The organism is Mesorhizobium sp. M1295 (genome assembly GCF_040318135.1).
In the GTDB taxonomy this organism is placed as follows: Bacteria; Pseudomonadota; Alphaproteobacteria; order Rhizobiales; family Rhizobiaceae; genus Mesorhizobium.
This window is the reverse complement of record NZ_JAMYLU010000029.1, coordinates 1-57,671: the sequence shown is the minus strand read 5'-3', so window position 1 is coordinate 57,671 and position 57,671 is coordinate 1. Positions and strand designations below refer to the sequence as shown.

At 60.5% G+C, this 57,671-nt stretch carries 48 protein-coding genes, 8 pseudogenes and 1 riboswitch (1 of these 57 running past the window's edge); of the genes and pseudogenes, 20 read left to right on the top strand and 36 right to left on the bottom strand.

Features of this window, described 5'->3' with window-relative positions; genetic code table 11:
- A protein-coding gene (gene pdxR, locus NKH29_RS28580; RefSeq protein ID WP_353001137.1) for a MocR-like pyridoxine biosynthesis transcription factor PdxR crosses the window boundary here: on the bottom strand, positions 1-1,418 show its 5' portion. 88 nt of this gene lie to the left of the window's left edge; only the first 1,418 of its 1,506 coding nucleotides appear in the window; the start codon lies at positions 1,416-1,418; its stop codon lies off the left edge, out of view.
- Positions 1,419-1,492: 74 nt separating this feature from the next.
- Here pdxR and NKH29_RS28575 point away from each other — a divergent pair, with 74 nt between their 5' ends.
- Genes NKH29_RS28575 through NKH29_RS28565 form a run of 3 tightly spaced genes read left to right on the top strand, consistent with a single transcriptional unit; the run spans position 1,493 to position 3,933 of the window.
- Positions 1,493-2,725: a trans-sulfuration enzyme family protein gene (locus NKH29_RS28575; protein WP_352684087.1), complete on the top strand. Its 1,233-nt coding sequence runs from the start codon at positions 1,493-1,495 to the stop codon at positions 2,723-2,725.
- A 52-nt stretch (positions 2,726-2,777) separates the two neighbouring features.
- On the top strand, positions 2,778-3,680 hold the full coding sequence (locus NKH29_RS28570; protein ID WP_353001130.1) for a dihydrodipicolinate synthase family protein: 903 nt from the start codon (positions 2,778-2,780) through the stop codon (positions 3,678-3,680).
- Positions 3,681-3,714: 34 nt separating this feature from the next.
- Positions 3,715-3,933, top strand: coding sequence for an FMN-binding negative transcriptional regulator (locus tag NKH29_RS28565; protein ID WP_353001129.1), 219 nt, complete (start codon positions 3,715-3,717; stop codon positions 3,931-3,933).
- A gap of 98 nt (positions 3,934-4,031) precedes the next feature.
- On the opposite strand, the gene metE is transcribed toward NKH29_RS28565, so the two are convergent.
- On the bottom strand, positions 4,032-6,377 hold the full coding sequence (metE, locus tag NKH29_RS28560) for a 5-methyltetrahydropteroyltriglutamate--homocysteine S-methyltransferase (protein ID WP_353001128.1): 2,346 nt from the start codon (positions 6,375-6,377) through the stop codon (positions 4,032-4,034).
- Between the two features lie 95 nt (positions 6,378-6,472).
- Positions 6,473-6,673, bottom strand: a riboswitch (cobalamin riboswitch).
- 54 nt (positions 6,674-6,727) lie between these two features.
- Entirely contained in the window at positions 6,728-7,174 is a 447-nt protein-coding gene (locus NKH29_RS28555; protein WP_353001127.1) for a hypothetical protein, read from the bottom strand.
- Positions 7,175-7,224: 50 nt separating this feature from the next.
- Here NKH29_RS28555 and NKH29_RS28550 point away from each other — a divergent pair, with 50 nt between their 5' ends.
- A complete protein-coding gene (locus tag NKH29_RS28550; RefSeq protein WP_353001126.1) occupies positions 7,225-7,479 on the top strand; it encodes a hypothetical protein in 255 nt (84 codons plus the stop codon).
- 317 nt (positions 7,480-7,796) lie between these two features.
- Here the strand turns inward: NKH29_RS28550 and NKH29_RS28545 are convergent, their stop codons facing one another.
- Positions 7,797-8,630, bottom strand: a complete 834-nt coding sequence (locus tag NKH29_RS28545) for a helix-turn-helix transcriptional regulator (protein ID WP_352515945.1) — start codon at positions 8,628-8,630, stop codon at positions 7,797-7,799.
- Positions 8,631-8,842: 212 nt separating this feature from the next.
- Positions 8,843-10,161, bottom strand: a pseudogene (locus NKH29_RS28540) (MFS transporter); the annotation flags it as partial.
- Positions 10,162-10,449: 288 nt separating this feature from the next.
- On the opposite strand from NKH29_RS28540, the gene NKH29_RS28535 reads away from it, so the two are divergent.
- Positions 10,450-11,124, top strand: a complete 675-nt coding sequence (locus NKH29_RS28535; RefSeq protein ID WP_353001125.1) for a transposase — start codon at positions 10,450-10,452, stop codon at positions 11,122-11,124.
- A gap of 32 nt (positions 11,125-11,156) precedes the next feature.
- On the opposite strand, the gene NKH29_RS28530 is transcribed toward NKH29_RS28535, so the two are convergent.
- The 9 genes and pseudogenes from NKH29_RS28530 to NKH29_RS28490 all read right to left on the bottom strand — a co-directional run bounded on the left by NKH29_RS28530 (position 11,157) and on the right by NKH29_RS28490 (position 21,554).
- Complete coding sequence (locus NKH29_RS28530) at positions 11,157-12,149, bottom strand: adenosine kinase (RefSeq protein WP_353001124.1); 993 nt, start codon at positions 12,147-12,149, stop codon at positions 11,157-11,159.
- A gap of 109 nt (positions 12,150-12,258) precedes the next feature.
- Positions 12,259-13,434 carry a methionine adenosyltransferase gene (gene metK, locus NKH29_RS28525; RefSeq protein WP_353001122.1) on the bottom strand — a complete coding sequence of 392 codons (1,176 nt, stop codon included), beginning with the start codon at positions 13,432-13,434 and terminating at the stop codon, positions 12,259-12,261.
- Positions 13,435-13,488: 54 nt separating this feature from the next.
- Positions 13,489-14,826, bottom strand: coding sequence for a serine hydroxymethyltransferase (gene glyA / locus NKH29_RS28520; RefSeq protein ID WP_353001136.1), 1,338 nt, complete (start codon positions 14,824-14,826; stop codon positions 13,489-13,491).
- A 908-nt stretch (positions 14,827-15,734) separates the two neighbouring features.
- Positions 15,735-16,559: a hypothetical protein gene (locus NKH29_RS28515; RefSeq protein ID WP_353001121.1), complete on the bottom strand. Its 825-nt coding sequence runs from the start codon at positions 16,557-16,559 to the stop codon at positions 15,735-15,737.
- A 228-nt stretch (positions 16,560-16,787) separates the two neighbouring features.
- Positions 16,788-17,258 (bottom strand): hypothetical protein, encoded by a 471-nt coding sequence (locus NKH29_RS28510; protein ID WP_353001120.1) that lies wholly within the window; start codon positions 17,256-17,258, stop codon positions 16,788-16,790.
- A gap of 447 nt (positions 17,259-17,705) precedes the next feature.
- On the bottom strand, positions 17,706-19,238 hold the full coding sequence (locus NKH29_RS28505) for a Fic family protein (protein ID WP_353001119.1): 1,533 nt from the start codon (positions 19,236-19,238) through the stop codon (positions 17,706-17,708).
- Between the two features lie 406 nt (positions 19,239-19,644).
- Positions 19,645-19,851, bottom strand: a pseudogene (locus NKH29_RS28500) (bifunctional hydroxymethylpyrimidine kinase/phosphomethylpyrimidine kinase); the annotation flags it as partial.
- Between the two features lie 14 nt (positions 19,852-19,865).
- Entirely contained in the window at positions 19,866-21,026 is a 1,161-nt protein-coding gene (locus tag NKH29_RS28495) for a porin (protein WP_353001118.1), read from the bottom strand.
- Between the two features lie 162 nt (positions 21,027-21,188).
- The gene (locus tag NKH29_RS28490; protein WP_352474850.1) at positions 21,189-21,554 is read right to left on the bottom strand and encodes a hypothetical protein; all 366 of its coding nucleotides are present in this window, start codon (positions 21,552-21,554) and stop codon (positions 21,189-21,191) included.
- A gap of 517 nt (positions 21,555-22,071) precedes the next feature.
- Between NKH29_RS28490 and hemN the strand changes: the two genes are divergently transcribed.
- Positions 22,072-23,412, top strand: coding sequence for an oxygen-independent coproporphyrinogen III oxidase (gene hemN, locus NKH29_RS28485; RefSeq protein ID WP_352515929.1), 1,341 nt, complete (start codon positions 22,072-22,074; stop codon positions 23,410-23,412).
- A 227-nt stretch (positions 23,413-23,639) separates the two neighbouring features.
- Here hemN and NKH29_RS28480 read toward each other — a convergent pair.
- Positions 23,640-23,979 (bottom strand): annotated as a pseudogene (locus NKH29_RS28480) (PIN domain-containing protein); the annotation flags it as partial.
- Between the two features lie 734 nt (positions 23,980-24,713).
- Between NKH29_RS28480 and NKH29_RS28475 the strand changes: the two are divergent.
- Complete coding sequence (locus NKH29_RS28475; protein WP_352515927.1) at positions 24,714-25,400, top strand: isopentenyl transferase family protein; 687 nt, start codon at positions 24,714-24,716, stop codon at positions 25,398-25,400.
- Positions 25,401-25,566: 166 nt separating this feature from the next.
- Here the strand turns inward: NKH29_RS28475 and NKH29_RS28470 are convergent, their stop codons facing one another.
- Positions 25,567-25,851, bottom strand: coding sequence for a hypothetical protein (locus tag NKH29_RS28470; protein ID WP_353001117.1), 285 nt, complete (start codon positions 25,849-25,851; stop codon positions 25,567-25,569).
- A gap of 119 nt (positions 25,852-25,970) precedes the next feature.
- Between NKH29_RS28470 and NKH29_RS28465 the strand changes: the two are divergent.
- Positions 25,971-26,270 (top strand): annotated as a pseudogene (locus NKH29_RS28465) (transposase); the annotation flags it as partial.
- Positions 26,271-26,343: 73 nt separating this feature from the next.
- Here NKH29_RS28465 and NKH29_RS28460 read toward each other — a convergent pair.
- Positions 26,344-27,306 carry an NUDIX hydrolase gene (locus NKH29_RS28460; RefSeq protein WP_353001116.1) on the bottom strand — a complete coding sequence of 321 codons (963 nt, stop codon included), beginning with the start codon at positions 27,304-27,306 and terminating at the stop codon, positions 26,344-26,346.
- A gap of 147 nt (positions 27,307-27,453) precedes the next feature.
- Between NKH29_RS28460 and NKH29_RS28455 the strand changes: the two are divergent.
- A pseudogene (locus NKH29_RS28455) lies at positions 27,454-27,704 on the top strand (3-methyl-2-oxobutanoate hydroxymethyltransferase); the annotation flags it as partial.
- A 228-nt stretch (positions 27,705-27,932) separates the two neighbouring features.
- Positions 27,933-28,550 (top strand): cold-shock protein, encoded by a 618-nt coding sequence (locus tag NKH29_RS28450; RefSeq protein WP_353001115.1) that lies wholly within the window; start codon positions 27,933-27,935, stop codon positions 28,548-28,550.
- Here NKH29_RS28450 and NKH29_RS28445 read toward each other — a convergent pair.
- The 7 genes and pseudogenes from NKH29_RS28445 to groES all read right to left on the bottom strand — a co-directional run.
- A pseudogene (locus NKH29_RS28445) lies at positions 28,525-29,068 on the bottom strand (ABC transporter transmembrane domain-containing protein); the annotation flags it as partial. The gene NKH29_RS28450 and the pseudogene NKH29_RS28445 overlap by 26 nt on opposite strands.
- Positions 29,069-29,100: 32 nt before the next feature.
- The gene (locus tag NKH29_RS28440; RefSeq protein WP_352921686.1) at positions 29,101-30,756 is read right to left on the bottom strand and encodes an MFS transporter; all 1,656 of its coding nucleotides are present in this window, start codon (positions 30,754-30,756) and stop codon (positions 29,101-29,103) included.
- Between the two features lie 1,584 nt (positions 30,757-32,340).
- Entirely contained in the window at positions 32,341-33,423 is a 1,083-nt protein-coding gene (locus tag NKH29_RS28435) for an HPP family protein (RefSeq protein ID WP_353001114.1), read from the bottom strand.
- An 829-nt stretch (positions 33,424-34,252) separates the two neighbouring features.
- Positions 34,253-34,411, bottom strand: a complete 159-nt coding sequence (locus tag NKH29_RS28430; protein ID WP_353001113.1) for a hypothetical protein — start codon at positions 34,409-34,411, stop codon at positions 34,253-34,255.
- A gap of 33 nt (positions 34,412-34,444) precedes the next feature.
- Positions 34,445-34,672, bottom strand: coding sequence for a hypothetical protein (locus NKH29_RS28425; protein WP_353001112.1), 228 nt, complete (start codon positions 34,670-34,672; stop codon positions 34,445-34,447).
- Positions 34,673-34,858: 186 nt separating this feature from the next.
- On the bottom strand, positions 34,859-36,514 hold the full coding sequence (gene groL, locus NKH29_RS28420) for a chaperonin GroEL (RefSeq protein WP_353001111.1): 1,656 nt from the start codon (positions 36,512-36,514) through the stop codon (positions 34,859-34,861).
- 65 nt (positions 36,515-36,579) lie between these two features.
- Complete coding sequence (gene groES, locus NKH29_RS28415; protein ID WP_352453535.1) at positions 36,580-36,876, bottom strand: co-chaperone GroES; 297 nt, start codon at positions 36,874-36,876, stop codon at positions 36,580-36,582.
- 478 nt (positions 36,877-37,354) lie between these two features.
- On the opposite strand from groES, the gene NKH29_RS28410 reads away from it, so the two are divergent.
- Positions 37,355-37,630, top strand: a complete 276-nt coding sequence (locus tag NKH29_RS28410) for a S46 family peptidase (RefSeq protein WP_353001135.1) — start codon at positions 37,355-37,357, stop codon at positions 37,628-37,630.
- Between the two features lie 46 nt (positions 37,631-37,676).
- Positions 37,677-38,324: a S46 family peptidase gene (locus tag NKH29_RS28405; RefSeq protein WP_353001134.1), complete on the top strand. Its 648-nt coding sequence runs from the start codon at positions 37,677-37,679 to the stop codon at positions 38,322-38,324.
- A gap of 726 nt (positions 38,325-39,050) precedes the next feature.
- Here NKH29_RS28405 and NKH29_RS28400 read toward each other — a convergent pair.
- From NKH29_RS28400 to NKH29_RS28350, 11 genes and pseudogenes are all read right to left on the bottom strand, one after another.
- Positions 39,051-39,257: pseudogene (locus tag NKH29_RS28400) on the bottom strand (NrtR DNA-binding winged helix domain-containing protein); the annotation flags it as partial.
- Positions 39,258-39,286: 29 nt separating this feature from the next.
- A pseudogene (locus NKH29_RS28395) lies at positions 39,287-39,571 on the bottom strand (aspartate 1-decarboxylase); the annotation flags it as partial.
- Between the two features lie 83 nt (positions 39,572-39,654).
- On the bottom strand, positions 39,655-40,638 hold the full coding sequence (gene bioZ, locus NKH29_RS28390) for a 3-oxopimeloyl-[acyl-carrier-protein] synthase BioZ (protein WP_353001110.1): 984 nt from the start codon (positions 40,636-40,638) through the stop codon (positions 39,655-39,657).
- On the bottom strand, positions 40,635-41,900 hold the full coding sequence (locus tag NKH29_RS28385) for an adenosylmethionine--8-amino-7-oxononanoate transaminase (RefSeq protein ID WP_353001109.1): 1,266 nt from the start codon (positions 41,898-41,900) through the stop codon (positions 40,635-40,637). The genes bioZ and NKH29_RS28385 overlap by 4 nt, the downstream gene beginning before the upstream one ends.
- A complete protein-coding gene (gene bioD, locus NKH29_RS28380; protein WP_023679599.1) occupies positions 41,900-42,535 on the bottom strand; it encodes a dethiobiotin synthase in 636 nt (211 codons plus the stop codon). Before bioD ends, NKH29_RS28385 begins: the two co-directional genes overlap by 1 nt.
- Positions 42,536-42,546: 11 nt before the next feature.
- Positions 42,547-43,686: an 8-amino-7-oxononanoate synthase gene (locus NKH29_RS28375; RefSeq protein ID WP_353001108.1), complete on the bottom strand. Its 1,140-nt coding sequence runs from the start codon at positions 43,684-43,686 to the stop codon at positions 42,547-42,549.
- Positions 43,683-44,696, bottom strand: a complete 1,014-nt coding sequence (gene bioB / locus NKH29_RS28370; RefSeq protein WP_353001107.1) for a biotin synthase BioB — start codon at positions 44,694-44,696, stop codon at positions 43,683-43,685. The genes NKH29_RS28375 and bioB overlap by 4 nt, the downstream gene beginning before the upstream one ends.
- A gap of 92 nt (positions 44,697-44,788) precedes the next feature.
- Complete coding sequence (gene nadC / locus NKH29_RS28365) at positions 44,789-45,643, bottom strand: carboxylating nicotinate-nucleotide diphosphorylase (RefSeq protein ID WP_353001106.1); 855 nt, start codon at positions 45,641-45,643, stop codon at positions 44,789-44,791.
- Complete coding sequence (locus NKH29_RS28360) at positions 45,643-47,184, bottom strand: L-aspartate oxidase (RefSeq protein WP_353001105.1); 1,542 nt, start codon at positions 47,182-47,184, stop codon at positions 45,643-45,645. The genes nadC and NKH29_RS28360 overlap by 1 nt, the downstream gene beginning before the upstream one ends.
- On the bottom strand, positions 47,181-48,155 hold the full coding sequence (nadA, locus tag NKH29_RS28355) for a quinolinate synthase NadA (protein ID WP_353001104.1): 975 nt from the start codon (positions 48,153-48,155) through the stop codon (positions 47,181-47,183). Before nadA ends, NKH29_RS28360 begins: the two co-directional genes overlap by 4 nt.
- A 66-nt stretch (positions 48,156-48,221) precedes the next feature.
- Positions 48,222-49,190, bottom strand: coding sequence for an NUDIX hydrolase (locus tag NKH29_RS28350; RefSeq protein WP_023722073.1), 969 nt, complete (start codon positions 49,188-49,190; stop codon positions 48,222-48,224).
- A gap of 173 nt (positions 49,191-49,363) precedes the next feature.
- Here NKH29_RS28350 and panB point away from each other — a divergent pair, with 173 nt between their 5' ends.
- The 8 genes from panB to NKH29_RS28310 all read left to right on the top strand — a co-directional run bounded on the left by panB (position 49,364) and on the right by NKH29_RS28310 (position 56,814).
- On the top strand, positions 49,364-50,224 hold the full coding sequence (gene panB / locus NKH29_RS28345) for a 3-methyl-2-oxobutanoate hydroxymethyltransferase (RefSeq protein WP_353001103.1): 861 nt from the start codon (positions 49,364-49,366) through the stop codon (positions 50,222-50,224).
- Positions 50,221-51,081, top strand: a complete 861-nt coding sequence (gene panC / locus NKH29_RS28340; protein WP_353001102.1) for a pantoate--beta-alanine ligase — start codon at positions 50,221-50,223, stop codon at positions 51,079-51,081. The genes panB and panC overlap by 4 nt, the downstream gene beginning before the upstream one ends.
- 94 nt (positions 51,082-51,175) lie before the next feature.
- The gene (locus NKH29_RS28335; protein WP_352474702.1) at positions 51,176-51,901 is read left to right on the top strand and encodes a LuxR family transcriptional regulator; all 726 of its coding nucleotides are present in this window, start codon (positions 51,176-51,178) and stop codon (positions 51,899-51,901) included.
- A 93-nt stretch (positions 51,902-51,994) separates the two neighbouring features.
- The gene (locus NKH29_RS28330) at positions 51,995-52,627 is read left to right on the top strand and encodes an acyl-homoserine-lactone synthase (protein ID WP_352843685.1); all 633 of its coding nucleotides are present in this window, start codon (positions 51,995-51,997) and stop codon (positions 52,625-52,627) included.
- A 22-nt stretch (positions 52,628-52,649) separates the two neighbouring features.
- Entirely contained in the window at positions 52,650-53,024 is a 375-nt protein-coding gene (locus tag NKH29_RS28325) for a transcriptional regulator domain-containing protein (RefSeq protein WP_352484151.1), read from the top strand.
- 58 nt (positions 53,025-53,082) lie between these two features.
- Entirely contained in the window at positions 53,083-53,493 is a 411-nt protein-coding gene (locus tag NKH29_RS28320; protein ID WP_353001101.1) for a DUF2285 domain-containing protein, read from the top strand.
- Positions 53,494-54,312: 819 nt separating this feature from the next.
- On the top strand, positions 54,313-56,136 hold the full coding sequence (glmS, locus tag NKH29_RS28315; protein ID WP_353001100.1) for a glutamine--fructose-6-phosphate transaminase (isomerizing): 1,824 nt from the start codon (positions 54,313-54,315) through the stop codon (positions 56,134-56,136).
- 303 nt (positions 56,137-56,439) lie between these two features.
- Complete coding sequence (locus tag NKH29_RS28310; protein WP_353001099.1) at positions 56,440-56,814, top strand: helix-turn-helix domain-containing protein; 375 nt, start codon at positions 56,440-56,442, stop codon at positions 56,812-56,814.
- Between the two features lie 693 nt (positions 56,815-57,507).
- Here NKH29_RS28310 and NKH29_RS28305 read toward each other — a convergent pair.
- A partial coding sequence (locus NKH29_RS28305) for a transposase (protein ID WP_353001133.1) occupies positions 57,508-57,671 on the bottom strand: 164 nt, incomplete at its 5' end.

Below are 57,671 nucleotides of genomic sequence, written 5' to 3'. Positions count from 1 at the left end.
AAGGCGGCATAGCCCATGACAAGCCCCACGCGATCGATGTGGCCTTCGTCCGATTGCCGCTCGTAAAGGGGCGAGATCAGGTGCAGCCCCAGGCCCGCGCCTCGGGCGGCTTCGACCAGGGTCGTTTCCCGCGATCGCGGCAGTTCGTCGAACCAAACGACGACGTGCAGACCAGCCTCTGCTCCCTGGACAGCGATGCGATCTCCGAAGCTGCGCCGCAAGGCGCCCAACAACGTCTCCCGACGCTCGCCGTTCAGCCTGCGCACACGCCGCACATGGCTTTCGTAGCCGCCACTCTCGATCAAAGAGGCCAGAGCCTCCTGTTCAGCCACCGGCGAATGCCGGTCCGCGAATTGTTTGGCGGTTGCGAAGACCTCCTGCAATTCCGGCGGGACGACGAGGTAGCCGATACGCAGCATCGGCGAGAGCGTTTTGGAGATCGTGCCGAGATAGATGACAGCCCCGTGGTCCTCGAGACTGTGCAGCGGAGGGACCGGATTGATGTCGTAGCGATATTCGCTATCGTAGTCGTCCTCGATCACGTAGGCATTGTTGTGCCGCGCCCATTCCAGAAGCTGGTGGCGGCGCGTGATCGGCATGACGCCGCCCAGCGGAAACTGATGCGATGGCGTGACATAGGCCAGTCGTGCCCCGATCCCCGCCAGCAACTCCGTCTTCATCCCGTCCTCGTCGACGGTGACCGGGACGGGCGAGGCACCCGTACTGGCAAAGACCTGACGCGCCATCCTATAGCACGGGTCCTCGATGACGAAGCGGTCGGCGGGATCGAGAAGCAGGCGAGCGCACAGATCTAGGCCCTGCTGCGAACCGTTGACGATGATGATCTGCTCGAGGTCGCAGCTCAGGGTTCGGGCGCGCCAGAGATAGCCCTGGAGCGCCTGGCGCAGCCGGCGCGAGCCGCGAGGATCGTCATAGGCAAGACGCAACGGGCGCTGCCCCATCGCCTTGCTCATCGCACGTTTCCAGACCAATGCGGGGAAGTCTGACGGCGCCAGGTCGCCATAGCGGAAATCGACCTTCAGTCCAGTCGGCAGATAATCCGGCCAGGGCGGCGTAACGCGCAGTCGTTCGCCATAGGCGGACAGATGAACCGGGCCGACTCGTTTCGCGACGGTGCGGCTCGTCTCAGGACCGATCAGCGAGGATGCAACGCGAGGTCGTGCGCCTTGACGGACTTCGATAAAACCTTCCGCGGTCAGTTGGTCATAGGCGACCGTCACCGTCGTTCGCGAAATCCCAAGGTCATTTGCCAGGCCGCGGGAGGACGGCAGCTGACTACCGGTTTCATAGACGCCGCCGAGGATTTGCTCGCGAAGAGCCTCGTAGATCTGGCGTGCACCCATCGCGTGCGAGCGACCTGCAGAACCGGCACTTGAAGACTGGACCATTTCATTCATCGCCAACTGGATATTTCCCATTGGCCAGTTTGCCGTCAATCTTTCGGAAACCCAAGAAAGATCTTAGAGGCCGAATGACCCGTTCCTATCAATCCGAAACCGATGCTCTCACGCGGTCGCTCAACGACACCGGTCCCGGATTCGCCACTCGGGCGATCCATCATGGCTACGATCCGGCCGGCTTTTCCAATGCCGTTCAGCCGCCAGTCTTCTTGACCTCGACCTATGGATTCGAAAGCGTGGCAGCGAACGAGGCCGCCGCCGCGCTTGGCGGAAGGCTCTATGCGCGCGAATACAATCCGACGACGGAGATCCTCGAGCAACGGCTCGCCAATCTGGAAGGAGCCGAGGCAGGTTTGGTCGTTGCCTCGGGGATGGCGGCTTTCGGCACACTGATCTTGTCGCTCCTGTCCCAAGGCGATGAACTCATCGTCCACAAGACACTTTATGCGAACACGCTTGCCATGGTCGAACAGGCGGTCCCCCGCTTCGGCATCAAGGTCGTCGCGGTCGACCTGTCCGATCCTCACAATCTCGATGCCGCGATCACCGAGCGGACCCGGCTTGTTTTCTTCGAGACGCCGGTGAATCCGCTGAGCCGCATCCTAGACATCGCTGCCATTGCCGAGCGCGCCCACGCGCGCGGTGTAAAGGTTGCAGTCGACAGCACCTTCGCCTCCCCCGCGCTCCAGCGGCCGCTCGAACATGGGGCAGACCTCGTGCTCCACTCGCTGACCAAATACATCAATGGGCACGGCGATGCCCTTGGTGGGGCGATTCTCGGCGACGCGCAAACGCTCCGCACTCTGCACGAAACGGGCCTGCGCTACATCACCGGCGCAGCGCTCTCGCCCATGTCAGCCTTCCTGATCCTGCGCGGTCTGAAGACGCTCACGCTGCGCATGGAACGGCACAGCGCCACGGCCCTTGCGGTGGCTCAGGCGCTCGAGGCGCACCCGGCGGTGGCATGGGTGAGTTATCCCTTCCTCGACTCGCACCCTGATCAGGTGACGGCGCGAAAGCAGATGTCCCAAGGGTCGGGCATGTTGGCCTTTGGCCTCCACGCTGGGTTCGAGGGCGCGCGGCGGATGATGGACCGGCTCAACCTGATCACCCGGGCTGTCAGCCTCGGCGATGCCGACAGCCTCATCTATCATCCGGCAAGCCTGACCCGTGCTCGTCAGCCGATCCGCAAGGATGCGCATCTGGCCGATGGAGTCGGCGAGGACCTCATGCGTCTCTCGGTGGGTCTTGAAGACGCCGAGGACCTGATCGCCGACATGCGGCGGGCTCTGGACGCCTTGTGATGACCTGTGGTCCGGCCAGTCCCGCGCTCGCGTACAAACCCGGAGCCTTGCCATGGCATTCCTGAGCGGCCTTTCCGCGTTTCCCATCACGCCGACCGATCGTGACGGCCGTGCCGATACCGTTGCTCTGCGCAAGCTGATTGCCAGGCTTTGCGCCGCTCAGGTCGATTCCATCGGTCTTCTCGGCAGCACCGGCACATACATGTATCTGACGCGCGAGGAACGGCGACGGGCGCTCGCCGAGACCTTGGACGAAACCGGGGGACAAATGCCGGTCGTGGTGGGTGTGGGCGCGCTCCGCACCGACGAAGCAGTGAGGCTCGCGCAGGACGCTAAGGCCCTTGGGGCTGCCGCGGGGTTGCTTGCCGCCGCCTCTTACACCCCGCTCACTGATGACGAGGTGTTCGAACATTTCTCGACGGTGGCGCGCGAAAGTGGCCTTCCGATCGTCATCTACGACAATCCAGGAACGACGCATTTCCATTTCACCCCAGCACTCGTCAGCCGCCTGGCAAAGGTGGGTGGGATTGTCGCTATCAAGAATCCGACAGACAAGGGCGATGCGATCAAGAGCCATCTGGCCGACCAGAGGCGCACTGTGCCGGAAGGGTTCTCGATCGGCTACAGCGGCGACTGGAACGCTGCAGAGGCCATGATCGCTGGCGCTGACACATGGTACAGCGTCCTCGCGGGCATCTTGCCCGAGGTCTGCACAAAGATCGTCACAGCGGCGCAGCAGGGCGATGCGGCCGAAGCGCGACGGATCGATGCCGCGCTAGCCCCGCTCTGGAGCCTCTTCAAGGAGTTCTCGAGCCTTCGCGTCGTCTATGCACTTGCCGAATTGCTCGACAGTTGCCGTGCCGACCCCCCGCGTCCCATCCTGCCTCTGCCCTCAGCAGCGAAGCGCCAGATCGCCGCCGCGTTGGAACGCTTGCCATCGGATGTCAACCGGTGAATAGCGAACCCGGCGGCCAGTGAAGGAACCTGTCATGTATGTACCCGCGCATTTCGATGAACCGAGCCGAGAAGTCCTTTACGAACTGATCGAGAACAGCGCACTTGGCATGCTGATAACCCATGGCCGGAGCGGTCTCGACGCCAATCACATCCCCTTCGAAATCGACACGTCACAGGGAGAAAACGGTTCCCTTTATTCCTGCGCGATTAGTACACGTGCCGAAGGAAAGTGCACTTTCTCGCTCGAGTGACTTATTTCAAAGGATGTGATCGCGTTTTGGCACATTCACGGCCCACATGCGGCAGCCGCTAACTCACCACATGGTGAGCAACCAGGAAACCTTCCGGCCTACACTTTCTCCCGGAGCGCGCGTGCTGCAGCAACCATGTTCATGAGGGCAGGGCGGACCTCCTCCCACTTGCGGGTTTTGAGGCCACAGTCCGGGTTTACCCACAGTTGGGCATCGGACAGTCGCTCGCGGGCAAGCATGACGAGATCCGAAATCTCGCCGACTTCCGGGACCCGTGGTGAGTGAATGTCATAGACTCCGGGCCCGATTTCATTCGGATATTTGGAGCTCGTGAAGGCGTCCAGCAGTTCCATTTTCGAGCGCGACGTCTCAATCGAAATGACATCCGCATCCATTTCAGCGATCGCGTCGATGATCTCGTTGAACTCCGAATAGCACATGTGGGTATGGATTTGAGTCGCGTCCTTTACACCCGTTGAAGCGATCCGGAAGCATTCGACAGCCCAGTCGAGATAGTCGTTCCAATCAGACTGGCGCAGTGGCAATCCTTCGCGAAACGCGGCCTCATCGATCTGGATCATCCTTGCGCCGGACCATTCGAGATCCGTCACTTCGTCGCGGATGGCGAGCGCGATCTGGCGGCATGCTTCGGAGCGGGGTACGTCGTCGCGAACAAATGACCAGTTGAGAATGGTCACTGGGCCTGTGAGCATTCCCTTCACAGGGTTTTCCGTAAGCGACTGGGCGAACTGCCACCAGCGCAGCGTCATCGGATTGGGCCTCGATACGTCGCCGAAGATGATGGGGGGGCGCACGTAACGCGACCCATAGCTCTGCACCCAGGCATGCTGGGTGAAGGCGAAGCCGGACAGCTGCTCGCCGAAATGCTGTACCATGTCGTTTCGTTCGAACTCACCGTGCACCAGCACGTCCAGCCCGATCTCTTCCTGCCAGCGAATTGCAGCCTCGATCTCCTTCTTCAGGAAGGTCTCGTAGTCGACATAGCTCAGCTGGTCCTTCGCATGAGCGGCCCGCGCCCTGCGTACCTGCGGCGTCTGCGGGAAGGACCCGATGGTCGTCGTCGGGAACGGCGGCAGCCCGAGCGTGCCGGCCTGGACTCTGGAGCGCTCGGCAAAAGCGCTCTCTCGTCGCTTCATGCTGTCGTCAATGCTGGCGATCCGCCCCTCAACCAGCGGGTCATGGATCTTCGTGGATGTCACGCGAGTGGCGGCAGCCTCGGCAGACGCTTTCAACGCGCCTGCCACCGCATCCCTGCCTTGGGACAGGGCCCGGGCAAGCAACACCAACTCGTCGGTCTTCTGGGCCGCGAAGGCGAGCCACGACCTGATGTCCGCGTCGAGTTCCGTCTCCATGCGGAGGTCGATCGGCACATGCAGCATCGAGCAAGAAGGCGCGATCTCGACGCGGTCCAAGGGCCAGCCGGCGACGATCGGTTTGATGCGGTCGAGAATGGCGGGCAGGTTCGCACGCCAGACGTTGCGGCCATCGATCAAGCCAAGCGAGAGCACCAGATCCTTCGGTGCGAGCCGACCCACCGTTTCCAGCTGCTCGGGAGCGCGCACGAGATCAATATGCAGCCCGGCCAGGGGCAGAGAAACCGCGGTTTCGAGATTGTCTCCCAGCGGCCCGAAATAGGTAGCCAGCATGATCTTCAGCTCGGGCGCGGCTTTCGACAGCTGGCCATAGGCGAATTCGAACGCAGCTCGTTCGTTCAGGTTCAGATCGAGGACAAGCGCTGGCTCATCGATCTGCACCCAGTCGGCTCCAGACAGCTTCAGCCTCTGCAGGAGTTGCTCGTAGACGGGCAGCAGCCGCGGCAGGAGCGCGATGGGATCGAATCCTTCGGCAGGCGATTTCGCCAGCTTGAGGAAGGTGATCGGTCCAAGGATGACTGGGCGTGTGTGAACGCCGAGAGCTTTAGCCTCGATGAAGTAATCGACCGGTTTCGTCGACGAGAGGGCGAACGTCTGATCATCGTTGAGTTCCGGCACAATGTAGTGATAGTTGGTGTCAAACCACTTGGTCATTTCCATCGCGGTTACATCAGACCGATGAGCCGCCTGCTGGTGACCAGCGTGTCGACAATCCTCCGTCTGACCCTGGTTGCCCCGCGCCATTGCGAAGTAGATGTCAAGTGGAACCTCGCCGCTATTCCAGCCGTAACGGGATGGAACGGCGCCGACCATGGCTGCGGTGTCGAGCACATGGTCGTAGAGCGAGAAGTCGTTCGACGGGATTTTCGACACGCCGCGATCGTGCTGCTCCTCCCAGCTAGCGGCACGGAGCGCCTTCGCGGTCGTGAGAAGGTCGGCAGCGGACGATTTTCCGGACCAGTAGCTTTCAAGCGCGAATTTCAGTTCTCGCCGACGACCGAAGCGGGGCACGCCGAGCGTTGCTACAGGAATTTGCTGAGAGACAGTCATGCCAGACCCCGATGGTTGGGGCGTCGGTGACAAGGAAGGCGCTAGCAGGCCGGCACGAACGCCAGGCTGCAGCGGCCACCGAGACACCCCGCCCGTGGACGTAATTCGCCGTGGCAGGTCTCCTGGCTCGCGGGGTCATAGCCTCTACCCGTCTTCCCAAGGCTATTCGCCTCAGTGACATGAGTGGGGTTGGCTCGCCGCTAACAGTTGCGGGGGCAGCGCCGGCATCGCACCGGCTTCCCTCTTAGCTCCGCTGCGGCAGCGCCGTACGGAGAACCACGACGCGGGAGACAATTACAGCAGTTCGCTTCTTTGTCAACGCCGCATAAAGAAATGTTTATGTCGTTATGTTAAATTTCCGTTGGCATGTTCCAAAGGTCGCCTCGAAAGCGAAAACTGTGGAAGCCTTGAGCGGCCGGTAAATCAAAGCGATGACGCACGGCGCCCTTGTCCAGGAGGATAGGAGTTCGTCGGCTGCCGGCAGCAAACATACCGGCAAGCGCCGTGGTGCTGCTTAGCGCATCATGCGAACCACCTCGGCGTCGAACTTCGGCTCCGAGGTTCCGACCGCTTGGTGATCTGCTCGCGACCATATTCGGCTCAATGGCGAGGCTGTTGCCCATGTGGAAGCTGTTGGCCGTGATGCCCTCGGTGATATGACACAACGATTTCGGGGGGAGCACACCGAGGCCAGGCGCAGCGGCGTGTTGCGAAGTGATCGAGGCCAATGTCTCGAACTGCTTGTTCGCAGCCCACCGGCTCAAGGTAACCCGGCTCAAACCACCGGGCCAGCTCAAGTCCTGTCCAAATGAGGCCTGAGCGGCAAATCGTCGTGCACGCGCACGGTTTGGCGTTCGATCTTGTGATGCGTCTTGGGCGGACAATCGCCACGGTGCAGCGCGCAGAAGCGGTCCCCAATTGGGAAGCCGAGGGCGGTGAGGGCAAGCCAGCGCCACAGGCGGAAGGGGACTTGGACCTGTTTGCCCTGCTGGACCACAAGTTCGCGACACAGGGCCTCAAGGAGAAGACCAAGAGTGATTATGCGCGGGACCTCGCCAAATTCATCAAAAGCAGCGGGCAGTCAACGTTCGGCGCCGATTGACATGGAGATAGCCATCGCGGCGGACCGCCCAGGCGGACCGCAAGCCGGAATACAACCGGGTGCAGGCGGCCAAGCTCGTCCACAAGATGGCGTCGGGCACACACCGGCGATGGGAGAGCGGACCGTGGAGTGCAGGAACTTCACGCCTATCCACGCTCCCGTGGACGTGTCCTGCGGCACATCGGCAGCGATATTGAGGAGGCAGTTGAGCTTCTGGTCGAGCACTCTTACCTGCCACTACCTACGCTTAACGTCATCTCGTACTGAAAACGCACCACGCAAGGTCGAGATGTAACATGCGCCCTTCGTGGATGGTTCTAAGCTTCCTCGGGCGCGGTCAATCTGTGATAACGGTCGCTTGGAACCTCCATCACCGCGACGCGATCAAGGTTGGCGTATCGCGCTCGGTAGTAACCTTCTTCCTCCACTTCGGCGAAACTACACTGGGGAACGTCAAAAGTCGCAGCTTCCAATCCGAAGAAAGTCGTAGCGGTTTCTTCATCCAAGAAGTTCCACTCATCTTCTCCGTCGTCATATGTGACGCGAACATAGGAGGCCATGCGCACGGCTTCCTGATCACCCATCTCTGCGATAATGGCATCGCATTCTTTCTTCAGCTTTCCTGAAACCTCACCCTTATCCCAGTCATCCAAAGCCCGATAGATTTCTGGATGATAATACTCTGGCATCTCCTCTACATCGTCACCGATAAGCTCAATGGTGCGGACATATTGCGGATTTATCAAGAGTATTTTGTTGTCAAGGCTCCAACAATACAGCCATGGCCTGCTTGTGTTATTTCTACGAAGATTATGAAGTTCCTTCAACTGACGTAAAATCGATTCACGCGCCTTTTCATCGATAGGATATTGGCGGCTGCCAACAGTCGTCTTGATTCTGAGCGTGCCGTATCGCGTTTCGGCATCGGCAATTGCAAACGGGCTCGTGCGCCACTCCTCGACATCAATCTTCCAGCCCAGCAGCTCCTCGACCGTGCATTTCAACGTGAGACAAAGGTCCTTGATCTGCTCGACGTTCAACTGCGTTTTGCCTGTTTCCCAACGGGCCACAGTCTGTTGCGTCGTTGCCATCTGCTCTGCCAAATCTTTTTGAGTCATGCCCAGTCGAACCCTAAGCTCTTTCATGTTCATAACTCACCTCGCGTGTTCAACACACGCATTGTGGATGAATTAATCTAACACGTCAAGCGTGTTCAAAAATCGCAGCATGTGTTTTTAGGGCGTCTTCGAGGCTCCAGCAGCCGTTCGTGACCACTTGCGCAAGACACAGGGCTGGTACACAGCACGAATGGGCGATCAAAAATTACTGCTGAAATTCAGATAATTATTGTGGTCGAGTCTGGATCTCTCTGATCGACACGATAGTCGACCATCACCATGATCGGACCGCTTCGTGGCCGCAGGTCAAGTTGCAGCGTCGGTTCGCTGAACTTGTTGGTCGGATCCAGATTGAGCGTTTCAAAATCCGGCTGACGCAGAAGGATGCCCATCAGTCCCCCAATCACAAGAACCAGCTGGCGGACGAGCAAGGCTCCCGAAACACCTTGGACATCCGCCAGTTCGCCCCAAAGCCAGCTTCCCGCCGCCATGCCGCCGTATGTGGCCGTCTGATAGAGAGAGGGCGCGTCCAACCACCCACCGCGGCGCCGAAAGCTGCACTGTGACGTTAAACAGCGAGAATGATTGAATCCAGGCCGCACCGGCTGGCATGAGGTTGAGACAGCTCAGCCCAACGTGCTCGCTCCATGCCCGAAAGAAGCAGCTGATCGCCAATACAAAGAACGCACCGCGAATGACCCATTCGTTGGAGAGAACTTCTCGGACCCGCCCGATGAGGAGCGCGCCGCAAATCGCTCCCAGGCCGAAGAAGCCGAGCATCACGCCGTAGGTGACTGCGGTCCCTTTGATCTGTTCGCGAGCGACCAACGGCAGGAGAGCCAAAATGACAACGGCGGTGAGGCCGAAAATGAAACTCCGGCACATCACCTTGAGAAGGTTCGGCGACAAGAGCACGTAACGCAAGCCCGCCGCCATCGCACTGCCGAAAGCCTCCCGCGGCAGCGCTTGTCGTGCCCGTTCGGCTTTCCATCGCAACAGCGCAGCGATCAGAGCGAAGTAGCAAAGGACGTTGAAGAGGAACGCGAAGGCCGCACCGGCTGTGGCCACGATTATGCCGCCAATCGCCGGCCCGATGCTGCGCATGAGATTGTAGCTCATGCCGTTGAGCGCAACCCCGCTTGGCAGGTGTTCGCGAGGCAGGATATCTCCCATGGAGGCTTGCCAAGAGGGATCGTGCAATGCCCAACCACAGCCGATTAGGAAGGTGAGACCCAGAAGGGTCCAGGGTGTCATTCCCCGCATAGGTCAGGAACGCCAGGAAGGCGGATACGCAGACCATCAGCAGTTGCGCAGTCAACATGATCCGGCGACGGTCAAACTTGTCCGCGAGCGCTCCCGCCGCGAGCGAGAAGATCATGTAGGGGAGGGTGGTCGATGACTGGACGAGCGCCACCATTCCATGGGAGGTGCCGATGCTCGTCATCAGCCAAGCTGCCGCCGCACCTTCGACTAGGGTGCCAAGGTTCGAAATGAGTGCAGCCGACCATAGCGAACGGAAGGTCTTGTGCTCAAAAGGAACGAGTGAAGATGTTCTCTTCGCCATTGTGGGAAGCCTCGGGATTGACCGCGGGGCTGGATTTGTTTCGCCTCACTCAACCATGGCCTCGCCGTACAAGCCAAGCTGCCACAGTGCGCGCCTGCTAACCCAGAAAACTTGGCGGCCTTACAGGCATGCGCAGGACGCGCGAAGCCGCTCAAATCCCCCAGATGGGTCAGCCATCGAAGACCGGCATCACTTGCCCGTTGAGCGGCTATACGATAATGCTCCGCGCTAAGCAGGAAGCGCCAAAAATTCGAGCGGCGACTTCATTCTCCTATTCAGGAAGGAACTATGAGGCGGCAGACGCGACCATTCACCGTGGAAGTCAAACAAAAGCGCAATTATCAAAAATCCGCACGTTCCATCTGGGGCAATTTCGACATCGCCGCGGCGATGGCCGAGACAACAAAGGAAGTCGGGCCGTTAAATCGTCAGCTTGTTGACTCTACTGTAGTGGTCCTTGATGCTGAACCTTTGCACGAACCGCGAGTGGAGCATTTCATGGCCAATCCTCTGGAAACCGAGTCAGCAGTAGTTAGCGAACCGGCAGACAAAACGGAAACGCCAAAACCGAAGGCGAGAGCGCGGCGGTCGAGGAAGCCAGAAGCTGAGGCGAGCTCGCCTGCCCGCAAGAACGGCGCCAAGCCGATATCCGCGGCCACTGAAGCACCGCCGTCAGCGCGAACAGGCCGAAAGAGCTACTCCTCGAAGGATCGTGCCCAGAAGCTGGCGCAGATCGAGACCTCGATCGGCGGCGGCGCTACTCTCAAGAGTGCGGTGAAGCAAGCCGGCATCTCGGAACAGACATATTATCTTTGGAAGAAGGCGGCGGCGCCGGCGGCGGACAGTGACGGGCTGAAGGATCTCGTCGCGCTCGAGGAAGAAAACAAGCGGCTAAAGAGCCTGCTTGCCGATCGTCTCCGCAAGGAGAATGCGGAACTGAAGAAAAGGCTCGGGCTGGATTAAGAAGGGTGGGCAGCTGGTTCTTGGCTCCCCACCTACAGCAATACCGCCTGCTCGGCCTCTCGGCGCAGATTCTGCCTTGGCCTTGGGCCGATCTGCTGGATGACCAGCCCGGCTGCCAGCGAGCCGAGATCGCCGCACTGCTTTAGGCTGCGGCCTTGCGTGTAGCCGTAGAGGAAGCCGGCGGCGTAGAGGTCGCCGGCGCCTGTCGTGTCGACCAGCTCGCGGATCCTGGTGGCTTCGATGGTGACCGTCTCGTCGCCGCGCACGATGACCGAGCCCTTTTCCGAACGGGTGACGGCGGCGATCTTGCAATCCTTGCGGATAAGCGCCAGCGCCTCGTCGAAAGACGCGGTCTGGTAGAGCGACTTGATCTCGTGGCTGTTGGCAAAGACGATGTCGACGGTGCCGGAGCGCATCAGATCGAGGAACTCGTCGCGGTAGCGATCGACGCAGAACGAGTCCGATAATGTCATCGACACTTCGCGCCCCGCGGTGTGGGCGAGCTTCGCCGTCTGCCGGATCGCTTCCTTGGCACGCGGCGGGTCCCACAGATAGCCTTCGAAATAGGTGACGGCGGCGCCCGAGGCCTTGTCGGCCTCGACGTCCTCCGGGCCGAGCTCGACGCAGGCGCCGAGATAGGTGTTCATCGAGCGCTCGCCGTCCGGCGTGACGAAGATCATCGAGCGCGCCGTCGGCGGTTCGCCGTTAAGCGGCCTGGTGTCGAAGGCGACACCCTGGGCATGGATGTCATGCGCGTAGATTTCGCCGAGCGCGTCGTTGGAGACCTTGCCGAAGAAGGCGGCGCGGCCGCCGAAGGAGGCGACGCCCGCCGCCGTGTTGCCGGCGCTGCCGCCCGAGGCTTCGATGGCCGGGCCCATGCGGCTGTAGAGCAGTTCGGCGCGCCTCGTGTCGATCAAATTCATCGCGCCCTTGATGATGCCGTTCGTCTCGAGGAACGCCTCGTCGCACTGGGCGATGATGTCGACGATGGCATTCCCGATACAAAGCACGTCATAGTCCGGCATCAATTCATGTCTCCGCCAAAAACCCACCGGCTTTCTGGCATGCCGGCCGCGGGCGGGGCTGGCCAGTGGGAATGGGCTTTCCGCTTGCCAATCGGTTCGGCGACAGCCCTCACGGGGCGGCAAGTCCTGCCTCGCGACGCAATTCGTCGGCCCTGTCTGTCTTCTCCCAGGTGAAATCAGGCTCTTCACGGCCGAAATGGCCATAGGTCGCGGTCTTGCGGTATATAGGGCGTAAGAGATCAAGCATCTTGATGATGCCCTTCGGTCTGAGATCGAACAACTCAAGAATGAGGCGCTCGATCCTTCTTTCCTCAACCCTCGCTGTCCCGAACGTGTTGACCATGACAGAAACCGGACTGGCCACGCCGATTGCGTAAGCAAGCTGCACCTCGCAGACGTCCGCAAGTCCGCTGGCGACGATATTCTTTGCGACATACCGGGCCGCATAGGCAGCTGAGCGGTCAACCTTGGACGGGTCCTTGCCCGAAAAGGCGCCGCCGCCGTGACGACCCATCCCACCATAGGAATCGACGATGATCTTGCGTCCAGTGAGACCGCAGTCGCCGCGCGGCCCGCCGACTACGAACCTCCCCGTCGGGTTGACCAGAATTCTGATGCCTTCCGTCTCCAGGTGGGTCGGCAGGACAGGCTTTATGATTTCCTCAATGACGCCCTCGCGGACCGTCTCTTGCGAGACCTGCTCGTCATGTTGGGTCGATACGACGATGGTATCCAGGGCGACCGGGCGCAACCCCTCATAGTGCACTGAGACTTGGGATTTCATGTCAGGACGCAACCAGCCAAGCTGTCGTGCTTTCCGGACGTCTGCCTGTCGTTTCGTCAAGCGATGAGCGAGCTGGATCGGCAAAGGCATCAAGGTATCGGTTTCGCGGCATGCGTAGCCGAACATGAGGCCCTGATCTCCCGCTCCCTGCTGGAGGTCCTGCCCTCGTCCCTCGTCAACGCCCTGGCTAATGTCGGGCGATTGCTCGGTGAGTGCATGAACGACGGAGCAACGCCGGCCGTCAAAGCCGACGGCCTCATCGTCGTATCCAATATCGAGAATCGTATCGCGCGCAACTTGGCTATAATCCACCCGCGCATCGCTGGTAATCTCGCCAGCCAGAACGACTATCCCTGATTTTACCAACGCTTCACAGGCGACGCGCGCCTTGGGATCGGTGCGGAGGATGGCATCGAGGATAGCATCCGAGATGTTGTCGGCCAACTTATCCGGGTGTCCCGCGCCAACCGATTCGGAAGAGAACACGAACTGCCTAGCCATGAAATGCCTCGCTTCGGGTGTTGGAGTTGTATGGGGCATTTTGCTTAGCCCACCTTACCTGTCGGTGATGCCCGGGACGTCGAACGCAGCGCACAAGTCGGCAACGTCTCTTCGCACGCAGGCATGGAGATCTTCGTCGTCTGGCCGCCGGAGGACGGAGTCAATGAAGCCAGCAATTTGCACCATTTCCACATCGCGCATGCCCATTGACGTCACTGCTGGCGCCCCCAGGCGAATTCCGCTTGTGACCGCCGGATCCCGCGGGTCGCCAGGCACCATATTAAAGTTTGTGATGATGCCTGCCTTTGCTAGTCGCTCGGCATAGGCCTTGCCCGATAGCGGTCGATCGCGCAGATCAAGGATCAGCATGTGATTGTCCGTCCCCCCGGTAACCAGGTCATAACCTCGCTCGAGCAGTGCCTGGGCCAGAGCCTTGGAATTCTTGACGGTCTGTTGGCCGTAGCTTCGGAAGGACGGGTTCGCGGCTTCGTGCAAGGCAACAGCTAGCGCAGCGATGACATTCATGTGGGGCCCACCTTGCAGGTGAGGGAAGACCGCCCGATCTATTCGTCTGGCGAGATTGTATTTGCTCTTTAGATGATACAGGGCCTGATAGCGATCTTCGTTCCTGGACAAAATGAAACCACCGCGGGGACCGCGGATCGACTTGTGGGAGGTGCTGCTGACCACGTCGCAATGGCGCACGGGATTCGGGTGCGCTCCCGCGGCAATCAGGCCACTGATGTGCGCAATGTCGGCTACGAGATAGGAGTTCGCTTCCACGGCGATTTCTGCCATTGCCGCGTAGTCAAAGACACGCGGGTAAGCAGTTCCGCCGACCCAAATGAGCCGCGGCCGTTCCCGCTTGGCTGTCTCGCGCAAGCGGTCATAGTCAATCTGCTGTGTCTTTTCATCTAGTCCATAGGGGACGCGTTGATAGTCAGTTCCGGAAAAGTTGATCGCCCAACCATGAGTCAGATGGCCCCCTTCCGGAAGGGGCAAGCCCATGACTTTGTCACCGGGGCTCAAAAGCGCACGATAGACAGCCTGGTTGGCCGGCGAGCCGGAATAAGGCTGGACGTTGGCATGCTCGCTGCCAAATAGTGTTTTCAAGCGCTCAATGGCTAGGTTCTCAAGCTCATCAACGATCTCGTTTCCGGCATAGTAGCGCGCACCGGGGTACCCCTCGGCGTACTTGTTCGTCAAAATCGAACCGGTCGCTTCCAGCACGGCCGAGGAGGCAAAGTTCTCAGATGCGATCAGTTTGAGCGTCGTCCGCTCCTGCCGCTCCTGTCTTAGAAGCAGTTCGTGAACGCGGCAATCAACCGTCGCCAAGCGAGACCGTCCGTAAGTGTCGGGCTGCGCGATGGCGCCGTCGGCGGAGTTGTCCATGGTGGTTTCGCGCTCCAATTGGATTTCACGGTCAAGCATGCGGTCCCCTTCGGCCGCGTGTCTCGTACCGCTTCGAGCCGTTGAAGGTCTCGTTTGTGATAGCCATCGCCGTGGGGCAGGAGATCAACCAACAATTGAACCAGCCCGCCGTCCTTACCTCCTGTTTTGAGATTGTACGAGCACCACGGACGTTGTTCGTTGCAGTAAAGAAAGTCGGCTCTGGCCAGCAGCCGGACGTGTCGTACAACGTGCTCACGACGCAGACCCAGAATCTCCGCTAGCTGGCAGACAGTTAGGTCCGCGTGCGCGCAAAGGCCTAGAATTCGAAGGCGATCTAAATGCGCTGCCGTCCGTAGGCGACTGACCAGTGTCAGCATTGGTCAGGACCAAGCCACTTGGAAAGCCTGGGCACTCGTCCTACTGAATTTGTCATTTCGCGTTCTCCACAGATGTTGCAGCTTTCGAACCAAATAATATGGTTGCTTGTCCACCGACCGGACAATCTCGGTGGCCGTGAAGATACTGTTTTGAGCCGATATGGCTGTGTCGAACAAACAAGATGGGCGCTCTTCTTGCCATTGCCTTTAGCCGAAATTGCACGCAGTTCGGCGGGTCGGAGAATAAGCCACGGTTCGGACCCCACTGACTCAAACGTTGCAATAAGCCTACCATTCACAGCGAACCGGAGTTGCTAAGAGTCTATGAATTTCCTTGAAGGATCTGTTGCAACGTTTGCGCAGCCCGGTCTTGCTCCCGGCTTGCAGCGGTCAATCTCGTGCAGACTGACCGTGATCCAAGATGACAAGGAAGGTTCGCTTTCAATCCGATCTTCTTCATGGCCAAGTAGTTCGTAGTCTCATAACTGTGGCCTAGACAAAAGCTGGGCTAATCAGCGAGGTATGATGTCGTTAGCGTGGTTGGGCCACCAGCAGGTCGACGCCAAGATCGACACGCGCAATTTCCCGCGCTCCGAGAATGTCAGTGACTGCGCGCTCTTCCTCGGGCGGTCTGGCTGCGCCGTCTAGAATCTGAATGCGTCTCGCGCCGACCCGTTCTGCAATGAGCTGTTCGGCTTGCCGCATTGATGGCGAAGCAAGCTCAAGTACGTTTTCGCGCATCTCACGCGCCGCCTCGCCGACTTCCGCAAAACGCTTCTCGGCGAACTGCTCCTTAAAGAGCGCAGCGAGATCATCAAATGTTTGAACTTTGGTGGGCTTGGGTTTCGAGCAAAAATATCCAGTTGCCAGTCCAGGTTTATAGGCAAGGCTGTACGCTTTGTCGTCTGGCAAGGGCCCAATATCCCCTGGTGAGACGAAAATGGACTGCCGTGCTACGGTTGCTCCATTATAAGAGCGGTCGAAATCGCTGATGTTTGCAATACAAGGAGCCGCATAGAAGACGTTTGACGGATAGCGCGCCTCAAACCGAAGAAGCAGTTCACGCTGTCGCGACACATCCCTGCGCATCATCGCAATCCGAAAAAATGGTATCGACAAACCGGGACAATGTCCGCTCGCAACCTCAAAGGCAGTTCCTCGCTTCATCAGCTCCGGAAGCTTGTACTGGAAAAACAGCGGAACCCCTGGGAAATTGATGCGGATGTCAAAGCCAGAATGCCCCTCCTGTATGAGGTTTGGAAAGACCGGCGCGCCTACAGGTGCGGCTGACGATGACCGGATAAGGTTTTCGGTGAAGGCATACCCAATTGGGAACTCCATGTAGCCCACCTTCATTCAATTCTGCTTTCGTGCTGAAGTTTATCCGGGCTCTTTGCCTGCAGCCGAGCAGACCCTATAACAGAAAAAACTATGTATACTTGCGATAGTCTGAGCTTATGGATTCCTCGGATAGATATTTAAAGAGCTCACCCACTCTTCTGGCTGCTAAAAAGGGAATGGGAAGCTTCTGGTTGATCTGGGTCGAGTTCCAGTTGATTTTGGTAAGCGACAAAACCTCCTGCGCTATCTCAGCGATTCCCGGCGCAGATCGCCGATAAGTTTCGGGCTTCGCGAACAGCGCCAGAGTGCGTAGCCGATATCTTCAACGGGGGCGGCGGCTTCTCCCTCGCCAGTGCCGAGCGCGATCATATGCGTTGCGCATTCGGCCAGCGCGCCGTCAAGGCGCCCCGCTTCCGTCGCGCTGCCGTAAAGGTCCAGGAACCACGCCAGCGAATAAGACCAGTCGGCAGGCAAGTCCTGCCCATTGTGATCCCTTGCGACGACGGCCACGACGGCGTTGCGGCCTTCGGGCGTGCGGGACTCTATCCCAAGGATCGGGTATAATTCGGGTGTCGGCTGCTGAAGGATACGCGCCGGCACGAGCGACAGTGCTTTCTCCAGCGAGGGAGGAAAATCCTCCAGTTCTTCGGCCAGTTCGGCAGCTTCTCTCCTTCGTCCCTCGCGGCGCGCTTCTACATATTCTGCCGCAACCACGGCAACGGTGCGCTGCGCCCGTTCAGCGGTGCTGGTGGCAATCAGCTCGGCCGGAATGTCACTATCCTTGATCGCCCAGTGCGTACGGTGCTGTTCGAACGTTGAGTGCCCAGCCGGTCCGCAATTCTCAACACCGCTGACCGGTCGAGAAAGGCATGTTTCGGATCGGGCTCGAAGGTGAAGGCCAGTTCGTGTCCGCGCCGAACGATATTGCGTATGCGGCTGTGCCGGACCACGCGCGCGTGCGGGCCTCCCGCCCCGACTTCGTACATCAAAAGCGCCGGGATTTCCTCCAGCCGGCGCAATGTTTCAGGGCGCGAGGTCGATAGCCTCGGCCTCGGCGCCGCTAGATTCCTTGAACCGGTCAATGGTTGACGTGAACGGCGGCGTTTCCCACCACTCGCCGTGGCCCGAGACAAGCAAGTTAAACATGGCACACCACCGACCTCACGCCGCCTTCTCCATAGACCACTTCACCCGTTCGGCGAGAAAGGCGGCGAACGTTTTCACATGCATATTGCCGCTCGCCTCCTCCAGCCCTGCGAGGTAGGCCTTCCGGTCATCGACTCTGACGACTGTCCAGGGGTAACCGCCTGAAGCCAGCATCGCGTTCATGAGGAACCGCGCCATTCGTCCGTTGCCGTCCGGATAGGGGTGCACATAGCCCACAAGCCAATGCCCCAGCACGGCACGCACGGAGGCCTCCTTCTCCGCCTCCAGCAGGTCGAACAGCTCATTCATACCATCGGCCACCGCTTCGGTACGCGGCGGCACGTGCTGCGAGCCGCGCAGGTACACAGGGTGATTGCGATATCCCGCAAGCGCGCTGGCTTTGAGGATGCCGGCGGTCACTGACGGCGCGAACAGCTCCCGGTACCACTCCCGGTGAGTGTCCCGCGTCAACGCGCCGGCTGGCTTGCCGTTGATGATCGCGGCAACAGAGTCTTTGACCTTCTGGAATGCGAGGTAGTAGCCACGCGCGGCAAGCGCATCTCGGTTCTTGCGGTCCTCTTCATCAATCTCCGGATTCCAGCTCCCCTCGCGCACCCGGTCGATGAGTCCCGGGGTGACGCTGTACCCTTCTATCGACAGCGAATGGTAGGCGTCGCTTTCGTAGATATCCTCGACGAACTTCATATAGGCGTCTTTGTCGGACGGCAGTCCGGGTGCCTTCGGGAATATCTCGATGATGGCTTCGCGCTGCGATTGCCAGATCGCGCGCAGGCGGGCGACCAACGGCGGTACGCCCGCCGCAATAGTTGTCACTCCAATTTGTCCCGCGAACGGATCGGATTCGCGCACGTCATAGCCGGCGGCTTTGAAGGCGGCCACGATTTCATCGGCAAAGGAGTCGCGTCCTACGCGACGGAAGGCCCCCGCAAGCCGTCCCGCCACGGCGGAATGGCCGCCATCAAGCAGCAGGGCCAGAACGGTTGATACGTCGCGCACCGACGCCATGGCGATCTGCATCTCGATAGGGGCGCGCTGGAAGAACGCTGCCGGCACCCGGGTAAGGGCGGCCTCGACAGTGAACACGCGCTGGCCGTTTTTCTCTGTCAGTTCGGCCGGCATCTCCTTGACCTTGAGGTCATAAAGCGAAGTGCCGAACAGCAGGTCGATTTTGTTATTCGTGCCTTTGGGGGTGTTCACCACCACCTGAGGCGGAATAGTGGGCGCTTCCGCGTGCAGAAGCAGCGACTGCTCCGGTGAGAGGAACCAGTCCTTGCCGAACCGGTCATTGCAGTAAAGGGAGCAGAACTCCCAGAAGCTCGCGTACCAAGGGGTGGTGTCTTGCTGCCGTGCCTGCGGGCCGGTCGACATGAGCCAGCCTTTGATAACATCGCGGAGGAACCCGTTCTGCAGCAGCCGCTCCCGGTGGACGCGGGTCAGCTCATCTGATTTGAATATGCGCCGCCCACCCTCCTGCAGCTCTTTGAGGACGGCCAGTGATACAGCGAGTTTTTCATGGGGCTTGGCCATGGCCGTGCCTTTGCAACTTTTTTAGAGCTGTGCGATTACAAGTATATAGTGCTGATATGCGACAAGTCAATGATGCTGTTGAGTTGCAAGTTTTTTAAGTCGTTCGATAACAAGTTTTTTATGCGATAATCGGCAAATGCGATCGTTTCCATAGCCGCGCGAAGGATCGTTACCCGGATGGGCCGAGACCCAGCTCCCCCGCAGGCTACGCAGGGGCTCGGGGCGAGCCTAGAGCCTGGCCCTCCGAAGCGCTTCGAAGGAGGACGCGCCTCTTTGAAAAACTCGCCCGTTGTGCATCGTGGGTACCCGTAAACGCGAATTCTCAAAGGAAAGACGCTCCTTACCTCTCCCTCCCGCCACGATCATCACGGCCGCGCCCGCGCTCACTACGCCGCGACGCCCGCGAGATCGCTGCACGCATCTGATCGGCCACCAGACCGGGTTGCAGATGAAGGATGTCCGTGACGCTGTCGTGTGTTTGCACCGTCACCGCAGTGACGGCAAGGCAGCTGCGCACGCCCATGGAGGAGAGCATCTCGATATCGCGCGCGATTCCGGCACCCCCACTGGAGTCCGATCCGCCGACGACAAGTACATGCGATGCCTGCCTCAGCGCCCTTTCATCCGTTAGAATGAGCGTTCGAAACGCACGATTCCGCCGACACTGCTCTTCTTGTTGGCGTTGGTCCAATTCATGTTGGAAGCGCCGTCCACCTTGCCGACGGCGAAGTTACCGTATCGGCCATAGTCGAGTTCCGCCGTAACTGTGAAATCTGGAAGAAACGCATAGGCGACGTTTGCAGCGACACCATGGTTCTTGAGCTGATCACCGGAGAGCTGAAGCTTGAACGAAGTTGTCTCGTTGAGCTCGTAAGCGGCGCCAGCCCAGAAAGCCCAGTTCCCGCCCCAACTCTTATAGAAGCCGCGACCATGAGCGTCTATGGCGTTCGTGGAGTCGTCGTTGAGCTTGCCGTTGGAACCGTAGCCGAGCATTCCGAACAGCAACAGTTCGTTGGTGACATTGATGTCGACACGGACCTTGGCGGCCACCGATTCGTAGTTGCTATCATAAGCGGCAACGCCGGTGATCGCGCCCCAGCCATGTGTGTATTTCAAGCCGCCGACTACGTGCGGTGCGTAGCTGTCGATTGTGCCGACCACGCCCGAGCCTTCTTCGAGCGAAACCACGGCCGAAAAGCCGTTCCCGGCGTCGAAGTAGTACTGAACCACATTGGTATCGAAAGCGCCGTACGGAACCGGCGTCTGGTTGAGTACGTCACCCGCGCCGCCAATAAACATGTCGAAGGCCGACCAGTCCTTACCAACTCGGAGGCCACCAAGCTGAATCCAGGCGAAAGTCAAGGTGCTGTCTCCGTTGAAGGCATAGGACCGAGAACTGTCCGAAACCGAAGTGTGGCGGTTGCCGAAGTTCATGCGGGTTTCGGTGTAGGTCTTCAACGTGCCGAGTTCGGTCTCCTGGCCGGTCCAAGTTTTCAATGTGAAGCGCGTGTTGTTTTGCCATGTGCCCTGATGCTCACCAGTCCTCACATCCGAGGTTCTTGCGTGATCAACCAATCCGACATGGCCCAAGCCGACGTCGTAACGGACATAGCCGCCGATGCGCACGCAGGTCTCAGTGCCTGAAATGTAGACGTAACCCGAGCCGTAGACGTCGCAGACTTTAACGTACTCAGTCGGGTCAGGCTCGGCAACGGCGGTCACGGCGCGAGCGTCGGAAACGGCAATCAGTGCCGCAGTTGAGCCGAGGAGGAGGCTCCTAATGTTCATTGTTAATCTCCGTTCAAAGAGTAAAAGGAATGGACGTCAGTGATGAACTCTTGCTAAGGAAACAGTCGATAGCGATGCGCATTGAGTTGAGTTTGAGCAGTTTTGATGCGCTCGTCATGCCAGATATTCATCAGAAATTGAGAATATGATGAGGTGTTATTGTTACAAATATGCGATTGTTATTACAAATATAATAATCGCCGAAACGACGCCATCCAACATTTCTGTACAAATCATCCCCGTCATCTCCGCTAGTTGTGGGCGGGCCGTCACAAAGGCTTCTACTGCAAATGACGTGCCATCCTGACGACGCAGCTGCGGCTTGAAGCTCAAGTGTGCCGGCGGACCTTGGTTCGCTCTTCCTTCCTTTTTGCCTTGCGGATCAACCCAAGCACGAACGGCAAACGTTTCGGCTACGGTTCGTCTGTTCGCTTCGCGACAGTTTCGTTCAATGGCGACAGCTTTGTTTGCTGTGAGCCCCGACGTTGAGACATCATGCGGCGGCACCGCTCGGTACGACGCCGTCATTTTGGCGAGCGCGATGATCGGTAATCACGCGCTGACGCGCAGCCTTGCCTCCACCACGGAGTCAGTAGGCGCGCCGGCCTTGGCATTGCGGCCGACCTGACGGTCGCGTCGAGCAGCCTCTCGTCCTGATAGACGGCGCGCCACAGCTAATGCTTCTTGCCAGCAATTCACACAACGAGCTCATCGAGATGCCAGAGATCACTATGGGGCTGCGCTAGCTGGCGAGCAAAGTCTGGTCCCAACGCCGTGTTATCTCGTTGGATGCGGCAGCCGCGCTCAGCAGAATCTACTCGACCAGGCGCAGGCTGAAGGGAAGGGATGGTGGAACCAAACGGTGCGCGTGAGGGTCGCGGCGGGAACAGCCATGGCCAGTCGCTGACCGTCCAGCCAAGACTGAACGGCCGCTATTGCTGAGAAATACAAGTTTCGAGCCCAAAGCGGAACGGACTGACATAGCGCAAAGACACAGGCGAGCGCAGCCGTAAGGTTGGTGGTTATCAGCATGGGACGGTAACTGTTGCAGACCACAAAATATCGCGAGGCCGGCCTGCCTTGGTACACTATCTATCCGACTGTGTCGGAGTTCTCTGGGGCGGTCGGCGCCGAGGCTTATGAGGAATGGCTCAGGAACCTGCCGGCTGACGATCCGGTGTCGCTCTATTTCCACGTTCCGTTCTGCCGATCAGCTTGCTGGTATTGTGGCTTCCCCACCACCATCACCCGCCATGATGCGCCGATCCTCAACTATCTGGCGGCGCTGCGTGACGAGATCCGTTTGGTCTCGGAGCGAGCGCCGCAGACGCTGCCCGTGAGCGACATGCATTTCGGCGGCGGAACGCCGTCTCTCATAGGACCAGCCGAGTTCCTGGCTCTGATGGAGTTCCTGCGACGCCGCTTCGCTCTCACGAAAACAGCTACGGTTGCCGTCGAGATTGATCCGCGCACGTTCACGGCCGAGATGGCCGAGGCCTTAGGAGCAGCCGGCGTGAACCGTGTGAGTCTCGGCGTGCAGAGCTTCGATCTCATTGTTCAAAAAGCAATCAACCGGGTTCAGAGTGAGGCGCAGACGTCTGCTGCCGTGGAAATGCTGCGCCGGCATGGAGTAAGCCGCATCAACTTCGACCTCATCTTCGGTCTCCCGCATCAAACGGTGCAGTCCTGCGTCGAGACCGCGAGGGCGGCGGTCGCAATGCGCCCCGACCGGCTTGCGGTGTTCGGCTATGCGCACATCCCGTCGCTTGTAAAGAATCAGCGCCTCATCGAGGAGGCAGTTCTTCCGGGCAGCGCTGCCCGCGCCGAACAGTATGCGGCCGTGGCCGCGACGCTGATTGCCGCCGGCTACCGCGAGATCGGGCTCGACCATTTCGCCTTGCCGGACGACGAGCTCGCGCTGGCACAGAAAACGGGTCGCCTGCGGCGTAACTCGCTGGGCTACTCGGCCACCACCTGCAGAACCCTGATCGGTTTCGGCGCGTCGGCTATCGGCCGCGTCGGCGAGGGGTACGTCCAAAACGAAGTTACACGGGATTCCTACATCCAGCACATCGCAGCTGGCCGTCTGGCGACGTCAAAGGGCTATCGCCTCACCGACGACGACCGCGTGCGAGCCGCAATTATCGAGCGACTAATGTGCGATCTCGAGGCCGATGTGCAGGCAATCTGTGCCGCCCACGGATCTGATCCGATCCGTCTTCTCGATTCAGCTGAACGCTTGGCGATGCTGGCCGAGGACGGGATAGTGGACTTCGAAAACGGTTTTGTCCGCGTACGGCGGGAGCATCGCTTTGTAATTCGCGCTGTCGCTGCCGCGTTCGATGCTTTTCTCGATCGGGATGGCCGTAAGCATAGCCACAGGTGAGGGCAATCATCCAACCGGAAGCTAAACTCGACGCCCTTGGCCGAGGCCTGTCATGAAGCGCGCGTCAAGGATGCGAAAAGCAGAGCTGATCCGCCTATTTCATCTCATCTTCAATGACATCGACCTCGTGGCTGCCACCGAGGCGTTTCCATATTGATCGTGGTAGGTGCGGGACATCTGGGTGTTTCGCCGTCAGCGCATGAATATCCCCGCCATGTGATGGGTCAGGAAATCGCGGTGGCTGCAATCAGCCCGTCCATCGATGACAGACCGCGGCCACGCCGCTTCGCGAGGCCCGTCAGGTCGCCCCAGGCCAGGGCAACCAGTTCGTCCACGGGCAGGACTCTCGGCTCGAAGCGCTGCGGCAGGTCCCGGGCGAGCCATCCGGCCAGTGCGTCACGTTTCCGACCTTTGTCTATGAAGGCAGCGCCGCGCCGGATCTCGGCGATCGACACAACCTGATAAATGAGCGGTCTTCATCGAGCCCGTCATCCATTCCAGCACGCGCGCGTCAGGGCTCGGCCTCGTCACCTCGGAGAGGCCATTAGTGTCGAGCAAGAGCCTCACAATGGCAGACCATGCGGTTCATCGCGTAGCCGCTCGATGTCCAGTTCGGCGTTGCGCAGCGGCGATGCGCAGCGAGTGCCCAGAAAACGGCAGCCAGCTCCCCTTCCGGAAGATCGGAGCGGACGCCACGCAAAAAGCGCCAAATCCTTGGCGCCGGCGGTCTGTGTGTTTGCGCGCTGGCGGCTTTGGTGTACTCCTGTGCCGTTTCGACGAGGCTTCCAGCCGGACCGGCAGGGGAGAAGGCTTTGGCGGCGCGGCCGGCACACGGCCCACCTCGAGGACGAGATCGACGATGTCGGGCAGATCCTCGGTCGCCTCACAAATCGGTGAGGTCGTCGGGGCACCGTCTTCCACTTTTGTTGATCAGCCGCCTTCCTGGCCATGTTCCGAGACAATAAGGCGCCCGTGCGCCGCCGCCTCGATTAACCCAAGACGCGCAAGGATCTTTTGCCGGAGACAACGAGGTCACCATCCTGCGGTGCCGCGTTGCGTCACAGTCGGCATGAGATGTGCAAAGTGGACCGTCGTCAAACGTCAAACAGAGGCGTTGGTGACTGGAGTGAACGACCACAACGGGCTGCTTGCGCCCTTTCGGACTTCACAAAGTTCGAAAATGGCGTCGTTTCAGGGCATAATCGCCGCTTGTCAAAATGTTTGCGACAAGTCCGGTGAAAGCCTGCCGAGTATCTTGTGCTTGGGGGGCGGTTAGTTCCGATAAACTAAGCGGCATACACATGCTAATCTATTTGATTTACGGGCCGACCTGCAGCGGCAAAACAGACGCGGCAATCCAAATTGCACGAGAGACCGGATGGCCGGTCATTGCGCTGGATCGTGTACAATGCTGTCCTCAAATCGCCACCGGCAGCGGGCGTCCCTCGGATTCCGAACTGCAATCTACCCAGCGGATCTACTTGGATTCGCGCCCGCTAACCGCGGGCATCATCGACGCCGAGACCGCCCATCGTAAGCTGATAATGCAAGTGGATGAGCGTAGTTCCCAGCCGGGGCTCATCCTCGAAGGCGGTTCGATCTCCCTTCTCAATTTAATGGCGCGAAGTCAGCATTGGGATGGCGCTTTTCGGTGGCATGTAAGGCGGTTGCGGCTCGGCAACTCGGACGCCTTTCTGGAGAGAGCCAAGCGTCGGGTCACAGACATGTTTGTCACAAGAGAAGGACAACCTTCATTGCTGCAGGAACTTGCGGATCAGTGGAAGGAAGATGCAGTCCGTCCCACTTTGGAAGACGTTGACGGATATCGTTGCGCCATTCGTTTTGCGAGAGAGCACAGCTTGGCAATCAGCGAAATGCCGTGCCTTCGCAAAGAGCTCCAACAAGATCTTGTAGAGGCGATTGCGAGAGAATATCTCGAATATGCGCGTTGGCAAGAACGCGACTTTCCAGAATGGCAAACTGAGTGAGCAAGCCTCCCCGGACCTCGCCTGCGGTGCGGGCACGGTAGCTCCTGAGAATTGCGCTAAGTGGTTTGCTGAAGCAAGCTAGTGCCAGGCGACATTAGGTCCGTGTGGCAGCGGAAGGATTGCTTTCGCCACGGTGACTGCGGAGGAGGCGACATGGCTGCACTGCTCATTTCAGGCATGGGACGGAATGTACCGATGACAAAGTGCTGCGCGCTTCGTAGCGACCGCTACCGTGGCTGACTCGCGAACTACTATCCGCCAGCCCAGTCTGTGGCGTCGTCTCGGCTTTCATCGTCACCGCCTTCGCCCAGGAAACGCCCGAGGCCGCAAGCGTCGCCGTGGCAGTGCGGCACCCGGCAAGATGGGTGGTCATCGGCCCTATCTGATCGACGGGGAGCACCGTGCTTTCGTCCTGGGCGAGGTTGAGCGAGATGCCAACATGACGCTTCATCAATTGACGGCGGCACTGGCTGAACGTGGTCTCCTGCGAGCGTCGGTCGCTTCCTGCACCGCGAGGGCAAGAGCTTCAAAAAAACCGTTCTGCCGGCCGAGCAGCTCAAGCCAAAGCTGATGCGCGGGCGTGCGCAATGGATGCGCTATCAGACCCGCATTGACCCTACGCGCCTGGTCTCCCTGGATGAAACATGGGTCAAGACCAACATGGCGCCGTTGCGCGGCTGGGGTGTGCGCGGCAAGCGGCTGATGGCCCACGCACCATATGGCCATTGGAAGACGATGACCTTCATCACCGCGCTGCGGCATGATCGGGTGGAGGCGCCTTGGGTCATTGACGGACCCATCAATACGCAGGCCTTTCGCGTCTATGTCGAAACCGAACTCAACAAAACACTGAAGCCGGGCGACATCGTCATTCTCGACAATCCCGGTTCTCACAAGGGCCAAGCCGTCCGCGACATCGTCAGGGCTGCTGGCGCAAGGCGGGTCAAGCCCGCGAGAGCGGCAATTTTGTTCCGGCTATCACCCTCTCGTCGAGAACGGCGTGACGGAAGCGATAAAGTTGCGCCGGCCGGCCGCCGGTTTCCGCGGTTGTCTCACCGGTCTCCTCGACCAGCTCCTGCTGCTCGATCAGCCGGCGAAAGTTCGGCTTACGCACGAGCCTGCCGGCAAGCGCCTCCACGGTGCGCTGCAGCTGCAAAAGCGTGAAGACCGGCGGCAACAGTTCGAATACGACCGGCCGATATTTGATCTTGGAGCGCAGCCGCGCAATGCCGGTCGCCAGGATGCGACGATGATCGGCGATCATCGATCTGCCCGAGACCCAGGTGGGCGCAGCGGAATGTCCGGCGCGTATTGCTTCCTCCACCAGGGCGGCTTCGTAGAGCAGCTCATAACGTTGAAGCGCGAGTTCCTCGTTCCAATGGCGGTCGTCAAAGCCGAAGGCGATCGCCGCCCGCCGTCGTCGGTCGAGGCGTGTCGTACTGTCGTCAGTGCCATCCGCCCATTCCATCAGGCGCGGCCGCAATTCGTCCAACACGACCGCCGGTGTGCCGGAGCGGTGATCCTCCCACGGGAAATACTCGTACCAGCTTCCCCAGTGTCGCCCGGCCGGGTCGCCAGCTTCGTCTTGGTGGGTGAGCGCCAGATAGCTGATAGAGACCACGCGGTCGTCAGCGCCAACCCTGTCGCGATCGGCGAAGGTGTAGAGCTGTTCGATATAGCCGAGCGGCTGGCCGGTCTGTTGTTCCACCCATCCCCTGAGGCCCGACTGCAGCGAACGGTGAGCAAGCTCGAACGGGCCCGAGGGCAGGGCGTTTGCCTGCGGGATGGTCAGAACGCAGGGGGCGCTGCTGTCCATGGCGACCACAACGGCGATTAAGTCCGCATTGACGTCGTTGGCCTTGCCTCCAGCTCCGCCTTTCCTAATCCCTTTTGCGCGTTCGTCCATGGTCCCCGAGGTTGTTGAGCAGAGCCCTGCCGCGTAGGCCGCTGAACCGATTGAATTCCGTTTTTGTCTGATAATTGTCGGCGCGTCAACACCACCCGTCGTGGCGATTTTAGCTCTTCGCAGCTGCATAAAAAGTGCCAACGCGACATCCGTGCTTGGGGAAGGAGGCCCATTGAGTGCGCCGATTCAAAGCTCGTCGATCGACATTGCGACGTTGTTCTCGTCGGCGACAGCGCGGCATAGTTCTCCACGGCTTGGCGTCGACGCTGGGCGTGACGCTGGAGATGATGATCATGCACGGTCAGACCTGCGCCGTAGCCTGGAGCCGGCGCAAATGGTCGTCGACCCGCCGTTCGGTTCCTTTTTGAAGAAACCCGGAGCAGGCTTTCCGCAATGCCTGATAAAGCCCTTCCAGTGCGCCCGCGCCAACATCATCGCACTCTCGCTCCAACACAACCTATGCGAGTCAGTAAATCGACTCGCCGGCACTATTGTTTCAGGGGAAATGAATCTAGTTTCAAAGGGTTCGGCCGATAGGCCGGGCACAGCTGCGGTCTTCACGGCCTTTTTGACATAAACGCGTCGCCCGATTGAGATTATCTTGACGGTAGCGCAGTGCGCCATCCATGCCAGTCGAGATGATCATGGGCAAATATCGAGACCATCGCGAGCCACGCCGGCATCGCTATGACGATGACCCCGTTTCCTTTTCGGAACGGACTTCCGAGCCAAGCTATTTTCAGCGCCCGCCGACCGTGACGGCAGATCCTGTCGATGCGGAGGTGTTGTGGTTCACCGTCAGCAAGGGTTTTGGCTTCGTCAAACTGTCGGACGGCACGGAGGCCTATCTGCACGTGCGAGTGTTAGAGGCGGCCGGAAGCCGGGATGTTGCCGCGGGAACGCCTCTCAAGATCACGGTCGAAAAAAGTCCAAGAGGTCATCAAGTCGCGCAGGTGCTGGAGATCGGCGATCACCGCGCGAAAACTCCGTCACATACGCGCGTCGCTGGAGGGACCTTCGTTGAAACCGGTGCGCAGCTGGAGAGCGGGGGCACGGTCAAGTGGTACAAACCCGAAAAGGGCTTCGGCTTCATTGCTCCTGACAACGGTGAGAAGGACGTCTTCGTTCATGCCAGCGCCCTGACGCGCTCAGGGCTCAGCGTGCTGGTGGCGGGACAGAAGGTGTTTGTCGAATGCGGGCAAGGCAAGAAAGGCTGGGAAGTCCGGAGCATTCGCCTTGCCTAGACGGCGATGCATTGCTCGCCTCGGAGGAGATGCCGGAGAGCGTAGGGCGGCCGCCCAAGCCCGCGTAGCAGAAACCGACATTGTCGAAGCGCAGCACGCCGTCGGTGACGACGAGATCCCTGGCGCCCGGCGCGTCCTCGGTGTCAAGTTCGGCGTCGAGCAACTCGAACAGCCGCGTGCCGCAGGTCGAGGCGCGCGCGAACGAGTTGACCAGCAGTCCGAGCTGGCGCACCGGCATCTGCAGAATGGTCATGAAGGTGAGCAACAGGGCCAGCGTGCCGACGCTGATTTGACCTGCGATCACTTTCTGGCCACCGAACCAGAGCACCAGGCCCATGGCGGTCAGGAACGAGAAATTCATGGCGCTGGTGTTGCCGACACGGATGTCGACGCGCTCATTGGCGAGATCAAGGCGCGTCCTGCTTGGCGCGGTCGAACTTTTCCAGCTCGTGCGGCTGCGCGGCGAAGGCACGACGGATGCCGCCGAGATTCTCATCCATCACCCGGATCTTTAACGATCGCTGATGCCCAGATATGGGAAGGTCAGGCTTCAATGACGGGGAAGGTGAAGGATTGACTGGTCGGGTTTCCGGGCCGAGCTTGTCGGCCGCTCAATCGAAAGCGTCATTTGAGGCGCTTCCTCTCCCGCGTGTAACTGGAAGACACGCTCGTCCAGTTCCTTGTCTACTTCCGTGAGACGATGATTGAGGCGAAGGTAGTCGGTCCAGGTCGGCGTGCGGAACGTTTCTGTCCACTGCATAGGCTTCTGAAGGTTGCGCTGGAGCGTCCAGTTCCGAGCACCGACGCGGCTGTGTACATGACGCCGCTGCCGCATGAGGTCGAGGAAGGCCTCGACATTTCTCTCGGCTATCAGATATTCGATCTTGACCACGATCGGGCCGCTTCTCGGCTTCAAACTGAGAGCGACAGCTGGGGCGTCGAATTCCTCCAAAGGATCGGGCTCGGACTCGCGGCGCTCGCGAAGAGGAAACAGAACGCCGGCTGCAGCAACGAGCAGCAGGGCCGCAGCGGAACCCTCTAGCGCCCAGGTCAGCGAATGGTTCTGGGAAACGGTGCCCCACACCCAGCTGCCGGCCGCTATGCCGCCGTCTATCAATGCATAGTAGATGGAGATCGTGCGCCCCACGACCCAGCGCGGGCTTGCCAGCTGCACGCTCACGCCAACCCCCGACCAGGCAGTGACCCAGCCTGCGCCGCCCAAAGCAAGTGCAATTGCCGCCACGCCGATCGAAGAGGTAAGCGCCAGGGAGAGGGAGCACGCCGCGCAGGCGACGCAGGAGAGCCTCATCAGCTGTTCTTGCGACAAGCTCCGTCTGAACAGGCTGTTGGAGAGGCCGGCGAAGACCGCGCCTGTTCCGAAACCTGCCATGAGCGTGCCATAGGCGAGCGGGCCTCCTCCCAACTGGTCGCGGACAATCAGCGGCAGCAGCGCGAGTATGGCGATGCTCGCCAGGCCAAAGAGGGTTCCGCGTGCGATCGCCGCTTTGATTTCCGATGACATCGCCGTGAAGCGCAGCCCGTCATAGATGGCCCTCCTCATCGACTCGCGCGGAAGAGGCGACGAGCGGACCTTCCACTTGCAGCGCCATATGGTGGCCAAGGGTACCAAATAGGTGAGGGTGGTCACGGTAAAAGCGGCCAAAAGCCCGAAGGAGGCAACCACGATGCCGCCGAGCGCCGGGCCCACGGTCCGTACGGTGTTGAAGCCAACGGAAAGCAGGGTAACGGCAGCGGGAACATCGCGCCGGTCCACCATATCGCCAACCGACGCCTGCCAGGCGGGATCGTTGAGAGCGCCGCCGCATGCGATTAAAAAGCTGAAGCCGAGAATCATCCATGGGTCGAGAAAGCCCAGCGCTACAACAGCGGTCAGCATCGCAGATGCTATCACCATAAGGCAGCGGCCCGCGAACATAACCCTGCGACGGCTGAAATTGTCAGCGAGAACCCCGGCGAACACGGACAAAATGAAAGCGGGCAGGTTCGATGAAGCCTGCACCAGCGCAACCATCAGATCGGAAGTCGAGATGGTAGCCATCAGCCAACTGATGGCAACAGTCTGCATCAACCAGCCGAGGCTCGAGACTTGCGTGGCGAGCCAGATCGAACGAAAGGTGGGCTGCAAAAGTGGCGCAAAGGTCGTTGGTGCAGCCAAATCATCATTTGATCCAGCCACCCTACTCATTTTGCCAACCTTTGCTTTGCGTTATTGCCGTTTCCCATGTAATCTAGGCTGAACCGTGGCGGCTAGAAGAATAGAGAGAAACTGTTTGCCTTGCGGCACAGTTCCTCGTGATTAAGGGTTGCGGCCGAGACGCATGCCCGAGCCGGCTCACCCCGCCTTCGAAGACATCACGGGGTGGAGCCCGGATTCTTGCTTGTCGTTTGACGCAGCATGCTTCATCAACGGGCACTTTGCCGAGCGATGCCTTTTCGCGAAACGCGACGATGTTCTTTCGTCGGAAACTCTCTCCAACGGCGTTCGATGCGCTGAGTCTGGCTTGGGGCGAGGTGAGGGCTTGCAGATCTTAGACAGGATTGATTCCTGATAAACGCAGACGGTTGCCGGGCCGCGATCAAAGAGGCGCGCGCCTTGCTGCTTCAGCTTGAACAAAAGTCTGACGCGCTCACACATGCCATCGACGACTTTCTGCTCGATCTGATGAGGCTGGCTTTCATTGTTGAATGTTATGGACGCGGCTTTGAACTTTTGGCGCGAACGCTTGCCCGTAGAAGACTGGCAAAGGTCAGGCTTTTGTCGGGGCGGTGGACTCCGCCAGGGGAGAAATGACGCCCAAAGCCGGATGGCTGACGCGACGGTCGCCCCGCGTTCCGCACAGTGACGAAGGTAACGGTACGGCTCTTCGGCAGATGGCGCATCCGCATGGTAGCGTCTGGCCGTTCCCTCTGATGCTTCGGCCTCCCACACCTATCCGAACAGGCCCGATCCTGGAGGGTCCTCGAAGTGGGCATGAGGGCGATAGGCCGCGTGGTTCGGGTACCAAGCGTAGGCGCGGTATTGGGCTGGAAATTGGCGACGCGCGACGAAGAAGTCCGAGATCAACTCGTGCAATGGCAATTCCTAACACCGTGGACGTGTTGGAGCAGCCTCATCCTCCTAGTCAGGAACGTCATCAAGGTTATAGGATTGATGCGCGGCGAACCCTCGGAACTCAGGATCATGTTGACATCGCTGTTCGACAGAGCCGATTTCGCGCAAGGAAGCCACATCGTTTCGGAATTGCTTATCTCAGGGTCTATCGTCGGCCTAGTCAAACCCTTGGCGCGGCGAGGAAGCGGCGGTCGTCGGCGTGATGCATGACGGGAGTCGGCGGCGCCTCACCATAGGCGAAATGCAGGAACCAAAGGAAAGGACCACCTGCATGGAATTGCGAACCGCGTCCTCGGCGTCTGAGCCGCGACCCTTGCCAAGGATCATTCAACCCGCGACGTAGAGCTTCAAGCCAGCCTTGGACATGCGAACCGCGCTACCATCGTTGCAGAGGAGCCGTCCACCAGATGGTTCCATTTGTAGTCCGCGCCTTTGGTCGACATAGCGGACTGGCTCTGGCCACCGGCAAGGTTGAAGAGTGTTCCGTTGTTGCAGTCGTACTTGGCCTACGTGAACCAGATGCCTGAGCACGCGGTCGCGTTTCAGGGTTGATCTACTCGTAAAAAGGAATTGTCTTAGGCGGAAGGCCGCACTTAATACCACTATCCTATTGGCGCCCCATCGGGTTCCCGGATTGAGCAAGTCCGGATCACTATTTTATGCCGCTGCCAGCGTTGTGTCCGCCATGTGCACGCGCGCTGCCGCTGCCAGCAGGTCGGTCTGGGTGATCAGCCGAATAATGCGTCGCTCGGCATCGACGATGACCACGGCATGGCTGCGGCCGTCGGTGAGCACCGGCAGCAGGCTCATCGCCGGCGTATCGGGAGAGGCGGTGCCAGCCTTCGACATCACAGCCCTCACCGCGTCGGTCGCCTTCGTCAGCTCGCGCAGGCCAACTACACCGACCAGCCCGCCGTCGGCGTCGGTCACCGGCAGCGTCCGGATGTTGTGATCGAGCAGCAAATGACGCGCCTGGTCGGCAGGCGCATGTTCATCGACCGAAATCACATCGCGCGACATGATGTCCTCGCACAGCAGGGTGCGGTGGGAGCGCACCATCGCCTGCAACTCGACCTGCCGCAGCAGCCGCTCAAGATCGTTGCGGTCGATATCGAAGGTTTCCTCCAGCGCGCCGAGCGCGGCATCGATATCCTCGGGCTGGAAGCCGACCCGCTCCCGCGCCGGCGGATCGATGGTTCCATGCGCGCTTTTAAGGGCGGGGGCCGCCACATGTGGATAGTTGCGCCGCGACAGTTTATGGATGCCGTAGCCGAGTGCGACCAGCACGATCGAGTTCAGCGCTACCGGAACGAAGGGAAACAGCAAGCCGGAACTGAAGACGGCCGGTCCGCCGAACACCGCAGTTAAGGCGGCGGCGCCACCCGGCGGATGCAGGCAGCGCGTGAACGACATGGCGGCGATGGCCAGCGCCACCGCAATGCCGGTAGCAAGAATGGGTTCACGCACGAAATGCGCCACGATCACCCCGACCAGCGCCGAAATCGTATTGCCACCGATAATCGACCAAGGTTGCGCCAGCGGGCTTGAAGGCACGGCAAAGAGCAGCACGGCCGATGCTCCCATTGGAGCAACTAGCAGTGCGACATGTGGGCCAGACCCGTTCGCCAGCGCACTGATCACGCCAGTCAATGCGATGCCGATCATGGCCCCGATGCAGGCGAGCAGCCGCTCGCGCAGCGTTGCACCGGCAAGGATCGGAACAAAGAGACGAAACGCCATGGCATACCCTTGGGCGAGTGGTCGGAACTCCGCGCTCCGCAATGCAGGCAAAGCCACAGATTTGGAAGTTAAGCCAATTCGGAAAGTCGGCTCACGGGGGAATACTTTTGCGCGAAACGGCCATTGCCAAATGGGTGCAGACATTTTGATCGGCTAGAGAAGGCAGACGGCACGCTGATCCGCTCGAGCGCAGCTAGAGGCCAAGGGCTGCCGTGCCGCGGGCAGCCGGAAATGGGGATGGTCGGAGGTCGAGCTGGGATGGACACTAAGGAATTCAGAGGCTTCGAAAAGCGTGCTGACAATGTGGCATGGCAAGACAAATCAGGCCCTTGTCGCTCCACTTCCGAGGCGAACTCCAGCGGAGTACAGCTTCTACGCGGTGCTTGGTCTGCCTGTCCTTGCCACCATCGGATTCGTTGGCGTCATGCTGAAACGTCCACCTGTAGCCGCTGAGAAGACGACTGCCGCCAGTGCCGTCGTGGAACCGCTATATGACGGCGGCTTGGTTACAGAGCCGGCTCGTGTCGATCGGGCGGGGGAGCCTGATGTGACGTACATGGTCCAGAAAGTGGCCAATGAAGGTGCTGGCATCGTCAACGTGATCAGGTCACGTAATAGCGGTAATACAACCGCGACCACGAGCCTCTCAGGCGTTCGATGAGGCGGGAAAATCCGATCACCAGACCAAACGCGTTTCCGCCACACTGCCACACACGAAACCGATCAGGTCACGTTCCAGGCTCGCCAGAAGATTGGAGCCAAGGCCACCTCGGCTGAACTCTGCCATGCCGCGGCCGCCACCTCTTCCAGCCGCGGTAGAAAACGTGGGTCAGCAGCGCCGGCATGGGCGAGCAACTCCCAAAATCGCGAGCAGCGCCATCGGCTCCGCAAGCGGCCGCAGATGTCGGCCGATGAAGCGGAAGGGCGGCGGTGCGATGGAAGCGCCGTGCGACAGCCTATCCAGACCTGTAATCGTGAGCAGGCTCATCTGGGTCTCCGGACGCCAGCGTTGCAGATGGTTTTAGGCAAGCGTGAGCAGGCCGTGGGTCCCAATCCGGTCAGGCCGACCACGATCATGGCCGAAAGAACGAGTTCCAATTGAAAGAGCTGACGACCATAGGCGATCAGGTAATCGGAGCCCTTCGAACGATGCGATGAGTTCTACCGCAACCAGGGTCTGCCAGCCGTTGGCAAGGCCTTCTCGCAGCCCTGTAAAGATCGACGGCACGGCGGAAGGCAGCACGATCATCGTGAGTTTCGACCAGCGGCTGAACGAAAGGACACGGCCAGACCCGTCTCACGACGACGCCATTGCGCTTCGCCGCCATCAGGCTGGGTAGAGGACTTGCACGTCTAAAGCTGTCGATCATGCTCGGCACACACAAAAGGGCGGCATCGCTGCCGCCCTTTCCGTAAGCTTGCGAGATCGGCTGAATTAGAAATCCATACCGCCCATGCCGCCCATGCCACCGCCGGGCATACCAGCCGGCATGCCGCCGCCAGCCGACTCCTTCTTCGGAGCCTCGGCGATCATAGCTTCGGTGGTGACCAGCAGGCCGGCGACCGAGGCCGCGTCCTGCAGAGCCGTGCGCACAACCTTGACCGGATCGACGATACCCATGGCGATCATGTCGCCATATTCGCCGGTCTGGGCGTTGTAACCGAAGGTCGCGCCCTTGTTCTCAAGGATCTTGCCGGCAACGATCGATGCTTCCGCACCGGCGTTGGCCGCGATCTGACGGGCCGGAGCCTGCAGCGCGCGACGCACGATTGCGATGCCCGCGGTCTGGTCGGAGTTAGCGCCGGTGACGGTGATGGCCAGCGAAGCGCGCAGCAGGGCGACGCCGCCGCCGGGAACGATGCCTTCTTCGACGGCCGCACGGGTCGCGTTGAGGGCGTCATCGACGCGGTCCTTCTTTTCCTTGACTTCCACTTCGGTCGCACCGCCGACGCGGATGACGGCAACGCCGCCCGCCAGCTTGGCGAGACGTTCCTGCAGCTTCTCCTTGTCGTAGTCCGAGGTGGTCTCCTCGATCTGCTGCTTGATCTGGGCAACGCGGCCCTGGATTTCTTCCTTCTTGCCGGCGCCGTCGACGATGGTGGTGTTCTCCTTGGAGATCGACACCTTCTTGGCGCGGCCGAGCATGTTGAGGCCGACATTCTCGAGCTTGATGCCGAGGTCTTCGGAAATGACCTGGCCACCGGTGAGGATGGCGATGTCTTCCAGCATGGCCTTGCGGCGATCACCAAAGCCCGGCGCCTTGACGGCAGCGATCTTCAGGCCGCCACGCAGCTTGTTGACGACCAGCGTGGCCAGGGCCTCGCCTTCGACATCTTCCGAGATGATGACCAGCGGCTTCGAGGTCTGCACGACGGCCTCGAGGATCGGCAGCATGGCCTGCAGGTTGGAGAGCTTCTTCTCGTGGAGAAGAATGTAGGCGTCTTCCAGATCCGCAACCATCTTTTCGGCGTTGGTGACGAAGTAGGGCGAGAGATAGCCGCGGTCGAACTGCATGCCTTCGACCACTTCGAGCTCGGTCTCGGCGGTCTTGGCTTCCTCAACCGTGATGACGCCCTCATTGCCGACCTTCTGCATCGCTTCAGCGATCATCGAGCCGACCGAAACGTCGCCATTGCCGGCGATGGTGCCGACCTGGGCAACCTCTTCCGAGGTCTTGATCTTCTTGGCGTTCTTGATCAGCGTCGCGACGACGTCGCTAACCGCAAGGTCGATGCCGCGCTTGAGGTCCATCGGGTTCATGCCGGCGGCAACCGCCTTGTGGCCTTCCTGGACGATCGACTGCGCCAGAACGGTCGCCGTCGTGGTGCCGTCGCCGGCGATGTCGTTGGTCTTCGAAGCAACTTCGCGGACCATCTGCGCGCCCATGTTCTCGAACTTGTCCTCAAGCTCAATTTCCTTGGCGACGGTGACGCCGTCCTTGGTGATGCGCGGTGCGCCGAACGACTTGTCGATGACGACGTTGCGGCCCTTGGGGCCGAGCGTGACCTTCACCGCGTCGGCGAGGATGTTGACGCCGCGCAGCATGCGCTCACGGGCGTCACGGGAGAATTTTACGTCTTTGGCAGCCATTTTTTACTCCTGGGCATTTCGCCCGAAATTCAGATTGGATGGTGCGGATGAAAGGCGGCGGCGTGTCAGCCGATGACGCCCATGATGTCCGCTTCCTTCATGATCAGAAGGTCTTCGCCGTTGAGCTTGACTTCGGTGCCCGACCACTTGCCGAACAGGATGCGGTCGCCAGCCTTGACGTCCAGCGGGACGAGCTTGCCAACCTCGTCACGGGCGCCGGAACCGATGGCGATGATCTCGCCTTCCTGCGGCTTTTCCTTAGCCGTATCGGGGATGATGATCCCGCCGGCGGTCTTCGCTTCGGACTCGACGCGGCGAACGACCACGCGGTCATGCAGCGGCCGGAAATTCGACTTTGCCATTTTTGGATTTCCCTGGTGCGGATGTTGAACGGTTCTCCGTTGCCGGAGCGTGGTTAGCACTCACCAGAAGCGAGTGCTAACGCGGCAGTGAGATAGGCCGTAGGCTCCTGCTAGTCAAGACGGAAGAGGGACGGGCGAAGAGCAAACGAGCGTGGAAGCACCGAGCCCTTTACGTGAAAGACGTCGGAGATCGGACATGGATGGGGCGGCTCACCATTTGTAACTGAAGGCTTTATTCATTTGGCACGATTGGTGCAGCGGATGATCCGCAAACGTTGCGCGCGACAAATATGAGAGGTGAACGCCATCAGGACTCTTGCGGTTAACGGGTCCACTCGGTGTTTACGGTGTTGGCCGCCGCGCGGGCGCCAGGACTCCGGCCATCCCGATAGTCACCAATCCAATCTGCGGAGAACAGGAGGCAAGATGAGAGCGACAGTCAGCATGAACTCGAATTTGAAATGTTTGGCCAAAGCAACTGCCATCGCCTTGCTCTGGACGGTCACGGCTACGTCGGCGGACGAAGGTATGTGGATGCCGGGCCAGACTGCGGAAGTGGGCGCGGCCATGCGGCCGTCTGGACGCTGACCCGCTCAACGCGATCGTATCACTGGGCGGATGCTCCGCCTCGTTCGTCAGTCCACAAGGGCTGGTCGCAACCAATCATCACTGGGTGTTCGAATCCATCCAATACCACAGCAAAGAGGGCCAGGACTATCTCACAGACGGCTTTCTGGCGAAGAGCCCTGGGTGAAGAATTGCCCGCGGCGCCAGGCAGCCGAATCCATGTGATCGAGGACATGCGGGATGTGACCGCCGAAATACTCAAGGGCGTCTCGGACAAGCTGAATGGGTTTGCCCGCTATGAGCGGCTCGCCACGAACCGCAAGGCCCTGATCGCCGCATGTGAAGGACAGCCCAATCGCCGCTGCGACGTAGGGGCCTATTATGGCGGCGCCTCCTACTATCTCCAGCAGAAGCTCGAAATCGAGGACGTGCGCCTTGTCTATGCGCCCGCGCTCGGCATCGGTAACTTCGGCGGCGAAACGGACAATTGGATGTGGCCGCGCCACACAGGCGACTTCGGCTTTTATCGCGCCTATGTCGCTCCTGATGGTTCCTCCCGGCCATATGCGCGCGACAATGTGCCTTACCGGCCGAAGAGTTGGCTACCCATAGCCTGTGCAGGCGTCAAGGAAGGCGACCTTGTGATGGTCGCCGGCTTTCCCGGCGCAACCCACCAGTTCCTGACGGCGGATGAAGTCCGGTTCAACTTCGCGCAATTCGAACCGCGGTTGCAGCGTTCGCTCTCGGATTATGTCGCCCAGATCAAAAGGCAACGGCAGGCAATCGCGAGGCGCAGATCCATTGACCGCCCGCTTCACAAATTGGCTCGGCCTAAAACGCATGGGAAAAGCAGAAAAGGCAACAGATCGGCACCAGAATGAATATGGCCGCGCGAACTGACAGACGCGCCAACAATCGGCATCTCGCATGGTCGGTGGCACTGGACGTGGCTCCCACCCTGCTGGCGCGACTCCCCATCAGGTCGTCGGGGTTTCGCTGGCGAAAAAAACTTCCGCGTGTCTCTGCGCGATCCATCCCGCTTGCGCGTGCCTAGTCAACCAAAAAACTGACCATCTGCAGGATCAGGATCAGCAAAAAAAGCCAAAGGCAGACGCCAAAACAGCTGCCAGCAGGACGATGCGTTGTTTCTTCACCCAAAGTTCCCCCGGGAGAGAGTCTAATGATAATCCTTAAAAAAGGCGCCCTGGAACAGGGCGCCCCACGCTCATTTGTGCAAGTTTAAAGTTTAGCTTGCCTGCTTTATGTAATTAACATTTCTTTTATGCGACACTTCTCCAAGTGTTACTTGAACAAATCGAACGTATCGCACATTTAGACGAACTGTACATTCGATAGCGACTTTGACGCATGCGTTTACTGGCGGTATACATCCTTCACCGTTGCCGCAAGGCATTGGCCCACTCGCGCGGCACCTCCTTCACGACAAAGGTTGAAAGCCCGTCCTCGGGCGTTTCATTTCCAAGATTACTTCGATCCACTCATACGGGCTTCCCGAGCGAGACCGTGGGTTCGGACGGTGCGAATGAATTTCTCGTTATAATCGAATTGATTATAAGGGTATATTTCTACGTTGAGTATAAAGGATGTCAACCCCGCGCCAGCGGCAATTTTGTCCGGGCGACCGCCGTTTCGTCGAGGACATAGTGGCGGAAGCGATAAAGCTTCGCCGGCCGACCGCCGGTGTCAAAAGCACTTTCGCCGGTCTCCTCCACCAGTTCCTGCTGCTCCATCAACCGGCGAAAGTTCTGCTGAAGCGCCCCTGCCGATGTAGTCGTCAACGCCGTCCGCGTCAGCGCATTGCCATCGGCGAGAAGCCAACGACATTGTTGATGACGAACGTAACGATCCGCGGCTTCAGAGAGGAATGCGCGCTTCGTCCAGATGGATGGAGTGGGCTGGCAGGTCCGGGCGGCCGCGCCGTTGAGGATGCAGCATCGAGAGCCGCGCTCGCCGAGGATGACATAGGTCGAGATTCGCGCGCCGGAAGTCTTGCTCCATGTCTCCACGAATCCATTGGCAGGATCCCGGCTTCTTCGCAGTGGTCAGGGTCGAGCGTTATCGAACCGTGGTAGTTGAGGTTTGCTTCGGTGACGTGGATGCCGTGCAGCTTGCCGGCGCTATTTTTCGCATTGGTCCCGTTGTCCTATTCATCTCACAAAGTCAGTCCTGATGTTGAGCAGCTTCGCTGGGCTAAATCCCGACGACGAGCGCCCCGCCGCTGAGTCCCGCACCTGCCGCCGCCAGGAGTATTTTCTTGCCCGGCCGAAACGGCTCCGCTTGATTGGCGAGCGACAGTGAGAGCGGGATCGTCGCGGCCGAAGAGTTGCCGTATTCGGCAATCGTCTTGACAATTGCTTGATCCGCTATGCCGAGGTTACTCCCGACAGCATCGAAAATGCGAGCATTGGCCTGATGCGGCACGAACCGGTCGACATCCTGTGGTCGCACTCCGGCAGCGGCTAGCGCGCTTATCGAGCAATCGGTCATCATCTCGACGGCCTTTGCGAACACTTCGCGGCCGTCGGTCATCGTCATTCGGGTTTGCGCGAGGTCGAGGTCACCGTGGAACGGGATGTTGCTTCCTCCTGCGGGAATCTGGATCAGGCCGTATCGCGAGCCGTCCGAATCCACGGAGGCACCGAGAATTCCCCGACCAGTATCCTCGCACGGACCGATCACGAGGGCGCCGGCGGCATCGGCAAACAGCACGGCGCTGGCGCGCTCAGAGGGATTGATGCGGCGGCTGAGGATATTGGCGGCGATAACAAGGCTCGATTTGCCGTGCAGGCGGGTAAATCCGTCCGCAAACATCAGCGCATAGATGAAACCGGCGCAGGCGCCGGTCAGATCGACAGCGCCGGCGCGGCCGAGCCCCAGCCGATGTGCGACCAGAGGCGCGCTGGGCGGCAGGAGGTGATCGGGCGTCGAGGTGGCAAGCAGCAGCAGACCGATGTCGTGGCGCGCAATGCCGGCGTTCGCCAAAGCGATGTCGCCGGCTTGCGTGGCCAAGCCAGACAGCGTGTCTTCGTCCGTTGCCCAGAAGCGCGAACGAATTCCGGTGCGCCGCTCGATCCAGCCGGGTTCGAGCCCGAGATCGCTCTCGATCTCGGCATTCGCCACCTTTCGGCCAGGCGCATGATGGCCAAACCCGAGAATGCGCGACGACCTGCTCATGGCCTCGAACCGAAACGTTCGCCGGCCTCCTCGATGGCGTCATGGAGCCGATCGAGCTCGTCGCCGGTGATGCAATAGGGCGGCAGGAGATAAAGGACATTGCCGAGCGGGCGCACAAGCAGGCCGAGCTCGAGGAAAAATGCCCGCAGCTTAGGTCCGATCTCGGCCAGATAGCCGGCAGAGCCGGCGCGCAGGTCGAGAGCCAGGATCGTGCCGATCGCGCGGCTGTCGGTGAAGTTGGCATTGTCGCGAAAGCGTCGAAACCCGGCGGCCTGCCTCGCGCTCAGGGTGGCGATCCGCTCGGCCACCGGCTCGTCACGCCAGATCTCGACATTGGCGAGTGCTGCCGCGCAGGCAATCGGATTGGCCGTGTAGGAACTCGAGTGGAAAAACGTCTTCTTGCGATCCGCCGAACAATGAGCATGGAAGATGGCATCGGTGGCAAGCGTAGCGGCCAGCGGGATTGCGCCACCGGTCAGGCCCTTCGAGGTGCACAGCATGTCCGGAGAGATGTTCGCCTGCTCGCAGGCGAACATGCTCCCGGTGCGGCCCCAGCCGGTCATCACCTCGTCGGCGATCAGCAGCGTGCCGGAGGCTTCGGCAATCTTCTTCAATCCGGTCAGAACCGAGGCCGGATACATCAGCATGCCGCCGGCGCCAAGCACGAGCGGTTCGACGATCAGCGCGGCGGCGCGCCGGTCGCGGCTGACTGCCTCGAATCTGTCCAGCGTTGCCTGCTCGCGCCCGGCGGCCGGGAAGGGAATGGTGTCGACCTCGAACAGCAAGGGTTCGTAGGCGGCGTTGAACACGCCACGGGCACCGACGCTCATCGTGCCGATCGTGTCGCCGTGATAGCTGTGCTCCATGACGACGATGCGCGAGCGCGGCGCGCCGATGTTGCGGAAATAGCCGAGCGCCATCTTCAGCGCGACTTCGACGGAGGTCGAGCCGCTGTCCGAATAGAACACCCAGTCGAGTCCGGAGGGAGCGAGACCGACAAGCGCCTTGGCCAGGCGTTCGGCCGGTTCGTGCGTGAAGCCAGCGAAGATAATCTGGTCGAGGCTCGACGCGGTCGTCTCGATAGCCTTTATGATGCGCGGATGGCGGTGGCCATGCGTGACGACCCACCAGGAGGAAATGGCGTCCAGGATGCGCGCGCCATTGGCTTTGTGGAGATAGGCGCCTTCAGTCAGGACGATTTCAGGGATCGCCGGCTCGAGCGCGTGCTGGGTGAAGGGATGCCACACACGGGATTGCGTCATCATTCGCCTCCGGCAATCAAAGCGAGGTCGAAGCCGGCAATCATCGCTTGTCTCAGCGTTTTGTCCGTCAGCGGATCGAGGTGCGGCAGCCTGCCGAGTTGCGGCACGTCGCCGAATTCCACGATCGTCCGTTGCGTATCGGTCATCTCATCGCCGATGAAGGCGATGCCAGCCAGCGGGATAGCGCGCGCCCGCAGGGCCTCGATCGACAGCAGGGTGTGATTGATTGTTCCGAGCGCGGTGCGGGCGCACAGAATGACCGGCAACTGCCATTGCTCGAATATGTCGATGAACCTTGTCCGGCGGTTCAGCGGCACCATCAGCCCGCCGGCGCCTTCGATGACGAGCGGTGTCGGCAGGACCGGAAACGAAAGATCGGCAGCCTCGATCGAAACGTCGTCGATTTCGGCCGAACGATGCGGCGAAAGCGGGCTCTTCAAGCGGTAGGCTTCCGGCAGCACGCGCCCCGACGGCAGCCCGGCAAGTCGCGCAACCGCCTCGCTGTCGGTCTCGCCGTCGAGGCCCGATTGCACCGGCTTCCAGTAGAAACCGTCAAGCAGGCCGGCAAGCCCGGCCGAAAACACCGTCTTGCCAATTCCGGTGTCTGTTCCGGTGATGACGATGCGCTTGGTCATGTCGCCTCCGGTCATGTCTGGGCCAACACCTCGACGAGCGCCTCGAGCATGGCGGAAATGTCGGCTTCGCCGATATTGAGCGTCAGTGAGATGCGCAGCCGCGACGTGCCCTCGGGTACGGTCGGCGGACGAATGCCGCGTATGTCGAAGCCGCGGCCCTGCAGGCGCGCCGCCACTGCCATGGTGCGGCTGACGTCGCCGATGACAACTGGCTGGATCTGCGAGCCGCTTGGTATCACGCCGCAGCGATCGGCCAGTTGGCGGCCTGCGAGGGCAACGCGTTCATGCAGCTGAACACGGCGCATAGGCTCGTCGGCGAGCATTGCGAGCGCTTCGCGGGCCGCGACCGCCATCAGCGGCGATGGCGCGGTGGCGTAGATGAATGGCCGGCAACGGTTGATCAGATACTCGCACAGTGTCCTCGGCCCGGTCACGAGCCCACCACATGCGCCGAGCGCCTTGCCGCAGGTGTGGAGCGCGACGATGTTGTCGCGGCCCTCGAAAGCGGCGGCCAGCCCCCGGCCGTCCGGTCCCCAGACGCCGGTCGCGTGCGCCTCGTCAATGACGATGAATGCGTTGTGCCGATCGGCAAGCGCGGCCAGGCTCTCCAAAGGCGCGCAGTCGCCATCCATGCTGTATAGGCTTTCCACCGCAATCCAGACGCATCCCATGCCGCCTTCGGCGCGCCAACGCTTGATCGCGTCCTCGACAGCATCGACGTCGTTGTGCGCGGCCAGCTTGAACTCGGCACGTCCGGCCTGTGCCCCCTCATGCATGCTGGCATGGGCGAGCTCATCGAGGACCAAAAGGTCGCCCTTCTGCGGCAGCGCCGTCAGCAGAGCGAAGTTGGCGATGTAGCCGCTGCCGAAGAACAGCGCGCGGTCGGCTCCAAAGAATGCCGCCGCGTCTGCCTCGAGCTGCTCGTGTTCCGGTGCATTGCCGCGCAACAGCCGCGACCCGGTGGCGCCAACCGACGTGCCCCGCGCAATCGCCGCCGCAACCGCTTCGCCAAGTCTTTTGGAGGCGGCAAGCCCGAGATAGTCGTTCGACGAGAAGTCGCGCCCGGCGCGCGGCTTCAGCGTCCGCAGCCGGTCCTTGCGCGCCAGTCCCTGCAAGGTCGCCTCATAGCGGGCAAGCGGTGCCCCGTTCATTGCGCCTCGAGTTCCATCGGCTCGATGCCAAGGCGCCGGAACAGCAGGGTATCCTTGTCCTCACCGGGATTGTCCGCCGTCAGCAGCGTGTCGCCGACGAAGATCGAGTTGGCGCCGGCAAAAAAGCACAGCGCCTGCATCTCGTCGGTCATGGCCGTACGGCCGGCGGAAAGACGGATATGCGATTTCGGCATCATGATGCGCGCCAGCGCGATCACGCGCACGAATTCGATCGGTTCGATCGGCTTGGCATCGGCAAGCGGGGTGCCGGGGATCGGGATCAGCATGTTGATCGGAACGCTTTGCGGATGTTCCGGCAGGTTGGCCAGCGTCACCAGCATGCCGATCCGGTCCACCGGCTCCTCGCCCATGCCGACAATGCCTCCACAGCAGACCTTGATGCCGGATTTGCGAACGTGCTCGAGCGTCTCGAGCCGCTCGGCAAAGCTCCGCGTACCGATGATCTCGCTATAGTAGCGTTTTGACGTATCGATGTTGTGGTTGTAGTAGTCGAGACCCGCCTGCTTCAGTCGAGCGGCTTGCTCAAGATCGAGCATGCCGAGTGTCATGCAGGTCTCCAGGCCCAGCGCCTTGACGCCTTCGACCATCGCCACCACCGCATCCATGTCGCGCGCCTTGGGGTTTCGCCAGGCCGCGCCCATGCAATAACGGGTGGCGCCGGCATCACGCGCCTTGGTCGCTTCGGCGATGACGCGCCTGACATCCATCAGCTTGGACGCCTCCAACCCGGTTTCGTGACGCGCCGACTGGCTGCAATAGCCACAATCCTCCGGGCATCCTCCGGTCTTGATGCTGAGCAGCCGGCTGAGCTGGACCTTGTTTGGATCGAAATTCTGGCGGTGCACCGTTTGCGCCAGGAAGAGGAGATTGTTGAAGGGGGCATGGTAAAGTGCCTGAGCCTTCTCCAAGGTCCACGCTCCAGGGTCAGGGGGGTCAGGGGATTGAGCCTGTGGCGATGTCTGCGTTGAACTTGCCGTTTGCATCTCCATGCTGTTCCTCCGGTATGACTTGCGGGTCTTTGCTATCTGACTATGATGATCGGAAAGGACAGTTGACCCAATCCTGTTCGTTACTCAGACAATCATGAGCCCCGATGGTCGAGGCCGATATCCAGGATCGGCGCGCTGTGGATGAGTCGGCCGACCGAAATCAGATCAACGCCGGTCGCGGCAACCGCTCGCGCTGTATGCGACGTGATCCCGCCAGAAGCCTCGGTGATAGCGCGGCCACCGACCATTGCGACGGCGCGGCGAAGATCGGGGAGGGACATGTTGTCGAGCAGAACCGCATCGGGAGCGAAGCCAAGTACCTCCTCCAACTGCGCCAGAGTATCGACCTCGACTTCGATCTTGACGAGATGACCGGCCGCTCTTCGTGCTCGCTCGAGCGCTGGCCGGACGCCGCCTGCGATGGCGATGTGGTTGTCCTTGATCAAAATTGCATCGTCCAGGCCGAAGCGGTGATTGGACCCGCCACCTGCGCGCACGGCATACTTTTCGACTGCCCGCAATCCGGGCGTCGTCTTGCGGGTGCAGACGATCTTCGCGCCATATCCACGAACCGCAGCGACGATCGATGCCGTTGCTGTGGCGATGCCGCTCAGATGGCACAAAAAATTGAGTGCCGTCCTTTCGGCTGTGAGAATGGCCCGGGCCGGGCCAACCACTGATGCAATGACCTCTCCATCCACGACATTGCAGCCGTCTGCCCGCTCCACGGAGATTTCGACACCAGGATCAATCAAGCCGAAAGCGAGCATCGCCAGATCGATGCCGGCGACAACTCCGGACTGTCGCGCCACCAACACGGTTCCCGCTCGGTATTCCTTCGGGACGATGGCGTCCGTGGTCAAGTCGCCGGCTCTGCCAAGGTCTTCAAGAAGAGATGCCCTTACAAGCGGCTCAAGCATGACCGTGGGAAGCGGTGAGAGCGTCATCACTTTGCCCCTTCGAGGCTTGGCGAGTGTCCGAGTTCCCGCGCAGCGGCCAAGGCGGCTTCGAGGGTGATTTCGGACCGTCGGGCGACAGTCGCATGATGAGGAAAGTCTGTCCGGTAATGAGCGCCGCGGCTTTCTTCGCGCAACAGGGCGGCAACCGCGATCATTAGCCCGACAGCCGCCGGATCCGAGACCGCATCCTTGCTTTGGGCGAGCGGCAATAAGGCACGCGCGGCTGCTTTCAACGCTTGACCATCCCGGACGATGCCGAGTGCGCGCGACAGAAAAACGCGCACGGCTATCGGAGCGGGCGGTGGGTAAACGTTCGCAAACGCAGGCCTTGTTCTGCGCGCAGGCGTTCCGGCGACGCTTTCAGCGACCCAGCGGGCGCACACGATTGCCTCGGTCAAGGAATTGCTGGCGAGCCTGTTGGCGCCATGCAGTCCTGTCGAAGCGACTTCGCCGCAGGCCCACAGCCCCTTGACGGACGTCCTACCGGAGCAGTCCACGGCAACGCCACCCATGTGGTAGTGTTGGGCCGGACGAATGGGGATGAGATCGCGCGCGGGATTGATGCCGGCTCCACGACAGGCTGATGCGATTGTCGGGAAGTGTCGAGCAAATTCCGGGCCAGGCCGTTGCCGCGCGTCGAGAAAAACACGGTGGCCGTTGGCAAGATGGTTCCAGACGGCGCGCGCCAAGACATCACGAGGCGCAAGTTCCGCCCCTGGCACGCTCTGGAGAAAAGCCTGGCCGGTTTCGTCGATCAGGGCAGCACCTTCGCCGCGGACGGCCTCGCTGATCAGCACCATAGGGCGTTCCGGGCCGTCAAGCGCGGTCGGGTGGAACTGGATGAACTCGAGGTCGGCAAGGACAGCTCCAGCGCGGGCCGCAAGCGCCAGGCCCTGTCCGCAACTGCCCCAAGGATTGGTGGTGTCGAGAAACAGTCCCCCGATCCCACCGGTGGCGAGGACGACCCGCCGTGAGCCGAAGAAGACAGGTCCTGTCGAGCCGCTCGCCCAGACGCCTCGGATCGCATTCTCTCGCACCGCCAGCCGGCGCGCTTCCACGCCCTCCACGACAACAATCGACGGAGTGGAACGCACAGCCGCGATCAGGGCACGCATGATCTCACGCCCGGTGCCGTCACCACGCGCATGAACGATGCGACGTCGGCTGTGTGCGGCCTCCAATCCGAGGCACAGTGAACCTTTCGGCGTACGGTCGAAAGGAACCCCAAAGCCCGCAAGCCCCTCTATCGCCTTGGGCGCGGCTTGGAGGATGCGGCTCGCCACGTCTGTGTCGCAGAGACCATCCCCGGCGGCAAGTGTATCGGCCAGGTGCAGTGCTGGATCGTCGTCTTCGCCGAAACTTGCAGCCAGACCACCCTGTGCCCAGGTGCTCGAATTGTCAGCTCCCAGCAGCGTCCTGGACAGAAGAAGCACCGGCTCCGGCGCCAGTTGAAGCGCGGTCATCAGTCCGGCGATGCCGCCGCCGACGATGATGGGCCGCCCGAAGAAGCTGCGGATATCGGCGCTCAAATTGCCAGCATCCGTTCCACCGCAAGCCGCGCCCGCCCGGCGATCCCGGGTTCGATGGTTATGACATGGTGGTTCTGCTCGAGCGCCATGCGGATGTTGGCAAGCGTGATCCGCTTCATGTGCGGGCACAAATTGCAGGGCCGGATGAACTCGACCTCTGGGTGCGCTAACGCGACGTTGTCGCTCATCGAACATTCCGTCATCAGCACGACACGTGCCGGCCTTTGCCTTTCGACATAGTCGGACATGGCAGCGGTCGAGCCGGAAAAATCTGCTTCAGCCACGACGTCGGGCGGGCATTCGGGATGCGCGAGCACGATCACGCCGGGATGGCTTTCGCGCAACTCGCGGATGTCGGCCGGTGTAAAGCGCTCATGCACCTCGCAATGGCCTTTCCAGGCGATGATCTGGACATCGGTCTGGGCGGCGATATTCTGGGCCAGATATTCGTCCGGCAACATGATCACCCGAGGAACGCCAAGGGATTGGACGACCGCCTTGGCGTTGCCGGATGTACAGCAGATATCCGACTCGGCTTTCACTTCGGCCGACGTGTTGACATAAGTGATGATCGGCACGCCGGGATAACGCTGGCGCATCAAGCGCACGTCTTCTGCCGTGATAGATTCCGCCAACGAACAGCCTGCCCGCAGGTCGGGAATGAGCACCGTCTTTTGCGGATTGAGCAGCTTGGCCGTTTCGGCCATGAAATGTACGCCGGCCAGTACGATGACTTGCGCCTCGATCGTCGCAGCCGTGCGGGCCAGTGCCAAGCTGTCGCCGACGATGTCGGCCACGCAATGGAAGATCTCGGGGGTCTGATAGTTGTGCGCCAGGATGATGGCGTTGCGCTCGCGCTTCAGTGCAAGGATCGCCTCGATATCCTCGACGAAAGCCGGCCATTCGATCGGCGGGATCACTCGTCGGACGCGCTCGTAGAGAAACGCGGTCGCAGGCAGCATGGCGCTCATCGACCCCTCCAGCTTATACTCTAGTTGAAAATAACCAGCATATACTTGCTGTGAGTATAAGCGATGTCAACCCCGCGCCAGCGGCAATTTTGTCCCGGCGATGACCCTCTCGTCGAGAACGGCGTGGCGGAACCGGTAAAGCTTCGCTGGCCGGCCGCCGGTCTCCGCGGTTGCCTCTCCGGTCTCTTCGACCAGCTCCTGCTGCTCGATCAGCCGGCGAAAGTTCGGCTTACGCACGAGCCTGCCGGCAAGCGCCTCCACGGTTCGCTGCAGCTGCAAAAGCGTGAAGACCGGCGGCATCAGCTCAAAGACGACCGGCCGGTATTTGATCTTGGAGCGCAGCCGCGCAATGCCGGTCGCCACGATGCGGCGATGATCGGCGACCATAGACTTGCTGGGCACCAGCGGAGGCAGCGTCGCGTCCCGTCCGCTTCCGGCCTCTTGGACCAGGCCTGCTTCGTAGACCAACTCATAGCGTTGAAGCGTGAGTTCCTCGTTCCAAAGGCGGTCGTCGAAGCCGAAGGCTATCGTCGCCCGCTGCCAGCGTTCACGTCGCGTGGCCGCGTCGCTGACGCCGTCTGCCCATTCAATCAGGCGCGGTCGCAGAACGTCCAGCACGACCGGAGGCGTGCCGGAGCGGTGGTCCTCCCATGGAAAATATTCATACCAGCTCTGCCAACCGCACTTGGGCGAGCCAGCTGCCTGTTCCTTGCGGGTCAATGCGAGATAGCTGATGGAGATGACGCGCTGCTGGCGCTCGGCGCCGATGCGATCCCGATCCGCGAAGGTGTAGAGTTGCTCAATATACCCCAGCGGATGGCCGGTCTGCTGCTCGACCCACCCCCTCAAACCGGATTGCAGCGATCGGTGCTCAAGCGCAAATGGTCCGGAGGGCAGGGTGTCCGCCTGGCCGATGGTGAGGACACAGGGTTCACTGTCGTTTACGGCGACGACAAAGGCGATCAGGTCCACTTTGACTTCGTCGGCCTTGACGGCGGCTCTGTCTTTCCTGGGTCCTTTTGCCTGATCGTCCATGTTCGCGAAAGTGGTTGGCCAGCTCGGGGGCGCCTGAATCGATTTAAGTGTAAGCGCGCCTGTCCGCACGTCAACACCGCACAGCTGCACGGCCATTTTTAGCTCTTCGCACTTGCACAAAAATGTGGCAAACGCGACACCCGCGGTTGGTAACGTTGGGGAAGGAGGGTCCATTGAGTGCGTTTGGTGACACCAAGGCGATCACACCGCCGGATATTCGTTCGCGCAAAGGTGGGACGCCGCTCGTCTGCCTTACCGCCTACACGACGCCAGTCGCCCGGCTTGTCGATCCCCATTGCGATGTGGTGCTGGTCGGCGACAGCGTCGGCATGGTTCTCCACGGCCTGCCCTCGACGCTCGGCGTGACGCTGGAGATGATGATCACGCACGGCCAGGCCGTGCGCCGTGGCCTCGAGCAGGCGCTGATGGTCGTCGACCTACCGTTCGGTTCCTTCGAGGAAAGCCCCGAGCAGGCTTTCCGCAATGCCGCGCGCGTCATGACCGAGACCGGCTGCGCGGCCGTCAAGCTCGAAGGCGGCGAAACGATGGCAGAGACGATCGGCTTCCTCGCCGCGCGCGGCGTGCCGGTCATGGCCCATGTCGGCTTGACGCCGCAGGCGATCAACACCATCGGTGGCTACCGCGTGCAGGGCAGAGGCGGGGATGCCGAGCGCATCAGGCGCGACGCGCTTGCGGTGAGCGAAGCGGGCGCCTTTGCGGTCGTGCTGGAGAAGGTTCCCGAGGCGCTCGCCCGCCGGATCACCGGGGAGGTGGCGACCCCGACCATTGGCATCGGTGCCTCGGCAGCCTGTGACGGCCAGATTCTCGTCGTCGACGACATGCTGGGCCTCTTCGGCGACTTCCGGCCCAAATTCGTCAAGCGCTATGCTGAACTGGGGGAGGCCGCTGCGGCTGCGATCGCGGCCTATGCGCGGGAAGTGAAGGAGCGCCAGTTTCCGGCCGCCGAGCACGTGTTTGCCGATGCGCCCAAGCCCGCCGACGCGGACGCCACCAAGAGCGGAGAAGCAGCGTGAGCGTGCCGATTGTCAGGAGCGTTCCCCAGCTTCGCCAAATCATCGCCGCATGGCGCCGCGAGGGCGTGAGGATTGCCGTGGTGCCAACGATGGGCGTCCTGCATGAGGGCCATCTCAGCCTGGTGCGCGCGGCACTCGAGAAGGCCGACCGGGTGATCGTGACGCTCTTCGTCAACCCGAAGCAATTCGATAGCCAGGCCGATCTCGCCGCGTATCCGAGCACCGAGGACGAGGATGCCGCCAAGCTGGCACCGCTTGGCGCGCACCTGCTTTATGCGCCGGATGCAGAGGAGATGTATCCGGCGGCCTTCGCCACGACCGTTTCGGTGTCCGGTGTCAGCGAGGGCCTGTGCGGTGCCTTCCGGCCGGGACATTTCGATGGCGTGGCGACCGTCGTCGCCAAGCTCTTCCTGCAGACCAGCGCTGACTTCGGCTTCTTTGGCGAAAAGGACTTTCAGCAGCTTCAGCTAGTCAGGCGTATGGCCCGGGACCTGGATATTCCAATCACCATTGTTCCTTGTCCGACAGTCCGCGAAGCCGACGGTCTTGCACTATCATCGCGCAATGTCCGGCTCTCGCCAGCAGAGCGTGCTGTTGCCCCCGAGCTACCATCGGTCTTGCTCGAGACGGCTGAGCGGCTTGCCCGCGGCTCGCCCGTCCTGCCAACGCTTGCCGAAGCGCGCGCAGCAATTCTGGCTGCGGGCTATCGCGAGGTCGAATACCTGGAACTTCGCGACGAGGCAGATCTGCGACCCATGACAAGCCTTGACCGACCTGCACGCTTGCTTGTCGCGGCCTGGCTCGGCGGCACACGGCTCATAGACAACGTCAGAATATCACGGGTTTCAACAGATTAACGGGGTTCTCGGCACGCGCTGTATCCGTCCGGGATCATTTAAAACAAGGTCTCTGCCTGGCATCGAGCGATCACGGAGGTTACGCAAAGCGCAAATGCATCGCGTGTTTGAGAACTTCGTCGAGCAACTGTCTGCAAGTGTTGATGCTGCCGATCTCCGTGAGGCAATGGCATCCGCTGCAGCCGGCTTCGATTTTCCGCTATTCGCCTATTTCACTTACCCGTCGGCCCCCGGCGACGCCCCGCAATTGATCTCAAACTATCCTTCATCCTGGACATCACGTTATCTGCAACAGCGGTACCACAGTCTTGATCCGGTCATCCTGCGCGGGCTGCAAGGCTGGGATACCTTCGATTGGGGTGTGGATCGCGCTCGGCACTGTCTGCCGAATTCGCAGCAACAAATTCTGGAGAGTGCGGCTGAGTTTGGCATCCGCGGCGGCCTGACGATATCCATGCATGATCATCGCGGCCGGTTTGCTGCCCTGACCTTTGCTTCCGACGAGTCCCGCCCGCCTCTGTTGCGGTCACTGACACGTTACGAAAAAGCATTGCAGCTGGTGGCCATCAACTTTCATATCCATGTCCGGCGCAGGCTCGCCGACGATCGCGTGGTGGATGGTGTAACGCTCACCCCGCGGGAGTTCGAGTGCCTGAAATGGGCGGCGCGCGGCAAGTCGGCTTGGGTTATCAGCCAGCTTCTCGGCGTCTCAAAGCGCACCGTGACCTTTCATCTGGAAAACGCCAAGGCAAAGCTTGGCGTTCGAACGATCAACCAGGCCGTTGCACGACTGGCTGCCTCCGGCCAGGCGAGATCCTGATTCGTCGGCCACGATAGCTGTAAACCTCTACAGGCTGCATCGCTGCCGGCTTTGCCCTTCGATGGCGGGAACACATCCCGCACGGAGGCGACCATGATGCAGCTGATAACACCAGACCTTTACGACGAGTTCGCAAGCGAGCTCAAAGAGATGCACGGGCTCAGGTTTCGGGTGTTCAAGGAAAGGCTCGATTGGGAAGTTGATACCGAAGACCAGATGGAAACAGACCCGTTTGATGGTCTGAAGCCTGTCTATCTGCTCCTCAAGGGATCCGACTGGCGAATTCGCGGTTGCGTGCGTCTTTTGCCCAGCACCGGACCCACAATGTTGCGCGACACGTTCCCGGTGCTGCTGGGTGCTGACGTCGTGCCCTCGACCTCCGACATATGGGAGAGCAGTCGTTTCGCGCTCGATCTCCCTCCGTCGGCGCCCAAGTCAGCGGGCGGACTGGCCCAGGCAACCTACGAGCTCTTCGCGGGCATGATCGAGTTCGGCTTGGCCAAGGATCTGACCCGGATAGTAACGGTGACGGACACGCGCATGGAACGGATCCTTCGCCTCGCGACGTGGCCATTGTCGCGCATCGGACAACCCAAGTCCGTCGGCAAAACGGAGGCGGTGGCCGGGTTTCTCGAGATTTCCCGCGCGAGCCTTTTGCGCATCCGCAGCAGGGGACGGCTGAGCGGACCGGTACTGTGGCAACCGGTTCTAGGCCCGTCGGCATAGCGACATTGTGGATACCTGAGCCGTGAAGGATGCTGGTCTGCCCAAGGAAGCGACGGTCGGTCTTGTATGCTGGCCGGACTGGCGTCGTCACGAAGCTTACCACTACGCCAGACGATTGCCACGCACTGCCTGGGCCTGGGAGTTTCTTCGGCGCAATCCACAATTTCAGCGCGACCACGCCAAAATGGCACCGTCCGCCTGCATTGTCGGAGCCCAGGCCGACATGAAGATAATCGAGTTGACGACAGGATCATCTTTCCTAAGACAATGGAGCCTCCTTTTTCGCGGACGCGCCACAGTCGGACGCTACGTCGGCAAGGGTCTTTTGGGATCCGCGCGACTGCGCCCGTATTCTACGAGCGGCCGCGGAGCCGGTTGGGCTCGACCACGATTTTGAACCGCTTGATCTCCCTTCGCTCTCATGCTGCAAGGACATCCTGCTGACACCTGCCGGCGTGCAGCACGTGCTGCTGAGGGAGGACTGCCGGAGTCTGCAGATCGCCCTTTCCGGTGCATCCGTTCTCCGCCCGTTGCGGCTATATGTCGACGCGATCGTGCAGCCGCAGCACCTGAAGTTCCATGTCGCTGCCCTTCAGTTCCTGAACGACATCAATGGTTGCGGCCGCCTGGCAGCTGCTTGCTTTCCGCCGGAACCCCGCGGAGCGCGTCTGCGTATCGTGCTCCAGGCTTTGGATGGCTCGCTTGCGGGAGCATCTCATCAGGAGATCGCCATTGCCCTGTTCGGGAGACGCCGTGTCGAAGAAGATTGGTCTCATCCAGGTAGCCATCTTCGCGATCAGGTGCGTCGCGCCATCCAACGTGGCCGCTACCTGATGGGCGGCGGCTATACACAGTTCCTGATGTAATTCGGGTGACAGCTTGGTGATTGTCTTATTCGAAAACGCGCAGGCATCAATCATCAATCTCCATTTCTCACTGCTATTGTGCCTTGTACAAGACGTGACACGCGCCTAGTTCTTCCGCTGCGGGAATCGGGTTTGAGTAATACGGACGAAGCACTGAGAACCAACGTTTTCGTGATAGTGCATTCATGCCCCGAGAATCCTGATGACCGTTACGAACCCCGACAAAGCCGGCGCTGACTGAAACGGTCGCTGAACGTGCTCTGTGGCCTGCGCCGCCTGACTCTCGGTTTCGGCTATGCCGACTAACAGCGTATTGATAGGCCATCGCGGGCTAAGCTCTACCGGCGAAAGCCGCGTCAAAGCGGCAGGCAATCAGAAACTAGATCGGCGGCGACGATGATTATGATCAACGTGACGAACACGTGAATCATGCCGACGCCGACGTTGCCGATGATGATGATGCCGACCATGCGTCGCTGATGCTGCCTAACTACAGTGCTGTGTGATCATGCCGATCACCGCGTGACCACGAGCGGCGGCGGTTCGTGGTCAGGTGCGTGGCCGGGATGATCGCGCATGGCCGATTGTTCCTTCGTGCCGCGGGGTGTGGGCTTGCGTTCGGTCATGAGGACGTCAGGCGCAACGAGGAAGTTAGATCAGGGCCCCAAACGCGGCTTATCCATGGGGTGGATGATAGCTATCCCTACAATCAATTATACCAATATTACCGAATACTACTACAAGATCCCCAATGAAAGCGGCCGGATGGGTACCCGTCTCGCGTGGGCTGAAGCTGCCGGCAAGAATGGGAAGACGAACATGTGCGGGATTGTTGGCATCGTTGGGCAACAGCCGGTGTCGGATCGGTTGGTCGACGCATTGAAGCGTTTGGAATATCGCGGCTATGATTCCGCCGGCGTTGCGACGATCACCGAAGGTGCCTTGCACCGCCGGCGCGCCGAGGGCAAGCTCGTCAATCTCGAGAGGAGACTGAAGGAAGAGCCGCTGAGCGGCAACATCGGCATCGGCCACACGCGTTGGGCAACTCATGGGGCCTCGACGGAACGCAATGCGCACCCGCACTTTACCGACGGTGTCGCCGTCGTCCATAACGGGATCATCGAGAATTTCACCGAGCTGAAGGACGAATTGGCGGCGGCTGGCGCCGAGTTCCAGACCGATACCGACACCGAGGTCGTCGCGCATCTCTTGGCAAGACACCGCCGGGAGGGCATGAGGCGGCAAGAGGCGATGCGTGCCATGCTGAAACGCGTCAGGGGCGCCTATGCGCTTGCCGTCCTCTTCGAAGATGATCCGTCGACCATCATGGCGGCACGCAACGGACCACCGCTGGCGATCGGTCACGGCGACGGCGAGATGTTCCTGGGCTCCGACGCGATCGCGCTCGCTCCCTTCACCAATGAAATTACCTATCTCATCGAGGGCGACTGGGCCATTGTCGGCAATTCGGGCGCCCATATCTTCGATTTCGACGGCCATCCCGTCGAGCGTCCGCGCCATACCTCCACGGCCGCGGCTGATCTGGCCAACAAGGGCAACCATCGCCACTTCATGGAGAAGGAAATCTACGAGCAGCCCGAAGTCATCGCCCATGCTCTCCGTCACTATAGCAACATCATAGAGAATCGCGCCGACATGGTTTCTGGCATCGATTTCGCCAGGATCCCGAGCTTGGCGATCTCGGCCTGCGGGACCGCCTATCTCGCCGGACTGATCGGAAAATACTGGTTCGAGCGCTATGCGCGCCTGACGGTTGAAATCGACGTTGCGTCCGAATTCCGTTACCGCGAGATCCCGTTGTCGCCGCAGTCGGCGGCTCTTTTCATTTCGCAGTCCGGCGAAACCGCCGATACGCTCGCATCGTTGAGGTACTGCAAGGAGCGTGGGCTGAAAATTGGCGCTATCGTCAATGCCTGCGAATCGACCATCGCTCGGGAGGCCGATGCGGTCTTCCCGATCCTTGCCGGACCGGAGATTGGCGTCGCCTCCACCAAGGCGTTTACCTGCCAGCTTGCGGTTCTAGCCGCACTCGCCATCGGCGCCGCCAGAGCCCGCGGGACCGTAACCGAAGACGAGCTGCAGGCGCTCGTCAGGAGCCTCGCCGAAGTGCCGCGCGTCATGGGCCAGGTACTCAACAGCATCCAGCCGGAGATCGAGTTCCTGTCGCGCGAACTGTCAAAGTGTCGTGACGTCCTGTATCTCGGCCGTGGCACCAGTTTCCCGCTAGCGATGGAAGGTGCGCTGAAGCTCAAGGAGATTTCCTACATCCATGCCGAGGGCTATGCGGCGGGTGAATTGAAGCACGGTCCGATCGCATTGATCGACGACAACATGCCAGTGATCGTCATCGCGCCCCATGATCGCTTTTTCGACAAGACCGTCTCCAACATGCAGGAAGTGGCTGCCCGTGGAGGGCGGATTATCCTCATCACCGATGAAAAAGGGGCAGCCGCATCGAAACTCAACACCATGCACACGCTCGTGTTGCCGGCTGTCGACGAGATTATCGCGCCGATGATCTTCTCGCTGCCGATACAGCTTCTTGCCTACCACACGGCGCTCTTCATGGGCACAGACGTAGACCAGCCGCGCAATCTCGCAAAATCGGTCACGGTCGAGTGATTGTGAACCTTTATAGGTGGCGATGCTTGTCCATCTTCGCTGCATCGGCGGTGGAAATTGGTCGAAGGTATCAGCGTCCGCGAGGCTGGGTGGACGGTGCCGCGAATAGCCACTGGAGGCCTCAGTGAGAGTTCGAGTTGCTGTTCAAGAAAGCCATCGGGGAGAATGAGTCGTGTAGGATCGCAGGTCGAATGCGCTACAGCCGATCAGGCCATCTCATGGCGGGCAGGTTCTTAGAACTTGATCAGAAGCAGGTGAGCCGCCATATTCCGACCCGGCTGCCAATTTCAAGTGGCCCATTCCATGGATGAGGCCGGTCCGGCCGAATGGACGTCCATTTTTTTGATTTGCTGGGTGTGCGCCAGGGTCGGGGAGGAAATCTCCCGATTTTTGTCAGGCGCTCCCATCTTCTTGGAGATGTTTATGAAGGATTCGCGCATTCCCGAGCCAGTCTTGACGGCTATGTCGCAGGGGACCCACATCATCCGCGCTTATCGTGAGCACCTTGGGTATTCAATCGAGGACCTCGCGGTCGCGTGCGGGCTTGCCGCTCAGGAAATCCAAAACATCGAGCGGGGTCTAAAGTACAATAAGGGCTATCGGAATCGGATAGCGAGATCGCTGTCCATACCTGTGGGAATTCTTGAGGCAGAGTCGGACATATCGGACGCCGCCTGATCAGTCGGATAATCTGCAATGGGTGGAAGACCGCTCTTGTGATGTGACGTTTGCGGCTGATAGTCGTCGCTTGATTCCGTTGGACGCGAATGCCTTCTGGCGCAGTACCGCCAAGAGAATTCTCGTCCACTGTCCGAGTCAGGAACTGCACGCGGGCTCGCCGAACAGGAAGTTGGAACGCTTCGTCATGCTGTCTTAGGCGATATAGCCGCCCGGAGTGCTGCGACACGTGCACGATAGCATTGGCTCGCGAGGATGGATTGCTAACGGCGAACCCATGCTGGTCGGCAAGGCGATACTGGCTGGAGCATCAACTCGGCCGACGAGAGTGGCCCCCCATCCTAGGCAGGATCGGCCGACATGGCCGGCATCGCGAGCCGCTCTGAAAAGAGCACAGCGGGCATCCAGACGCTGCCGGGTTGACTATGGGTGTCGGAACCGCAAAAAGGGGCCGCTCTTCATGAGTGGCGTGCGCCGGCAGTCTAACCCCAAGCCCCCGCCAGGCTGCCGGCGCGCTTCTAGCCGCCTTGATGCACGGCGATAAGCTTTTGAAGGCCTGAAGCGACGTTGTGGTCGCCGTTGCGGTGCTTTTCCACGCGCCTCGTCAGGCGCCGGGATTGCTCCGTCGTGATGGCAGGCGGGGGTTTGCAGGTTGCGGTCGACGGGTTCGTTTCGGGGCGTCTGCCCCCATCGTTATGTCGCGAGTTGGGGGATGCGATCGAGGACGATGCGCAGGATGCGCTGGTCGGGGCACGATGTCGGCAGGTGCAGGCGGATTTGCGATTTCATCTCGACCACCCGCGCAGCGATTTTGATGAGGCGCAATCGCAGCGTGTCGAATTGGGCGACGGCAAAGC

Bases quoted from the DNA above. Each gene is read 5' to 3' on its own strand.
- NKH29_RS28505 (WP_353001119.1), bottom strand. From the start codon at position 19,238: ATGGCCAAGCCCCATGAAAAACTCGCTGTATCACTGGCCGTCCTCAAA.
- NKH29_RS28515 (WP_353001121.1), bottom strand. From the start codon at position 16,559: ATGAAGGTGGGCTACATGGAGTTCCCAATTGGGTATGCCTTCACCGAA.
- NKH29_RS28475 (WP_352515927.1), top strand. From the start codon at position 24,714: ATGCTAATCTATTTGATTTACGGGCCGACCTGCAGCGGCAAAACAGAC.
- bioB (WP_353001107.1), bottom strand. From the start codon at position 44,696: ATGGAGATGCAAACGGCAAGTTCAACGCAGACATCGCCACAGGCTCAA.
- NKH29_RS28335 (WP_352474702.1), top strand. From the start codon at position 51,176: ATGCATCGCGTGTTTGAGAACTTCGTCGAGCAACTGTCTGCAAGTGTT.
- NKH29_RS28460 (WP_353001116.1), bottom strand. From the start codon at position 27,306: ATGGACGAACGCGCAAAAGGGATTAGGAAAGGCGGAGCTGGAGGCAAG.
- groES (WP_352453535.1), bottom strand. From the start codon at position 36,876: ATGGCAAAGTCGAATTTCCGGCCGCTGCATGACCGCGTGGTCGTTCGC.
- metE (WP_353001128.1), bottom strand. From the start codon at position 6,377: ATGACTGTCTCTCAGCAAATTCCTGTAGCAACGCTCGGCGTGCCCCGC.
- glmS (WP_353001100.1), top strand. From the start codon at position 54,313: ATGTGCGGGATTGTTGGCATCGTTGGGCAACAGCCGGTGTCGGATCGG.
- NKH29_RS28495 (WP_353001118.1), bottom strand. From the start codon at position 21,026: ATGAACATTAGGAGCCTCCTCCTCGGCTCAACTGCGGCACTGATTGCC.
- NKH29_RS28530 (WP_353001124.1), bottom strand. From the start codon at position 12,149: ATGCCGGACTATGACGTGCTTTGTATCGGGAATGCCATCGTCGACATC.
- NKH29_RS28350 (WP_023722073.1), bottom strand. From the start codon at position 49,190: ATGGACGATCAGGCAAAAGGACCCAGGAAAGACAGAGCCGCCGTCAAG.
- NKH29_RS28385 (WP_353001109.1), bottom strand. From the start codon at position 41,900: ATGACGCAATCCCGTGTGTGGCATCCCTTCACCCAGCACGCGCTCGAG.
- NKH29_RS28545 (WP_352515945.1), bottom strand. From the start codon at position 8,630: ATGAACATGAAAGAGCTTAGGGTTCGACTGGGCATGACTCAAAAAGAT.
- NKH29_RS28535 (WP_353001125.1), top strand. From the start codon at position 10,450: ATGAGGCGGCAGACGCGACCATTCACCGTGGAAGTCAAACAAAAGCGC.
- NKH29_RS28490 (WP_352474850.1), bottom strand. From the start codon at position 21,554: ATGACGGCGTCGTACCGAGCGGTGCCGCCGCATGATGTCTCAACGTCG.
- NKH29_RS28375 (WP_353001108.1), bottom strand. From the start codon at position 43,686: ATGAACGGGGCACCGCTTGCCCGCTATGAGGCGACCTTGCAGGGACTG.
- NKH29_RS28310 (WP_353001099.1), top strand. From the start codon at position 56,440: ATGGATGAGGCCGGTCCGGCCGAATGGACGTCCATTTTTTTGATTTGC.
- NKH29_RS28450 (WP_353001115.1), top strand. From the start codon at position 27,933: ATGCCAGTCGAGATGATCATGGGCAAATATCGAGACCATCGCGAGCCA.
- NKH29_RS28330 (WP_352843685.1), top strand. From the start codon at position 51,995: ATGATGCAGCTGATAACACCAGACCTTTACGACGAGTTCGCAAGCGAG.
- groL (WP_353001111.1), bottom strand. From the start codon at position 36,514: ATGGCTGCCAAAGACGTAAAATTCTCCCGTGACGCCCGTGAGCGCATG.
- NKH29_RS28405 (WP_353001134.1), top strand. From the start codon at position 37,677: ATGCGGGATGTGACCGCCGAAATACTCAAGGGCGTCTCGGACAAGCTG.
- NKH29_RS28435 (WP_353001114.1), bottom strand. From the start codon at position 33,423: ATGGCGTTTCGTCTCTTTGTTCCGATCCTTGCCGGTGCAACGCTGCGC.
- NKH29_RS28470 (WP_353001117.1), bottom strand. From the start codon at position 25,851: ATGAAGCGTCATGTTGGCATCTCGCTCAACCTCGCCCAGGACGAAAGC.
- NKH29_RS28425 (WP_353001112.1), bottom strand. From the start codon at position 34,672: ATGATCGTGCTGCCTTCCGCCGTGCCGTCGATCTTTACAGGGCTGCGA.
- bioD (WP_023679599.1), bottom strand. From the start codon at position 42,535: ATGACCAAGCGCATCGTCATCACCGGAACAGACACCGGAATTGGCAAG.
- NKH29_RS28570 (WP_353001130.1), top strand. From the start codon at position 2,778: ATGGCATTCCTGAGCGGCCTTTCCGCGTTTCCCATCACGCCGACCGAT.
- NKH29_RS28430 (WP_353001113.1), bottom strand. From the start codon at position 34,411: ATGAGCCTGCTCACGATTACAGGTCTGGATAGGCTGTCGCACGGCGCT.
- nadC (WP_353001106.1), bottom strand. From the start codon at position 45,643: ATGACGCTCTCACCGCTTCCCACGGTCATGCTTGAGCCGCTTGTAAGG.
- nadA (WP_353001104.1), bottom strand. From the start codon at position 48,155: ATGAGCGCCATGCTGCCTGCGACCGCGTTTCTCTACGAGCGCGTCCGA.
- metK (WP_353001122.1), bottom strand. From the start codon at position 13,434: ATGGCTAGGCAGTTCGTGTTCTCTTCCGAATCGGTTGGCGCGGGACAC.
- glyA (WP_353001136.1), bottom strand. From the start codon at position 14,826: ATGGACAACTCCGCCGACGGCGCCATCGCGCAGCCCGACACTTACGGA.
- NKH29_RS28575 (WP_352684087.1), top strand. From the start codon at position 1,493: ATGACCCGTTCCTATCAATCCGAAACCGATGCTCTCACGCGGTCGCTC.
- NKH29_RS28440 (WP_352921686.1), bottom strand. From the start codon at position 30,756: ATGAGTAGGGTGGCTGGATCAAATGATGATTTGGCTGCACCAACGACC.
- bioZ (WP_353001110.1), bottom strand. From the start codon at position 40,638: ATGAGCAGGTCGTCGCGCATTCTCGGGTTTGGCCATCATGCGCCTGGC.
- NKH29_RS28565 (WP_353001129.1), top strand. From the start codon at position 3,715: ATGTATGTACCCGCGCATTTCGATGAACCGAGCCGAGAAGTCCTTTAC.